Source organism: Rathayibacter sp. VKM Ac-2928, assembly GCF_022815545.1.
Taxonomy (GTDB): Bacteria; Actinomycetota; Actinomycetes; order Actinomycetales; family Microbacteriaceae; genus Rathayibacter; species Rathayibacter festucae.
On the sequence record NZ_JALGRU010000003.1, the window covers coordinates 584,458 to 641,882 of the forward strand.

The following is a 57,425-nucleotide window of genomic DNA, read 5'->3' on the forward strand; positions in this document are numbered from 1 at the left end:
CCCCCCCCCCCCCCCCCCCCCCCCCCCCCCCCTCTTCTCGGTTCTCAGTAACTCAGTTCGCGACGCGGAGCGTGATCGCCGAGCTGGTCGTCACGTTGCCGGCCTTGTCCTGGGCCTTGGCCGTCACCTGGTAGCTGGCGTTCGGGTAGGACTTCGAGTTGGCGGACAGCGTCCACGTCCCGTTCGACTGCAGGACGCCGTTGCCGAGCTTCGTGCCGCCGGCGTAGAACGCGACGGCCGTCACTCCGACGTTGTCGCTGGCCGAGGCCACCAGGCGGATCGAGCCGACGACCGTGGTGTTGGTCGAGGGCGACGTGATGCTCACCGTCGGCTTCTGCGTGTCGGTCGCCGGCGGGGTGGTCGGCGTCGCGGTCGGCGTCGGGGTGGCGGTCGGCTTCGGAGTCGAGGTCGGGGTCGCCGTGGGCGTGGCCGTCGGAGTCGCGGTGGGCGTCGCCGTCGGAGTCGCGGTCGGCGTGGCCGTCGGCGTCGGGTCCGGCGTCGGAACGGTGCCGACGGGGATCGTGCTCACCGCGTAGCCGAAGTAGCGGCCGGCGACGGGGCGGGTCGGGTCGCCCTGGAAGGTGCGGCCGCGCTCGGTCGCCGCCTTCGCCTGCGCGATGACCTGGGCGCGGACCTGCGCCGGGCTCTTGCCCGCGCAGGATCCACCGGAGCTCATGCAGTCGAGGACGACGCCGCTGGTGCCGGCGGCCGCCATGCTGGTGCCCGACTGGATGTAGGCGTAGGTGCCGCCCTTCTTGGTGGTGTACGGGCACATGCCGGGGGCGGCGATGGTGTGCTTCTGGTCGGCAGCCGAGACGGCGAAGTTGCTGTTGGTCGAGACCGCGTCGTCCTTGGTCTGGACGCCGCAGGGCGCCGAGCCGAGTCCGCCGGGCTTGCCGTCGTAGTTGGCCATGTTGGTCACGGCGAGCACCTCGTCGTAGGCGGCGGGGATCCAGCCCGCGAGGTCCTCGGAGGTGTTGCCCGCGGAGCCGACGGAGACGATGCCCTTGGCCTCGAGGTCGCAGATCGCCTGGTGGATCACGTCGCCGTTCGAGCGGCCGCAGTTGCCGTCGTCGGTGCCGTAGGTGGCGAGCGACATGTTGACGACCTTGATGTTGTACTTCGCCGCGTTCGCGGAGACCCAGTCGAGGGCGCACATCAGGGTGCCGGTGTTGCCGCGGTTGTTCGCGTCGAGCGCGCGGACCGAGTAGATCGGAGCGCCGGGGGCGACGCCGACCGAGCCGGTGCCGTTGTCGAGCGCGGCCATGTAGCCGGAGACGCCGGTGCCGTGGCCGTTGGCGTCTGCGGCGGTGCCCGAGCCGAAGCAGTTGATCTGCTCCTTGAGGTTGTAGTCGGGGTGCGAGCTGACGCCGGAGTCGATGACCGCGACGGCCGGACCGTTGTAGTTCGTCACTCCGTCGCCGGCGCGCACCGGGGCCTTGTCGGCCTCCGCGGTGAGCACGTGCGAGGGGACAGTCTGCGCCTGGCCGTCGACGACCTGGTCGGCGGGGGTGATGCCGAGGACCCGCGAGTCGGCCTCGAGGACCGCCTTCTGGCGCTCGGTGAGCGGGGCGGTGAAGCCCGCGACGCCGCCCTCGAACTGCACGTCGTCGGCGACGCCGAGCGCGGCGACGACCTGCTCCGAGATGGAGCTCGAGTCGACCGACACGAGGTACTGGCCGGTCGTGGCGGCCTGGGCGGGGGCGGAGCCGGCGAGGGCGATGCCGGCGGTCACGGCGAGCGTGGTGGCCAGGCCGGCTGCGCGCCAGAGGCGCGAGCGGGCCGGCGGCGCGGCGGTGCGGGAAGTGGACACGGGTTCCGTCGATTCTGTCGGCGTCTCGGCCGACCTGTCGTGGTGCGGGCGGGTCGACGCAGGCACTCCGAGCGAGCGCCCGCGCCGCTGCAGCGGGGCTCGGGTCAGAGGCCGGGAGGCGGCGGAACGGTGCAGGCCCCTCCGAGCGTCGACGGGCGGAACCCGTCGGCTCCCCCCATCGGAGTGACCTGTCTTCGACTTCAACAGACTTCGGGCGATTTCACAGCGTCGAGGGTGGCCCCAGTTCGAGGGTGATTTGACCCCCTGTCCCACAGATGGGGACCTCATTGGAACCGCTTGCCCGACAGCTGCGGAAATGCCCGGTCACAGCGCGGGTTCAGCGCTCGTCCGGCTGGAACGCGGGCGGCTTGACTGCCCCCGGCCACGGAGTAGTGTCGTCGCTCGTGACACACGAGGGCCCCCCTTCGGGCGCGAAGGCGTCCCCCACCGGTGCGGACGACGCCGACGCGAACGAGCTCCGCACCGCGAAGCACTTCTTCATCGGCGAACCGCTCTCCAGCGACAAGCTCGAGGGCCAGCTCCTGCAGAAGCGGCTCGCCCTCCCGATCTTCGCGAGCGACCCGCTCTCCTCCGTGGCCTACGCGCCGCAGGAGCTGCTGATGATCCTGCTGCTCGGCGGCCTCTCCTTCCTCACCTTCGCGCCCTGGGTCGCCGGCTGCGTCGTCGTCCTGCTGGTCGTCGTCGTCCTCAGCTACCGGCAGCTGATCAAGGCCTACCCCTCGGGCGGCGGCGACTACGAGGTCGCCCGCACCAACCTCGGCGAGACGGCCGGGTTGACGGTCGCCGCGGCCCTCCTGGTCGACTACGTGCTCACCGTCGCGGTCTCGGTCGCCTCCGGCGTCGACAACATCATCTCCGCGATCCCCGCGCTGGCCCCGCTCCGGGTCGAGCTCGCGATCCTCTTCGTGATCCTCCTGGCCGCCGTGAACCTCCGCGGCGTCTCGGAGTCGAGCAAGGCCTTCGCGGTCCCGACCTACCTCTTCGTCGCGAGCGTCTTCGTGATGGTCGTCGTCGGCCTCGGCCGCGCGGCCTTCGGCGACGCCCCGATCGCGGAGTCGGCCGGCTACACGGTGCAGGGCGAGCAGCTCACCCAGGCCGCGATCGTCCTGCTGCTGCTGCGCTCCTTCGCCAGCGGCTGCGCGGCGCTCACCGGTGTCGAGGCGATCTCGAACGGCGTGCCCGCCTTCCGCGTCCCCAAGGTCAAGAACGCGCAGCGCACCCTCGTCGCGATGGGCACGATCGCGATCGTCCTCTTCGTCGGGCTGACCGCTCTCGCCCTCCTCTCGAACGTGCACTACGCCGAGAACGCCTGCCACCTCGTCGGCTTCACCGACTGCGCGACGACGCCGCAGCGCTCCGTGATCGCGCAGGTCGCGGCCGCCACCTTCGGCAACAACACGATCCTCTTCTTCGTGATCCAGGCCGCCACCGCCGCCGTCCTGCTGCTCGCGGCCAACACGGCGTTCAACGGCTTCCCGCTGCTCGGCTCGGTCCTCGCCCGCGACGGCTACGCGCCCAAGTCGCTGAACACCCGCGGCGACCGCCTCATCTACTCCAACGGCGTCATCATCCTGGCGCTCGTCGCGGCGATCATCCTGCTCGTCTACCAGGCCTCGCTGACGAGCCTCGTGCAGCTCTACATCATCGGCGTCTTCGTCTCCTTCACCCTCGGGCAGTCCGGCATGGTGAAGCACTGGATCCGGATGATCAAGAACGGCGAGGGCTCGCGCACCGTCAAGACGAGCCTCGCGATCAACCTCTTCGGCGCCACGCTCACCTTCGCCGTCCTCGTGGTCGTCACGATCACGAAGTTCACCCACGGCGCCTGGCTGGTCTACCTGGTGATGCCGATCCTCGGCGTGCTGATGGCCGGCGTCTACCGCTACTACCGCGATGTGGAGAAGGAGATCGAGGTCGACCCGACCACGACCTTCGGCGCGAACGGCGATCACGCCGTCGTCCTCGTCGGCCGGATGAACAAGCCGACCCTGAAGGCCCTCGACTACGCCATCGCCGCGCGGCACGAGTCGCTGGAGGCGGTGCACTCGTCGATCGACGACGCGCAGACCGCCCAGCTCAAGGCCGACTGGGCGCGGATGGACATCGAGGTCCCGCTGCGCTGCATCGCCTCGCCGTACCGCGACATCTCGTACCCGCTGATCAAGTACATCAAGGCGCACCGCCTCGAGCACGGCTCCGAGATCATCACCGTCTACATGCCGCAGTACATCGTCGGGCACTGGTGGGAGGGCTTCCTCCACAACCACAAGTCGCGCCGCATCCGCCAGAAGCTGCTGCTCGTGCACGGCGTCACCGTCGCGCTCGTGCCGTGGCTGCTCGACTCCTCCGAGCTGATCTACGGCCGCCGCTCGCGCCCGATCCCCGGCCAGTCCCGCCGCGGCGAGCCCGTGCGCCCCGTCACCCGCCGGCCCATCCCGCCCGCCTCCGTCCTGCCCAAGGGCGCCGCCGGCGAGGGCGCCCCGCGCAGCGGCTCGCGCACCGCCGCGGCCACCCGCCCTAAGAAGCCCGCCGGCAAGGGCGGCGGCAAGCGCCGCTAGCCCGGCGCCCTCCGGCGACGCCGAGGTGGACGCGAGCCGCGGATCGCGGCCGGTCCGTCGACCGCTGCTCCTGCCTCATGCTGATCGAGCAGCCCGCGCAGCGGGCGTATCGAGATCCACCAGTACCAGAACCTGAGTCTGCAGAACCACCCGGCTGACGACGGCGGGTCTCGATACGCCCCTGGCGGGGCTACTCGACCAGCATGGATGCGCGAGGCGGCGAGTGGACGCGGAACGGGGTTCAGCAGGGCCGCAGAGCCCCACGCGCGTCCGTTCGCGCGACTCAGCGCTCTCGAATGGACCCGATTCGGGCCCCGCTCGCGTCCGGGGGCCCGATTCGAGTCCGTTCGCCGACTCCGGCAGACCGTGCAGCTGCGGAGCGCCCCCGCAGCCATGCTGGTCGAGTAGCCCCGCAGGGGCGTATCGAGACCCGCCCCCGCCAGCACGCCGAGCCCGCAGACAAGCGTCCGGACGACGTCGGCTGCTCGATCAGCGAGGACGCGAAGCGGTGTCCCTCTCGCCGGAGACAGGTAGAGGGCCCGCGGCGACTCGCCGCGGGCCCTCGATTTCCCCTTGTGCCTTCCCCCGAAGGCGGCCCGCCCCAACGGGCCGTCATCGACGCTATCGGCGGGCTATGCACCCGCGCATCCTCCTCACGACGGATCCGCGTCAGCCCCCTGGCGTGGTGCGACGCCGAGCGCGAGGTGCCAGAGGACGGCCACCGCGAGCAGGGCGGCGGTCGTCCAGACGACCACGAGGACGGCCGCGTCGACGACGTAGGAGCGGTACGCCTCCTCGAACGGATCCAGCCCCGAGCCCGAGAGCACCACGCCGGCCGGGACGACCGCGGCGGCGAGGACGGCCGTCCACGCCGCGACCCGCGCGGGGCCTCGGTGGTCGACGGCGACGTGATGCGGCCGGCGGGCGACGTACCAGACGAGGGCGCCGATCCCGAGGCCCACGAGGCCGAGCACCCCGCTGGCGTACTGCGCCCACTTGTAGCCCGCGAACGGGCCGAGCTCCTCGCGGAGGAACGGCAGGGCCGCGACGAACGGACCGCCGTCGTGGGTGAAGGCGTCCCAGAGCACGTGCGACGCCGCGCCGATCACGATCCCGACGATCGCCAGGACGATCGCCGCCGTCCTCGCCCGCGCGGTGCTCGGCGGTGCCGGCGGCGGTCGCAGGCGCACCCGGACGATCCACGGCGCGAGGTCGCGCCAGGCGGGCCGGAGCAGCACCAGCCAGAGCACGAGGCCGACGGCGCCGACCGCGAGGTCGACCGTCACGACCCCGAGCATCGAGTGCGTCGCGTCCCGTGCCCAGCGCAGCGGCAGGTAGAGACCGATGTCCGGGGCCATCGCGCCGATCGCGACCGCCGCGGCGGGAATGCGGCTGTTCGTGAACGCCAGAGCGACGACGGCGTGGCTCGGCGTGAACGGCATAGTGCACGGTATCCCGTGCGCACCTCGCTCCGGCGGTCCCGGACGCCCCCCGCACGGCCCCCGCCCGGGGAGCTCGGAGCGCCGCGACCGTAGAATCGTCCGGACGTCCGGCCCTCCGGGCTGGTCGAGGCGACGGATCGGAGCGGGTGTGCGGAAGGCGTTCGCGATCCTCCGTCTCGCGCTCGCGGGGCTGGGGGCCGTCGGGCTCGTCGGCGACTTCCTCTACACCCTCGGCTTCCGGCTGTTCCAGATCGACAACTTCTTCGCGTACTTCACCACGCAGTCGAACATGGCCGGCGTCGTCGTCCTCGGACTCTCCGGCATCGTCGCCCTCGCCCGCGAGCGCGAGCCGCGCTGGCTCAGCACCCTGCGTGCGCTGGTCCTGACCTACATGGTCGTCTCCGGCATCGTCTTCGGGCTGATCGCGGTGGAGGCGAACAACCGCGGCGTCCGCGTCGACGTCCCGTGGTCGAGCGCGCTGCTGCACTTCGTCATCCCGACGCTCGCGCTGCTCGACTGGCTCCTCGCCCCCGGCCGCCGCCCCGTCGCCTGGCGCGGCACCCTCACCGTGCTCGGCTTCCCGATCGTCTGGGGCGTGATCACGCTGGTGCGCGGCGCGCTGATCGGCTGGTACCCCTACTTCTTCCTCGACCCCGCCCAGGTCGACGGCCCGGTGATGTTCGTGGTCTACGACGTGATCGTGCTCGGCCTGATCTCCGGCATCGCCGCCTTCATGCTGGCGCTCAGCCGGGTCCGGCCGCTCGGTGCGGCGCGCGCGACGGAGTGGCGGGGCCCGCTCGCCCGGCTGCGGGAGCGGCTCAGCCGGCAGCGACGGCGAACGGCGTGAGCGCCGACTGCGCGACCACGAGCAGCTCGTCGTCGCTGAGCGACTGCAGCGACAGGGCCTGATCGGCGCCGACGAGCCCGACGAGCACCGCCTCACCGGTGGACGGCTCGAGGTTCAGCCACTCCGTGATCCCGGCCGCCGAGCCCACCAGCGACCAGCGCGCGGGCAGGGCCGGATCGGTGTCCCAGAACGGCTCGTCGAAGCGGAGCCAGAGCGTCTCGACGACCCCGGAGCCGATCGCCGCGATCGCGGTGCGGTGCGCGAACGGCAGCGGCGGATCGAACGCGATCGCGTCGCTCTGCAGCACCCCGATCGGCACCGTGACGAGGACGCGGTCGGCGGTGAACGACTCCCCCGTCGCGAGCCGGATGCTCGCGCCGGTGTCGCTGTAGCCGATGCCGCTGACGGCCGCGCGCAGCGAGATCTCGACGTCGGTGAGCAGCGTCTCGACGAGGGGCGCCAGGCCGTCGGTGAGGACCGCGGCGGCCTCGTCGGAGGAGTCGGCGACGTCCTCCGCGGTGCTGGCGGCCGAGGCGTCGCCCAGCCCGTACCAGGCGGAGAGCTCGGCGGGAGCGGCGCCCGTGCGCAGCACCGGGCCGCCCGCGAGGAACGCGGCGACGCGGGCGGCGTCGCCGTCCCCGCTGCCGGGCTCGACGGCCGCCGGGTCGGGAGCGCCGGAGCCGGCGAAGGCATCGGCGAGCGGCAGGTCGGTGGGCTGCTCCGCCGCCCACTCGAGCGCGCGGGTGAGCGCCTTCGCGGCGGTGTCGCCGACGTCGGGGCGGTCGCCGTCCTCGGTGCTGGAGAGGACGGTCGCGAGGTCGACGGCGGAGGTGGTGATCCCGGCGTCGAGGACGCTCTCTCGGAGCGCGGGGCCGGCGCCGGCGAGCGCCCAGGCGCCGCTGTCGACGGCGATCGGCCAGCCGTCGGGGGTGCTGGTGGCGATGCGGCCGCCGACGCGGTCGCGCGCCTCGACGAGCGCGACGTCGTAGCCGGCGTCGAGCAGGCGGCGGGCGGCGACGGCGCCCGCGAGCCCGGCGCCGATGATCGCGATCCGCTCGCCCTCCTCGGCGATCGCGGCGATCTCGCCGGCCGCGCGGACCCCGGAGTTCCAGGCGCCCTGCAGGGTGCCCGGCTCCTGGGAGTCGGTGGCCTCGCCGGCGAAGAACAGGCGGTCGAGCACGTTCCCGGCCAGGTCGTCGCGGTGCTCGGGGGTGGCTCCGACCGCGAGGTAGGAGACGGCGCCGAGTGCGTACGGGTCCTCGGCCCAGCCGGAGCGGACGAACGCGGCCGGCGTCGGCACGGCGGTGGTGCTGGGCGTGGGCACCGGGGCCTCGGTGACGGAGCGCGTGGGGGTCGGCCGCGGCGGAGTGCAGCCCGCGAGGACCAGGAGACCGGCGCCCGAGGCGGCTCCCGACAGGAAGAGGCGGCGTCCGATCGTCATCCCCGTCATCCTACGTTCTCGCCGCCCGGCGGGAGCCGCGGACACGGGCCGCCCGGCGGACGCTCGATCCCGAGTGGTAGACCTGTCCCATGAGCAACGACATCCGCGAACTCTCCGAGGGCGAGAGCTACCTCGCCTTCTTCCAGGGCGGGCCGTTCGACGGCCAGACCGAGACCCGTGTCAGCACCGAGGGCGGCTACGAGAAGTCGGTCGACGTCTACGCCGCCGTCGACGGCCAGGAGACGCACCTCGTCTACACGTCCGTCTCGGCCAAGGAGGTCGGCGAGTCGGTCCACGTGACCTACGCGCTCGACGCCCCCGACTCCGACCCCGTCGAGGACCCGGAGGACCGCGGCGGCGGATTCCAGTAGTCCGCAGCAGCGCCTCCCCGCTCCCGCGCGGGAGCACGGACGCCGTCCCGGTCGCGATCTCGCGATCCGGGGCGGCGTCTTCGTCTGCGCCGAGAGGCTCTTCATGACGAACCGTGACGTCGCCCAGGTCCGCTCCGAGTCCGCTTCCCTACGATCGCGCCGGAGCGTCCGATCCACGGCCGCCCGGACGGAGACGACGATGCCCACCGAGCAGACCACCGCGACGATCGGCGCGCAGACCGCCGACTTCACCACCGGCTTCAACGAGACGATCGGCGACGAGCTCGCCACGGTCTTCGCGAGCGAGCAGGCCGACCTCGTCGAGAACGGCGTCCCCGCCGGAGCCGTCGCGGCCGGGGAGCGGCTGCCGAGCGCGACCGTGGTCACCGGGGGCGGCGAGAGCGTCGCGCTCTCCTCCCTCCTCGGCGACGGCCCGGCCGTGCTCGTCTTCTACCGCGGCGCCTGGTGCCCGTACTGCAACATCACGCTGCGCCACTACGACGCGACCCTCGCCCCCGAGCTGGCGAGCCGCGGCATCGCCTTCGTCGCGGTCAGCCCGGAGACGCCCGACGCCTCCGCCACGCTGGGCGGCGAGCTCGGCTTCACCGTCGTCACCGATCCGGGCAACGCGCTCGCCACCGAGCTCGGCATCGTCACCGCCCCCAGCGACGCGGCGATCGAGGCGCACACGGCGCTCGGCTTCGCGGTGAAGGACTCGAACGCCGACGACACCCCGGCGATCCCGTTCCCGACCGTCCTGGTGCTCGACGCCGAGGGCGTGGTCCGCTTCGCCGACGTGCACGTCGACTACACGACGCGCACCGAGACCGAGGCGATCCTCGCCGCCGTCGACGCGCTCTCGTAGCCAGTACGGGGAGGGGCTGTCAAGGGCCCCTCCCCTCACGGCTCGCTCCCCATCCGCGGCGCCACACTCCTTCGAACAGACAGTTGACGCCGATCCACGGCGCCGGAAGGAGCACGACTCATGGCAGAGATCACCGCCCACCACGGCCTCTTCAAGGACACGGACCTCCACGTCGACGACACCGGCGGCTCGGGTCGCCCCGTCGTCCTGATCCACGGCTGGCCCCTGTCGGGCGAGTCCTGGAGCGAGCAGGTCCCCGCGTTCGCGGCGGCCGGCTTCCGCGTCATCACCTACGACCGCCGCGGCTTCGGCCGCAGCGACAAGCCGCTCACCGGCTACACCTACGACACCCTCACCGAGGACCTGCACACGCTTCTCACCGAGCTCGACCTGCAGGACGTCACCCTCGTCGGCTTCTCGATGGGCGGCGGCGAGGTAGCCCGCTACTTCTCGAAGTACGGCACCGAGCGCCTGCACAGCGTCGTCTTCGCGTCGGCCGTGCCGCCGTACCTGATGAAGACCGACGACAACCCGGACGGACCGCTGGAGAAGTCGGCCGCCGCGGAGATGACCGCCGGCCTGACCAAGGACGAGGACTCGTTCTACGAGCAGTTCACCACCGAGTTCTTCTCGGTGAACGGCGAGCTCAAGGTCACCGAGGCGCAGCGCCAGGACGCGCTCGCGCTCGCGAAGCAGTCGTCCAAGCACGCCGCGCTGGCCTGCATGGCCGCGTTCGCCGGCACCGACTTCCGCGAGGACCTGCCGAAGGTCACCGTCCCGACGCTCGTCATCCACGGCGACGGCGACGGCACCGTCCCCTTCGAGGGCTCCGGTGCGCGCACGCACGCCGCGATCCCCGGCTCCGAGCTCCACGTCGTCGCCGGCGCCCCGCACGGCGTCAACGTCAGCCACGCCGAGGAGTGGAACCGCGTCGTCCTCGAGTTCCTGAAGAAGTAGCACGGGCGAAGGGGCGCTCCGCTGCGGCGGGGCGCCCCTTCCGTGTTCCCGGATCTCGATACGCGCGCTGCGCGCGCTACTCGATCAGCATGGAGGGCGCGCTGCTCGCTCTCTCAGATCAGCATGAAGTGCATGCTGATCGAGGAGCCGCGGCACGCGGCGTATCGAGACCCGGAAGCACAGCGCGCCGTGCGCGCCCTCGGCGTCAGCCCTTCTCCGCGCCCTCCGTGGTGTTCATGATCCGCCGCTGGAAGACGAAGAAGAGCACCGCGACCGGGATCGACATCAGCACCGCCGCCGCGAGCTGCAGCGGGTACTGGTTGCCCGTGCCCAGCTGCCCCGAGACCAGCGAGGCGACGCCCGTGGTCAGCGTGTTCAGCTCCGGCGACTGCCGCGAGACGACGAAGTGCGAGAACTCGTTCCACGAGCCCTGGAACGACAGGATGAACAGCGTCACGATCGCCGGCCGCGCCATCGGCACCACGATCGAGCGGAACGTCCGGAACACGCCGGCCCCGTCGATCCGGGCGGCCTCCTCGATCGACAGGGGGATCGAGTCGAAGAACTGCTTCATGATGAAGATGCCCGCCGCGTCGACGATCAGCGGCACGATCATCCCCGCGTAGCTGTCGTAGAGCCCGAGCTGCTTGAGGATGAGGAACCGCGGGATCAGCAGCACCACCGCCGGCACGCTCATCACGCCGATGAACAGCGCGAAGAGCAGCCCGCGACCGCGGAAGCGCAGCCGCGAGAGCGCGTAGCCCGCGAGCGAGTCGAAGAACACCCGCCCGACCGTGACGAAGACGGTGACGATCACCGAGTTCAGCGTCCAGAGCGGCAGCGGCACGTCGGTGAACAGCCGCTCGTAGGAGGCGAACGACCAGGTCGCCGGCAGCAGCGACAGCGGGTTCGAGGTCGCGTCGGCGTCGGTCTTGAACGACGACGCCACCGAGATCAGGAACGGGTAGATGTAGACCAGGGCGAGGCCGATCAGCAGCAGGTAGCCGCCGATCAGCGAGGCGCGCCCGCGGGCACCGAGCTGCACGCGGCGGTGCGGCAGCGGTGCCTGGGGCGGCGGCTCCGCCTCGGTGCGCGGCTCGGAGTCGACCAGGGTGCTCATCGCACTCCTCCCGTCGTGAGGGTCGTCGCGGCGTCCGCGCGGGCGGCCCGGCGGGTCCGGCGGGCACTCGGCTCGCCCTTCTCGCGGAGGATCGCGCGCTGCAGCAGCGTCAGGACGACGATGATGAAGAACAGGATGAAGGCGATCGCCGCGCCCTGACCCCAGCGGAGATCCGTGAACGACGACTCGTAGGCGAGGTACGCCGGGGTGAGCAGCGTCTTGCCGGGCGCGCCGCCCCCGGTCAGGTAGATCTGGTCGAACACCTGCCAGGTGCCGATCAGCCCCAGGGTGAGCACGGTGAACAGCGTCGGCTTCAGCATCGGCAGCGTCACCGAGAAGAACTTCCGCAGCGGCCCCGCGCCGTCCATCAGCGCCGCCTCGTCGATCTCGGCGCCGATGTTCTGCAGCGCCGCGAGGAACAGCAGCATGAAGGTGCCCGAGGTGGTGAAGATCGCCATGGTGATCAGCACGCACATCGCCACCGACGGCCCGGACAGCCAGTCCCACCAGGTCAGCCCCAGCGGAGCGCCGCCCGCGAACCACGCGCCGTCGACGCCGACGAGCCCGAGCAGCGAGTGCAGCACCCCGGTCGGATCCGCCATCCAGGTCGGGCCGTCGGCGCCGAACCAGCCGAGCACCGCGTTCACGACGCCGGAGGCGCTGAAGAGGAACAGGAAGATCACCGTGATCGCGATCGACGAGGTCACGGACGGGAAGTAGAACGCGGTGCGGAAGAAGCCGCGCCCGCGCAGCACCCGGCGGTTGACCTGCACCGCCAGGAACAGCGCGAGCGCGGTCTGCAGCGGCACGACCAGCAGCACGTAGTAGACGTTGTTGCGGATCGCCGTGCCGAAGTCCTTCTGCGCCAGCCCGGAGTCCAGGAGCACCGCCCGGTAGTTGTCGGCGCCGACGAACTGCGCGGTCGGGCCCAGCGGCGAGCCGAGGCCGTTCCAGTTGCTGACGCTCACCCAGAGCGCGAGGGCGATCGGGACGACCAGGAAGACGCCGACGACGAGGATCGCGGGGAGGGTGAACAGCCAGCCGTAGCGGGCCTCGTTCCCGCGGATGCCGGAGCGGCGGCTCCGGGCGGCGGTGGCGGTGCTCATCGGCGTCGTCCCGCGCTACTTCGCGTTCGCGGTGTCGAGCGCGTCCTGCAGGTTGGTCTGCAGGTCCGCGAGGATCGCCTCCGGGTCGCCCGACGCCAGGCCCTCGAGGGCCGAGTTGAAGTCGGTGATCACGGTGGCGGCGCCGGCGAAGGCGACCGGGCTGACGGCGTAGTCGTTGCCGGTCACGAAGGCGGCGTTCTCGGGGTACTTGCTCGCGTACTCCGCGGCGCCCGACTCGGTCGAGGGGATCACGCCGAACGCGTCCGAGAAGGCGAGCTGCTGCTCGTCCGAGGTGAGCGACGCGACGAGCGACTCCGCCTGGTCGGCGGTGGTGCTGCCGGCCGGGATGCCCCAGCAGTTGCTGAAGGTGAAGGTCGACGTGCCGCCGGGGCCCGCGGGCAGCTCGGCGATCGTGTAGTTCACGTCCGGGTAGTCGGCCTCGAGCGCGCCGTTGATCCACGGGCCCTCGATCACCATCGCGGCCGCGCCCTTGCCGAACGCCTCGCCGGACCAGCCGGAGTCGAGGTCGGCCGGGAACTTCAGCACGCCGTCGCTCAGCAGGGTCTTCACCTCGGTGAGGCCCGCGACGTTCTCGGGGGTGTCCGCGGTGACGGTGGTGCCGTCCTCGGAGAGCAGCGAGCCGCCGGCCTGGTTCATGAAGGTGCCGATGCGGGCGTACTCGGGGCCGAAGGAGAGCCCGGTCACGCCGTTCGCGGTGAGCTTCTGCGCGGCGGACTGGAGCGACGCCCAGTCGGTCGGGATGTCGGCGTCGGTGAGGCCCGCGGCCGCCCAGAGGTCGGTGTTGATCACGAGGCCGAGCGTCGAGAAGTCCTTGGGCTCGCAGTAGAACTGGTCGTCGTAGGTGAAGGCGTCGCGCAGCGCCGGGTAGAAGGCGTCGGCGTCGTCCGCGTCCTGCGCGTAGGGCTCGAGGTAGCGGTTGCTCGCGTAGGTCTGGAACTGGTCCCAGCTCATGTAGAAGAGGTCGGGCGGGTTGCCGCCCGAGAAGCCCTGGCCGAGCTGCTGGGTGAGGTCGCTGGCCGCGACGACGTCGACGGCGGTGTCGTTCGCCTCGCCCCAGGAGTTCACGGCGTCGGTGACGGCGGTGGTCTCGGCGTCGCCGGACGAGCCGATCATCACGGTGAGCCCGGCGGAGTCGTCCGATCCGCCGCCGCCGCCGCCGCTCGAGCAGGCGCCGAGGGAGAGGGCGAGGCCGCCGGCGAGGACCGCGGCACCCCAGCGTGCCGTTCTGGTGCTGTGCGTCATGTTCTGACCTTTCATGGGTTTCGGGAGGGAGTCATGGGGAGTCGTGGGGGAAGCCGGCGCCCGGTGTGCGGCGTCAGCTCTCGGAGTGGTGGAGCGGGGTGCGCACGACGAGGTGCGGCGTGATGAGGCGGTGCGCCTCCCCGGGGGCGAGGGGGCGGTGGACGACGTCGTCGCCCTGCTCGCCGAGGAGGAGCTCGAGGGCGCCGGCCGCGACGGCGCCGAGGTCCTGCTCGACGCTGGAGAGGCCGACGGCTCCGGCGACCGGGGTGTTGTCGAAGCCGACGATCGCAAGGCTCGGCCGGCCGACCGCGACGGCCGCCATCGAGGCGCCGAGGGCGAGGGAGTCGGAGACGCAGACGAGCCCGTCGACGCCGGGGTGCGCCTCGAGGAAGGCGATCGCGGCGGAGCGCGCGCGCTGCACGTCGTCCTCGGCCTCCGCGACGAGCAGCGGCACGCCGGCGAAGCGCTCCGCCATCACCCGCTCCCAGCCGCTGCGGCGGTCGTCGCCGGTCGCCGAGCCGTCCGGCCAGCCGAAGAACGCGATCCGCGAGCAGCCCTCGTCGGCGAGATGCGCGGTGGCCTGCGCGACGCCCGCGGCGCCGTCGACGTCGACCCAGAGGTGCTGGGGGTCGCCCTGGTCGTCGAGCCCCCATGGGCGCCCGAAGGTGACGAACGGGACGCCCTGCTCGATCAGCCAGGCTGTGCGCCGGTCGCCGTAGAAGGTCGAGGTGAGCACGAAGGCGTCGACGTCGGCTCCGTCGCGGAGCTTGCCGATCCGCTCGATCTCCTCCTCGGGGCTCGCCGCCGTGTAGAGCAGGATCCGCATGCCGCGGGCGTCGGCCTGCTCGGTGACGGCGTGCAGGAAGCGGTCGAGCAGGCTGCCGGAGACGCCGTCGAGCACCCGGTCCATCCGGACGCCGATCGTCCCGGACTTGCGGGTGCGGAGGCGCCGGGCGGAGGCGTGCGGCCGGTAGTTGAGGTCGCCGATCGCCTTCTCCACCCGCTCCCGGGTGCTCTCGCGCACGATCTGCGGGCTGTTCAGCACGTTCGAGACGGTCTGGCGCGAGACACCGGCTGCGCGGGCGACGTCCTCGACGGTCGGCAGTGCCATGCGTCCTCCTCGACGGGTGTGCGGTGGTGCGATGCTCGGGCTTGATCGTTCAAATCCCCGCGGACCGAGTTATTTGATCGATCAAATTCCTGGGTAATGTTACCTGCGGCGACGGCGCTGTCAACCGGCCGTACGCTCCAGTACCGACGATCCAGTGAGGAGTCGAGCGTGACGACCGACCACGACGACCACCCCCGCCCGCCCCGGCAGCCCCTGCTGAACGACGCAGTCGTCCTGCTCCGGGCGCCCACCCAGCTCTGGAGCGACGACGCCGGCGAGCTCGGCGCGCTGCCCGCGCACGGGCTCTACCACGGCGACGTCCGCGTCCTGGCGGGCCTGCGCCTGCTCGTCGGCGGCGGGCCGCTCGAGTCGATCGCGGTCGGCCGCGACGGCGCCTCCTCCGCCCGCTTCACCGCCCTCGCGCGCCACCTCGACGACGACGCCGCCGACCCGCGCCTTCGCGTCGTGCGCCTCCGCACGGTCACCCCCGGCCGGCTCGAGGAGCGGATCCGGCTCGAGTCGGCGCTGCCCGACTCCGTCGCCACCACCGTCGAGCTCGCGCTCGACCCCGACTTCTCGCTCGTGCACGTGGTGAAGGCCGGACTGCGCGACGAGACCGCGGTGGCGACCGCCGTCGACGGCTCCTCCCTGGTCTGGACCCACGCAGGCGCCCGCGCCGAGGTCCGCGCCGAGGGCGCCGCGGTCTCCCCCGGCGGGACGCTCTCCTGGGACGTCGTCGTCCCGGCCCGCGGCGCGGTCGAGGTCGTCTGGAGCATCGCGATGACCGACTCCGCGGCCGTCGTCGGCGCCGCCCCCGGCCCCGCGGAGTGGGCCGGCGCCGTCGTCGAGGCCGGCGACTCGCGACTCGCCTCCTGGTGCCGCGCCGCCCTCGACGACCTGGACGCGCTGCGGATGGTGACCCTCGAGCGGCCGGACGAGCCGTTCCTCGCGGCCGGCGCGCCCTGGTTCTTCACGCTCTTCGGCCGCGACTCGATCTGGGCGGCGCGGATGCTCCTCCCGCTCGGCACCGAGCTGGCCGCCTCGACCCTCCGGGTCCTCGCGGGGCTGCAGGGCACCGAGCACGTCGCCGAGACGGCCGAGCAGCCGGGCAAGATCATGCACGAGCTGCGCTCGACGACCCTCGAGATCCCGGGCGAGGGCGTCTCGCTGCCGCCGCTCTACTTCGGCACCGTCGACGCGACCGCGCTCTGGGTCTGCCTGCTGCACGACGCCTGGCGCTGGGGTCTCGCGGACGAGGAGGTCGAGGCGCTGCTGCCGGCGCTGGAGGCCGCGCTGCGCTGGCTCCGCGACGAGGGCGACTCCGACGGCGACGGATTCCTCGAGTACGTCGACACCACCGGCCACGGCCTCGCGAACCAGGGCTGGAAGGACTCGGGCGACTCGATCCAGTGGCGCGACGGCAGCCTCGCCGAGGGGCCGATCGCACTCTGCGAGGTGCAGGCCTACGCCCACGAGGCGGCGGTCGGCGGTGCGGCGCTGCTCGAGCACTTCGGCCGCGACGGAGCGGAGTGGCGCGCCTACGCCGCCGCGCTCAAGGACCGCTTCACCGGCGCCTTCTGGATCGACGACGCCGACGGCGGGCACCCCGCGATCGCGCTGGACGCGTTCAAGCGGCCGGTCGACACCGTCACCAGCAACATCGGGCACCTGCTCGGCACCGGGATCCTGCAGCCGGAGCAGGCGGCCCGCGTGGCGGAGCTGCTCGGCTCCCCCGAGCTCGACTCGGGCTACGGGCTGCGCACCCTGTCGACCGACTCCGGCGGCTACTGGCCGCTCTCGTACCACGGCGGCTCGGTCTGGGCGCACGACACCGCGATCGCCGTGGCCGGGCTCGCCCGCGAGGGCTTCGGCGCGGAGGCGACCGCCCTCTCCCGCGGACTGCTCGCCGCCGCCGAGGGCTTCGGCTACCGGATGCCCGAGCTGCACTCCGGCGACGCCGCCGCCGAGGTGGCGGCCCCCGTGCCGTACCCCGCCGCCTGCCGCCCGCAGGCGTGGTCGGCCGCCGCCTCGATCGCGGTGCTCTCGGCCGCCCTCGGCCTCGCGCCCGGCGGCTCGACGCTCGTCGTCGCCCCGATCACGCCCGCCCTCGCCGGCTCGATCCGCGTCGACGGGATCCGCTACCGCGGCTCCGTCGTCCCCATCGACCGGCGCGACGCCCACTGAGCGGCGGAGGCCCGCGCCTTCTCTGCCGACCGAGCGGCCCGCGCCGCCCTCGCCGAATGAGCGGCCCGCGCCGCGGCCCGCGCCGTTTTCTGCTGATCGAGTAGGCCGCGCAGCGGGCGTATCGAGATCCACCATCGCCAGGACACAGACCCTGCGGACCACCGTCCTGACGACGACGGGTCCCGATACGCCCCTCCGGGGCTACTCGACCAGCAGGGAAGGGCGCCGCCTCACCGGGCCGCGCCGCCGTCAGGACAGCCGCGCCACGACCGCGCGGGCGATCCGCCGGCCGGAGCGGTTCGCGCCGATCGTCGACGCCGTCGGCCCGTAGCCCGCGAAGAAGACCCGGGGGTCCGTGAGCGACGCGCCGTCCTCGACCGCGACCCCGCCCTCGCGCTCGCGCAGGCCGAGCGGCGCGAGGTGCCGCAGCTCCGGGCGGAAGCCGGTGGCCCAGATGATCGCGTCGGCGCGGGTGTAGGAGCCGTCCGGCCAGCGCACCCCGTGCGGCTCGATCGAGGAGAACATGCCGCGCTCGTGCAGCACGCCGCGCTCGATGCCCGCCACGACCCGGCGCGTGCGCTGCACCCCGGTGCCGCCGACGATGCTCGGCAGCGCGCGGCCCGCCCGCGCCGCGCGGTCCTGCTCGGCCACCGCCTCCACCGCCGACTCCAGCGCGAGCTGCTCGCCGTCCCGGTAGACCACCGGTCGCCGCGTCGCCCAGGTCAGCGAGCGCGCGACCCGCTCCAGCTCGAGGAGGAAGCCGATCGCGGAGGTCCCGCCGCCGACCACGATCACCTGCTGCCCGGCGAAGTCGGCGGCGCGCAGGTACTCGGTCGTGTCGATCTGGACGCCCTCGAAGTCGTCCCGGCCCGGGTAGTACGGCAGGAACGGCGAGCCCCAGGTCCCGGTGGCGTTGACGAGGATCCGCGTGCGCTCGCTGCCGGCGTCGGTCTCCACGACGAGCGGTGCCGTCCTGTCGCCGATCGTCGCACTGCTGACGCCGCGCACCGCTACCGGCCGCCGGACGGCGAGCTCGTAGGCGCTCTCGTAGGCCTCGTAGTACTCCGTGACGACGTCGCGCGCGGGCCGGCGGCGGTCCGCGGTCGCGAAGGACAGGCCGAGCCGGTCCATCCCGGGCAGGTCGTGCACGCGGTGCGCGGAGCCGAGCCGGAGCGCCTCCCAGCGGAACTGCCAGGCACCGCCGGCGCGCGGCCCGCGGTCCAGGACGGCGAAGTCCACGCCCGGGCGCAGGCCCAGACGGCGGAGGTAGTAGGCGACCGAGAGCCCCGCCTGACCGGCGCCGACCACGACGACGGGCCGCGGATCGAGCGCACTGTCCACGGTGCTCCCCACGCGGTCGGGAGGCGCCGCTCACTCCGCTGCTCGCGCACAGGGGGGCCGGTGCCTCGTCTGCTAAACTACCGGCTAGATTTCATACTTCCTGTCTGCTTCTTTTTCTCCAGCCGGCTCACCGCCCGTCTGGCCTGTCATCGTGAGGGGGTCACCCATGGGGCGCGGCCGTCAGAAGGCAAAGAACACCAAGATCGCTCGGGAGCTGAAGTCGTTCAGCCCAACGGTCGATTACAGTGCGCTCGAGCGCGAGCTCAGCCACCCGGACGAGCCGGACTACTCGAAGTGGATCGACGACGAGGACGAGGGCGACGACACCGACCTCGTCGAGGAGCAGCACCAGAAGCGTGCCTGATCCCTCCTCCGCCGCGGGGCCGCTCCAGTCGAGCGACCCCGCGGCTTCTGCGTTCCCGGAGCAGTCCGGGCAGCACGGCCGCATTGAGCAGCTCTCCACCCGTGTCGCCTACGAGACCCCGTGGATCCGCGTCCGCGAGGACGAGGTGCGCTGGCCCGGCGGCGTCGAGGGCGTCTACTCCGTCGTCGAGCGCGCCGACTACGCGCTGATCGTCCCGCGCGAGCGCGACGGCTTCTGGCTGGTCGAGCAGTACCGCTACCCGATCGGCCGCCGCACCTGGGAGTTCCCGTCCGGCGGCTGGCCACACGACTCGCCCGGCGGCGACGCCGAGGCGCTCGCGCGTGCCGAGCTGCGCGAGGAGACCGGCCTGCGCGCCGGACGACTCCGACCGCTCGGCCGGCTCAGCGAGGCCGACGGGTTCGTCGCGCAGTCGTTCGACGTCTTCCTCGCCGAGGACCTCGAGCACGGCGAGCCCGAGCGCGAGGAGACCGAGCAGGACATGCGGCAGCAGTGGTTCCCGGACGCCGAGGTGGCGGCGATGGTCCACTCCGGTGCGATCGTCGGCACCTCCGACGTCGCCGCGCTCGGGCTGTTCTGGCTGGACCGGGGGCTCGGCTCGTGAGCGCGCCGACCGCCCGGGCGCGCTCGATGTCGGTCGTCGCTGCCAGGATGTCGAGATGAAGCCCGCGTCCGCGCCGTCGCCCGTGTGGCACTCGGAGACGCGCGGCCGCGACCTCGACGAGGCGCGCGCGTTCTACTCCCGCGGCTACAACGGGTCGGGCTTCCGCGCCGAGCACACCCGCGTCCCGTTCGCCTACCGCTACGCGTCGACCGGCCCTGGCCCCGTGAGCCTGCACGCGGCCTCCTTCCTCGGCTCGGTGCGCGGCACGGTCGAGCCCACCGGCGTCTACATCGTGCTCTGGCTCAACGACGGGCGCGCGAGCCTCGACCTCGGCCGCGACGAGAACCGGCTGGTCGCCGGCCGTCCGGCGATGTTCCCCTCCGGCCGCCCGTTCGGCTTCGAGACGAGCGAGTACCGCGACGCGCTGGTCCACTTCGACTCCGCCTACCTGGAGCGCGCCGCCGCCGAGCTGCACGGCACCGCGCCCGGCCCGATCCGCTTCGCCCCGCTCGCGCACTCGCCCGCCCCCTGGTGGGCGGCGGTGCGGGTGCTCCGCGACACGCTCACCGGAGTGAAGGCCCCCTCGTCGCTGCAGCGCGAGTCCGCGTCGCAGGTCGCCGCCGCGGCCGTGCTGCAGGCCTTCGCGCACCGGGTCGTCCCGCTGCCCTTCGCACCTCACTCGGTCAGCGCCCGGCGGCTGCGACGGGCGGTCGAGTTCGTGCACGCGAACGCCGACCTGCCGCTCGGCGTCGCCGACATCGCCGACGCCGCCGGACTGACCGTGCGCGGCGTCCAGCTCGCCTTCCAGCGCGCCTACTCGATGACGCCGCGGCAGTACCTGCGCGGCGTGCGCCTCGACCTCGCCCACGACGAGCTCGTCGCCGGCGGCCCGCAGACCCTCGTCGTCGGCGACGTGGCCGCGCACTGGGGATTCATCAGCGGCGGCCGGTTCGCCCAGCACTACACCCAGCGCTTCGGCGAGCTGCCGAGCGAGACCCTGCGGCGCTGAGTCGGCCTCGCTGAGCCTGCGGCGCTGAGTCCGCTGGCCTGTGTCCGGGCTGCCGTGTCCGCGTCATCGAACCGGCCTCACCGACTCCGCGACGCCGCAGGACGCAGCATCGGCCGCCGCTCCCGAGCGTCGGCCCGGCGGACCTGGCCGCACCGCGAGGACTCCGCCGCGCCGACCCCGCCAGGGCTCTCGGAGGCGTAGTGTCCGAAGTCCACCCGCGGAACGACCCGCGGGTCCGCGTCGATGGAGCCGCGATGTTCGAACCCGAAGGATCCGCGCGCCCGGTCGCCCGGATCATGTCCGTGACCGCCGCACTGCTGATCGGCGCCGTCCTCGTCGGCGGCGCGGTCGGAGCCGCGGTCGCCCTGGCCCTCTACCTCCCGAGCGCGCTCGCCGCCGGAGCGCTCGACCCCTCCGCGCTGGTCGGCTTCGGGATGCTGATGGGCGTCGCCTCCGGCGCCGGCCTCGGCGCGGTGGGAGGCCTCGGCGCGATCGCCGGCATGGTCACCGTCCGCGCGATGAGCCGCCGGAGCGGCGCCTTCATCGCCGGGACGAGCGTCGGCGCCGCGTTCGGCGTGCTGATCCTCGCCGCGAACCTCCTCGTCAGCCGCGACGCCGCCACCTGGATCACCGCACTGCTCGCCACGGCGGCCGCCTTCCTGCTCTGCGCGTGGGGCTCCTGGCTGCTGACCCGCCGCGAGCACTCCTGGGAGCGGGCGCACGCCCCCGAGCGCCGGCGCCCTCCCGCGCAGCCCGCCGCCCCGGGTGCTCCGTCGCCGGCGACCCGCCACCGCCCGGCCTGACGCGCCCCGCCCCTCCGGCACGGACCTCCGGCACGCGGTACCACCTCCGGCACGCCCGATCAGCCGATTCCGACGAGCCGAAGGTCGATTCACGAGCCGAAGGTCGAACCGGACGGCTCCGCGGTCAGCCCGCGTACGAGCCGACCAGGCGCACCGCGCCGCCGTCGACGCCCTTGGCGCCCTGCTCGAAGCCGTCGAGCGAGCGCTCGCTTAGAGACACCCGGCCCGCGACCCAGGACGGCACGCCCGACGCCTCGAGCGCCGCGATCACCGCGGGCGCCGCGTCGGCGTCGACGACGGCGAACATCCCGATGCCGAGGTTCCAGGTGCCCTCGGTGCTCTCCAGCGTCGCCCCCGACATCGCGGCGAGCGCGCGGAACACGTCGGCCGGGCTCCAGCTCGAGCGCTCGACCTCGACCCAGGAGCCGCGCGGCAGCACCCGCGCCAGGTTCGCCGCGATCCCACCGCCGGTCACGTGGCTGATCGAGTGCACGCCCGCGCCGAGCGCGTCGTCCTCGAGCACGCGGAGCAGCGGCGCCGTGTAGAGGCGGGTCGGCTCGAGCAGCACCTCGCCCACGATTCCCCCGAGTTCGGCGGAGGGGTCGGTGAAGCGGATCCCCTTCTCGGCGAGGATGTGGCGCACGAGCGAGTAGCCGTTGGAGTGCAGCCCGGAGGAGGCCATCGCGATCACCAGGTCGCCGTCGCGCACCCGGTCGGCGCCGCGCACCGCGTCCGCCTCGACCGCGCCGACGGCCGCACCGGCCACGTCGTAGTCGTCCGGGCCGAGGAGCCCCGGGTGCTCGGCGGTCTCGCCGCCGACGAGCGCGGTCCCGGTGGCCGAGCAGGCGCGGGCGATCCCCGCGACGATGTCCGCGATCCGCGCGGGGACGACCTTGCCGCAGGCGATGTAGTCGGTCATGAAGAGCGGGCGGGCGCCGACCACGACGATGTCGTCGACGACCATGCCGACGAGGTCCTGCCCGATGGTGTCGTGCTTGTCGATCGCCTGCGCGATGGCGACCTTCGTGCCGACGCCGTCGGTCGAGGTCGCGAGCAGCGGCGCCCGGAAGTCCTTGAGGAACGAGACGTCGTAGAGCCCGGCGAACCCGCCCACTCCCCCGAGCACGTTGCGGTCGTGGGTCGCGGACACCGCCGCCTTCATCAGCTCGACGGCGAGGTCCCCGGCCGCCGTGTCGACTCCCGCGCGGGCGTAGCTGCTCGTCTCGTTGCTCACGCGACGACCCTACCGAAGGGCCGCGCCGTGCAGACGCTGCGATCCGCCGGGGACGACCCGCGATCCCCGTCTGCGCCAGGATCGTCTCCGTGCTGCTCGCTCCCGCCCTGCCCGAGGACCTTGCTGCACTCCGCGCCTTCCTCTCGGAAGCGGATCTCACCCTCGCAGGCCTGGAGGACCACTCGGTCCGTCTCTGGATCGACCGCCGCGAGGACGGGACGATCTGCGGCAGCACCGGTTTCGAGCTCAGCGGAGACGGTGCTCACGCGCTGATCCGCAGCGTCGCGGTCTCGGCCGATCGCCGGAGGACGGGAGCCGGGACATCCCTCGCGCGCTATGCGCTGAGAGCGGCCGCGGAGAGCGGGGCGACCGACGCCTGGCTGTTCTCCCGCCGCTCGGGCACCTTCTGGCAGACGCTCGGCTTCACGCCCGCTGATCGGGCCGCGCTGACGGAGGCCCTCCCCGGCGCGCACCAGGTCGCCCTCTTCGCGCGGACGGGACAGCTCGAGAACGAGGTCGCCTGGCGGCGGTCACTGCGCGATCCTCTCGTCGTCGAGCCGGAGTCGCCCCCACCCGCCGAGGACGGCTGCAGCTGAGACGCACTCCCGAGGAGCAGCCGCAGCGCACCCCCTTCAGGGGTTGATCTCAGAATCGCGACTGACACAGCAATGGTTGCGTTGCCATGATCGGCGCAGTCCCCTCCTTCATCCGGGACGGCGCCGCGCTGCACGCCGTCCTCCGCACCCCGAGGAATCCTGATGGCCGACTCCGCCTTCCCGTCCGGCTCGCCGCTCCGCCGCCGCTCGATCGTGGCGGCCGCCGCCTGGTCGGTCCCCACGGTGGCCGCCGTCGTCTCCGCCCCGACTGCTGCCGCCTCGACACCACCCGAGCCCGTCGGGCCGCCGGGCCTGCGCGACGTGTCCGGGTTCGAGGCCGTCCGCTGCGAGGTCGTCCCGGCCGGCACGGTCGTGTTCCAGGCCCTCGACGGAACGTCCCCCGCGGCGAGAGGCGGCTCGGTGACCGTCTCGCTCCCGCCCGGCCTGAGCTTCTCCGCCGGCGACAGCACCGGCGGCGGCGCCTCCGCCGTCGTGCCCGTCGGCGCGGAGGGCGTCGTCTCCGTGCCGGCGTTCACGGCCTCGGGCTCCGCGGGCGCGTACACGGTCACGGCCGCGTACGGAACGGCGATCGCCTTCGCGGAGGGGACCGTGACGGCGAGCCCGGGGCAGGTGCTGGAGCTCACGCGCTCTCCCGGCGGAGCGAACCAGCGGCCGACCTTCTCCACCGCCATCGTGCCGGGCGTCGCCGACGGGGTCCACGGAGCGATCTCCGGCGACGAGGTCGCGGCGAGCGCCGGCCGGAACGCCGCCGTGCTGACCGCTGATGGACGGGTGCGCTACTGGGGCGCGAACTTCGGCGCTCCGGTGACGACCCCGGGCACGCTCACTCTCGGCCAGAGCCCGGTGACGGGGATGGTCTACGTGGACACCTGGACCTGCGCGCAGGCCGGCAACACCTCCGCCGGTGGGATCGCCGCCGGCGTCCGAGCGGACTCCGTCCACCAGTGGGCGCGCGCCGGCACCGGCACGGGCCCGCTCACGGTGGCCGCCGTGACCGGCGTCAGCGGCACCGTGCTCGCCGCGGAGTCCAACGACGGCTACAGCTACGCCCTCACGAGCAGCGGACTGCACTGGTGGGCGAACGCGACCTCGGGCGACCGGGTCGCCGCGACGCTGATCGCGGGCACGGCCGGCTCGACGGCGATCAGCACCTGGAGCTACCGCCGCGTCAACGGCGTCCTCGTCTTCGGCGGCGCGATCCTCCTCGCTGACGGCAGCGTGAGCCTCTGGAGCGGAAGCCACGCCCTCGCCCCCTCGATCGGCGCACCCGCCGACATCGTGGAATTCCAGGCCGGCCAGTCCTCCACCTATGCCCGTACAGGCTCCGGCGAGCTGTGGACGCAGGGGGTCGCCTTCACCCCCTCGCCCGGCGGAGCGGCGTGGACCCGACGCGCGGAGAACGTCGCGACCAGCAACGCCTGGTCCTTCGAGGAGTACACCGGCGGCGTCTACGTCACCACGGCGGGCGCGGTCGTCCAGTTCATGGCCGCGCAGCCCGTCGGCGGCATCGTCTTCAGCACCGAGGCGCGGACGATCCCCGCGGGCGTCACCCTGACGAAGGTGTTCAGCACGGACGGCACCTACCTGGCACTCGCCTCGAACGCGACCGTCTACGCCTGGGGCGGCAACCTCGACAACTCCGGCCGCTCGCAGCCCGCCCTCGTCGCCGGAGTCGCGAACGCCACCGACCTCAACGCCTGGGGCTTCCACGGACCGTCCTACGTCGGCGGCGGGTACGTCATCTCCTCGATCGGCTGCTGACGCCGTGCGATCCGCCCGCCTCGCGACCCGCGAGCGCGCCCGCCCGGGCGGATCCGCCGGGAGCGAACCGTTAGGGGATGCGTCGTCCGCGTGCCAGGATGGACCGTCAATCCCCCCTGCTATCCCCTTGGGAGCCCCTCCGGCATGTGCGGAATCGTTGGGATCGTGTCCTCCGGACCGGTCAACCAGTCCATCTACGACAGCCTCTCCCTCCTGCAGCACCGCGGCCAGGACTCGACCGGCATCGCGACCGCCGACGGCAGCACGCTGCACATCAAGAAGGCGGCGGGGCAGGTCCGCGAGGCGTTCCGCACCCGCGACATGCGCTCGCTGCTCGGCACGATGGGCCTCGGGCACGTCCGCTACGCCACCAAGGGCAACGCGGAGCGCGAGGAGGAGGCGCAGCCGTTCTACGTGAACGCGCCGTACGGCATCATCCTCATCCACAACGGCAACCTGACGAACACGCGCGAGCTCACCGAGGAGCTCTTCACCGTCGATCGCCGCCACCTCAACACCACCTCCGACACCGAGCTGCTGGTCAACGTGCTCGCGAACGAGCTGCAGGCCTCGATCTCGGGCCGCGACCTCGACGCGGACGAGGTGTTCGACGCGGTCGCCCGCGTGCACGAGCGGGTCGAGGGCTCCTACGCCACGATCGCGCTGATCGCCGGCCACGGACTGCTCGCGTTCCGCGACCCGTTCGGCATCCGGCCGCTGATCGTCGGCCGCCGGTTCAATGTGAACGGGCCGGACGACTGGGTGGTCGCCTCCGAGTCGCTCGTCCTCGAGGCGCAGGGCTTCGAGATCGTCCGCGACGTCGCTCCGGGCGAGGCGATCTTCATCACCCCCGACGGCCGGATGACCAGCCGCCAGTGCGCGAAGAACCCGCGGCTCATCCCGTGCTCGTTCGAGTACGTGTACCTCGCGCGGCCCGACTCGATCCTCTCGGGGATCTCGGTCTACGAGGCCCGGCTGCGCCTCGGCGACCGCCTCGCCGACACCATCGCCGAGTACACGCCGGGCGGCGCGATCGACGTGGTCATGCCGATCCCGGACTCCTCGCGCCCCGCCGCGATGCAGGTCGCGCAGAAGCTGGGCATCCCGTACCGCGAGGGCTTCTACAAGAACCGCTACGTCGGCCGGACGTTCATCATGCCCGGGCAGGCGGTGCGCAAGAAGTCGGTGCGGCAGAAGCTCAACGCGATGTCGAGCGAGTTCAAGGGCAAGAACGTGCTGATCGTCGACGACTCGATCGTGCGCGGCACGACCTCGAAGGAGATCGTCGACATGGCCCGCACGGCCGGCGCGAACAGCGTCACCTTCGCCTCCGCGGCGCCGCCGGTGCGCTACCCGCACGTCTACGGCATCAACATGCCGTCGCGGCAGGAGCTCGTCGCACACAACCGCCGGATTCCCGAGATCTCGGAGGCGATCGGCGCCGACTACCTGATCTACCAGGAGGTCGCCGACATGAAGGCGGCGATCCTGGAGGGGTCGGACGTCACCGACCTCGAGACCAGCTGCTTCACCGGCGAGTACGTCACCGGCACCGTCACGCCCGAGTACCTCGACTGGGTGGAGCGCACGCAGCTGAGCTGACGCTGGGAGGGCGCGCATCGGGCAGGCACAGCGCCCGGATGCGCGCAACGGGGTGCCCTGCGGCGGCGCATCGTCCATGATCGTGGGGCGCCGCTCCGTGCGCCCGAGACGAGGAGTCCCCGTGATCTACCGCCTGCTGCCCCTGCTCCTGACGTTCATCGCGGGTCGCCTGAAGAAGTCGCAGAAGGCCAAGCGCGCCACGCAGAACGCCGCGCGCTCGACGAGCCGCAGCAGCCGCAAGCGCCGCTGACCACTGCGCGTGGAGAGCGTCGTCTCTAGCGCGTCGAGGCGTCCGGCTCCGTGCCGGGCGCCTCGTTCTCGTCCGGGGCGACGTCCGAGTCGTCGAGCTCGTCCGTCGGCTCATCGTCGATGTCCGCCTCGCGGGCGACCGTGCGCTCGGCGGTGGTGCGGACGACGCGGCGGCCGACGACCCGGTCCAGGATCACGACGACGAGCGCGGCGAGACCGCCGAAGATCGTCACGAACAGCAGCAGACTGAAGCCGAAGACCTGCGCCTGGCTGAAGCCCTCCGTCTCGGGCAGCGCGAAGGTGAGCACGAAGGCGACGATCGCGCCGAGGCCCGCGCCGAGTGCGAGGATGCGCCAGACCCTCGGCGAGCGGCGGACGTCGACCTCCTCGCGGGTGATCTCGACGTCGTCGGGGCGCGGCGAGGAGTCGAGCGGATCGGTCATGCCTCCATTGTCCCCTGTGCCCGGCCGGGTGCGGGCCGAGTGGCGAGGCGGCGGCGGATCGGGTAGCGCGCGGTGCGGGGCGGGACCGCAACATGGCGATCGAGTAGCCGGCGGAGCCGGCGCATCGAGATCCACCGTCGTTCGGTGGGCGGGTCTCGATACGCCGCTGCGCGGCTACTCGACCAGCATGAAGAGGGCGCTGCGCGGCTGTTCGACCAGCACGGAGGCGCAGCCGCATGCTGATCGAGTAGCCGGCGGAGCCGGCGTATCGAGATCCACCGTGATCGAGACGCTGGTCGGCAACATGCTGATCGAGTAGCCGGCGGAGCCGGCGTATCGAGATCCACCGTGATCGAGACGCTGGTCTGCATCATGTTGATCGAGTAGCCGACGAAGTCGGCGTATCGAGATCCACCATCGTCGGAACGGTGGTCTGCAGGCCCCCGCGCTGGAGGACGGTGGGTCTCGATACGCCGCTGCGCGGCTACTCGACCAACATGAAGCGGCGCCGCATTGCGGCTCGGCGGTCAGTCATGAAGGGGCGCCGCATCGCGGCTCCGAGGGCGCGGCTCCGCAGCCGCGGTCACATGGAGTGGAGGAGGCGGCCCGCCTGGGCGCGGAGCTCGCGGACGACGGTCCGCACGGAGAGCCGCTCCGCGCGGTCGGGGCGCATCAGCGCGACGATGTGGCGCACGGAGTTCACGCCGCGCAGGGGCTTCACGACGATGCCGGCCGTGCCCGCGGTGTAGCGCGGGACCACGGCGATGCCGAGGCCGGCCGCGACGAACGCCTCCGTCACGCGCGTCGAGGCGAAGCGCTGCTCCACCCGCACCGGCTCACCGGAAGTCGTCTCGATCTCCTGCATGATCCGCTCGAAGGGGAAGCCGTCGGGCACCCCGATCCAGGTCTCGCCGACGAGATCGCCCGCCGTGACGGTCGCGCGGTCGGCGAGCCGGTGGCCGAGCGGCAGGGCGATGTCGAGCGGCTCGACCATCAGCTCGGCCATCGCGAGCCCGTGCCCGGCCCAGGCGCTGCGGCCGGTGGGCGAGTGCGCGAGGACGATGTCGAAGTCGGCGGTGAGATCGAGGAACTCGTCGGTCCCGGGATCCGCGTCCTCGCAGTGCACGACGAGCCCCTCGACGCTGCGCAGAGCGACCAGCGCGTCCGGCAGCAGCATCTGCCCGGCCGTCGGGAAGGTGGCGATCGTCACCTCGCCGATCGGATTGTTCTTGAAGGTCTGCCACACCGCGTCGGCGCGTTCGAGAGCGGTCGCGATCTCCGTGGCGCTGCGGGCCAGCTCGCGGCCGGCCGCGGTGAGGACGACGCCGCGTCCCGAGCGCTCGATCAGCGGCACTCCCGCCTCGCGCTCGAGCACCTTGAGCTGCTGCGAGACCGCCGAGGGAGTGCGGTGCGTCGCCGCCGCCACCGCGGTGATCGAGCGCCGCATCGAGAGCTCTCGGAGTAGTTCCAGCCGTCGCACGTCCATGTAGGAACGCTACACGTCAGGCCAAGAACAGTGCGATTGTCCTAAGGAACAGAAAGTCCGAGAGTGGACGTTGTACAGAGCATCCCGGCGGATGGATCGCCAAACCTGGCAGACACGTCGGAGCAACGAAAGGCAGAACACTCATGAGCATCGCAATCCTCGTCGTCCTCGGTGCCGTCGCCGCATGGGGCACGGTGTCGACGGTGCTCGTCGCCAGCCGCGACGGATACCGTCAGGTCCCCGTCCGCCACTGAGCCCCGCGCTCCGCGACAGCACCTCATCGCGTTCCGATGCCGTCTCCCCACCCGGGGAGGCGGCGTTCTCGCGTTCCAGGGGGCGCCCGCACGTCACGCTCCCCCGGAGACGCAGAAGAGGCCCCGCGGCGCGAACCGCGGGGCCTCTCCTGTGCGAGCGCTACTTCGCGGCGGTGCGGCGGCGCAGACGCGCCACGGTCATGCCGAGTCCGAGCAGCAACGCCGCGATCCCGGCCGCGAAGGCCGGCGTCGCGTCGACGCCGGTCGCGGCGAGGTGACCGGTCGAGCCGCCCGAGGCGCCGGGAACGGCGGGAGCCGTCGTGGCCGGGGTCGTCGGGATGACGGTCTCGGTGGGCTCCGGGGTCGGGGTGGGCGTCGTGGCGACGGCCGCGACGGCGAAGTCGAGGCTGATCGTCGTGCCGGTCGCGTCGCCCAGGGCGAAGCTCGCGGTGTGGGTGCCGCCGGCGAGGCTCTCGCCGATCGGCACGGCGACGGAGGCGCGACCCGTCGAGTCGTCGGTCACGGCCCGCGTCGGGTCGATCTCGGCGGTGGTGACGACCGCGTCGTCGACCGAGACGGTCACGACCGTGTCGGTGGGCGCTCCGGTGCTGAACAGCAGCGAGGAGAGGTCGACGGTCATCGTGTCGCCGACCGCGTACTCACCGGACTCGGGCAGGTTGGCGGTGAGGCCGATCGAGCGCTGGACCGGGTCGGGGCTGACCGTGCCGAGGTCCTGGATGTAGGACACGAACGCGTCGAGGTCGATGCGGCCGGAGTCGGCCGTGCCGGTGCCCTCGGTGAAAGTGCTGAAGCCGTCGCCACCGGTGGAGAGGAAGCTGTTCGTCACGATCGTGAAGGTCGCGGCCGGGTCGATCGGAGCGTTCTCGAAGAAGACCTCCGAGATGCGCGAGCCCTCCGGGGCGGCCGGGTCGAAGACGTAGGTCAGCGCCGCCGAGGTCGCGAGCTTGAGCTGCGGGTGGCTCGAGCTGCCGACCCACTGCTCCTCGAGCAGGTCCTCGATCTGCGCTCCGGTGAGCTGGAGCGTCACGAGGGTGTTCGCGAACGGCTGGGCGTCCGACGCCTCCGCGTAGGTGACGACGCCGTCGGCGTCGCCCGGGGTCTCGGCGCTGGCGGCGAAGTCGAGGTCGTCGCGCAGGCCGCCGGCGTTGGTGAAGGCGATCTGGGTGCCGAGCTCACGGGTGGCCCAGAGCTGCGCGTCGGCGACGAGGTTGCCCAGCGTCGACTCCGAGCCGCGGTTCGTGGTGATGCCGTCCTCGCGGTAGGCGCGCGAGATGTCGTCGGTGATGGTGCCGACCTGGACGCTGCCCTCCTCGACGGCGACCGCGGCGGCCGCCTCGACGATGGCGGCGACCTCGGGGTCGGCCGGGTAGGCGCCGACGTCGATGGTGTCGGCCGGGTCGTCGGACTCGGGGTCGTCGGCGACGACCGTCAGCGGCAGGACCTCGCTGGTGAGCGAGGTGAGCTGCTTGGTCGCCGGGTCGACGGTGAGGGCCATGTGGCCCAGGTTCTCGGCGTAGCTGCCGGTCTGCGAGACGACGGTCGGGAAGGTGCGGCCGGCGTCGATCGTCGCGTTGTACTCCTGGTGGCTGTGACCGGAGACGATGGCGTCGACGTTCGGGGCGACGGCGTTCACGATCGCGCCGAACTTGGGGTCGTCCGCGGGGGCGTTCGCCTCGGCGGCGTCGGCGTCGGCGCCCTCGTGCAGCAGGAGGACGATGACGTCCGCCTCGCCGTTCGCGGCGTCGCCGTCCTGGAGCTCGGTCGCGACCTCGTTGACGTTCTCGACGATCGGCTCGATCGAGAGGGTGGAGATGCCGCCGGGGCTGACCAGCGTGCCCAGGTCCTCGGTGATCGCGCCGATGAAGGCGACCGAGACACCGCCCTGGTCCGCGATGAAGTACGGGTCGTAGGCGCGCTCGCCGGTCGTCGTGTCGAAGAGGTTCGCGTTGACGTACGGGAAGTCGGACTCGTCGGTCACGCGGCCGTCGACGTCGGAGCGGCCCTTGTCGAACTCGTGGTTGCCGAGGGTGCTGACGTCCAGGCCCATCTCGTTGAGCACGTCGAGGGTCGGCTGGTCGTCCTGCACCTTCGAGGTGAAGGTGGAGGCGCCGATGTTGTCGCCGGCCGAGACGAACAGCGTGTTCGGGTTGGCGGCGCGGTAGGAGTCGACCGCGCCGGCGAGGACAGCGGCGCCGGCGGTCGTGCCGTCGGCCTCGATCCGGCCGTGGAAGTCGTTGATCGAGAGGATGTCGATCGCGACATCGCCCTCGGCGGCACTCGCGGGGGCCGCTCCGAGGAGGGCCGCTCCGGCGACCGCGCTGACGGCGGTGACGGAGAGGAGTCTGGTCAGGCCGCGACGGCCGGAGGTAGTGCTTCGCATCTGTAGGAGGTCTCCAAGCATCGAGCGGCGATTCGGAGAGAACTCCTGCCGCAGTGGGGGAACTTTCCCAGACAACCCGACGCGGGCCTGTCCGTCAAACGTCGATCGGGGCGGCGGCGGTGCGTTTACGAGATGTTAATTCGCCGACGGCCGGTGGACGTGGAGCAGCGGGAGGAACGGCGAGAGGTCGGCGCGCACGCCCGAGGCGTGGATCCGGCCGCTCGCGAGGCCCTCGCTCCAGGGGAGGGAGCCGGTGGCGAGCGGCAGCCAGGTGGCGGCGTCCATCTCGATCACGTTCGGCGGCGTGCCGCGGGTGTGGCCCGGGCCCTCGACGCACTGGGCGGCGCCGAACGGCGGCACGCGGACCTCGACGCTGCGGCCCGGGACGTTCGTCTCGATGATCTGCAGGAGGAAGCGCACGGCGGTCGCGGTCGTGTTGCGGTCGGCCCCGCCGGCGAGCGCCGCCCGCACGGCGTCCTGCCCGGTCACCTCGTCGATCTTCCCCTTGGCCATGCGTCCAGTCTGCCGTGCCGCCCGGTGCCCCCCGGTGCCCGGCGGCTCCGCGAGATGCCACTTGTGCACGCGACACGCCGCAGAAGGCGTGCACAACTGGCATCTCGCGGAGGAGGGAGGGGGCGCGCGGCGACGGGGCGCGCACCCGGGCGGGGGCGCTCCGGGGCGGGCCTATCCTGTCAGGGTGAAGATCCTCGTCCTCGGCTCGGGTGCCCGTGAGCACGCCATCATCACCGCCCTGCTCGCGGAGGAGGAGGCGCACGAGATCATCGCCGCCCCCGGCAACGCGGGGATCGCGCGCGACGTGGAGGTCATCCACTTCGACACCAACAGCCCGCGCCTGGTCAGCGACTTCGCGGTCGAGCAGGGCATCGAGCTCGTCGTCATCGGCCCGGAGGCGCCCCTCGTCGCGGGGGTCGCCGACGCCCTGCGCCGCCGCCGCATCCCCACCTTCGGTCCCGACCGCGCGGCCGCCGCCCTCGAGGGCTCGAAGACCTTCGCCAAGCGCGTGATGGACATGGCGCGCGTCCCCACCGGCCGGGCGACCCGCGTCTCGACGCTCGTCGACGCGACGCGCGTCATCGACGAGTTCGGCGCCCCCTACGTCGTGAAGGCCGACGGCCTCGCCGCCGGCAAGGGCGTGCTCGTGACCGAGTCGCGCACCGCCGCCGTCGCGCACGCCGAGTTCTGGCTGCAGTCCGGCGACGTGCTGATCGAGGAGTTCCTGGCCGGCCAGGAGGTCTCGCTCTTCCTCCTCTCCGACGGCCACGACGTCGTCCCGCTCTCGCCCGCCCAGGACTACAAGCGCCTCGCCGACGGCGACGAGGGACCGAACACCGGCGGCATGGGCGCCTACTCCCCGCTCCCCTGGCTCGCGGACCGCTGGGAGAGCGAGCGCGCCTTCGTCGACGAGGTCATCGACACCGTCGCCATCCCGACCATCCGCCAGCTCGAGCGCGAGCGGACCCCGTTCGTCGGACTCCTCTACTGCGGCCTCATCGTCACCGACGTCGGCATCCGCGTGATCGAGTTCAACGCGCGCTTCGGCGACCCCGAGACGCAGGTCGTGCTGCCGCGCCTGGTCTCCCCGCTCTCGGCGCTGCTGTTCGCCGCGGCGACCGGCGCGCTCGCCTCCGTCCCGTGGCCGGCCTTCTCGGAGGACGTCGCCGTGACGGTCGTGCTCGCCAGCGAGGGCTACCCCGAGAACGCGGCCACCGGTCGCCCGCTCGGCGGCCTGGAGGCGGCGGCCGAGGTCCCCGGCGTGACGATCGCGCACGCCGCGACCCAGCTGGTCGACGGCCGCTTCGTCGCCACCGGCGGCCGGGTGCTGAACGTCGTCGCCCGCGGCGCCGACTTCGCCGAGGCGCGCGAGCGGGCGTACCGCGCGCTCGACCTGATCACCCTCGACGGCGGCCAGTACCGCCGCGACATCGCGCTGCGCGTCGCCGGGCGCTAGCACGGAGGCTCCCGCCGGCGCCTCGACCCGGTCGCCGGAGTGGGACGACGTGTCTCGCCGCGCCGCGCCCGTCGGCGGTCGTCGCTAGCGTGTGGCGCACCCGGCAGCCCGTCGCCCCGACCGAGCCGCCTCCGTCGCTCCGGAAGGCCGCCGTTGTCCCCTGCATCCCGCTCCCGGTCCCGCGTCCGCCTCCTCGCCACCGTGGGGGCGGTCCTGTCGCTGCTCGCGGGAGCCGTCGCGGCGGGGTCACCGGCGCAGGCCTCGGCGGCCGGGAGCATCGTCGTGTCCGGCATCGTCCGGGCCGCCCGCATCGACTCCGTTCCCGCTCCCACCGGCGAGGCGTACCGGGTGCAGGCGGTGGATGCGTCCTCGACCGTCGTCGAGGAGGTCGTCACCGAGGAGGCCTACTCGCTGACCCTCCCCGCGGGCGGGAGTTACGCGGTGCGCGCGGAGGTGATCGACGACGACGCCTGGTATCCGACGTGGAACGCCGGCAACCCTCTCGGCGGCCTCTACGGCAGTCCACTCGCGAGCGAGGCGGAGCACTTCACCGAATCGAACGAGGGTGTCGACATCCTGGTGGCGTCCGCCGGCACTGTGACCGGAGGGATCCTCCCGGCCGGTGCGCCGGGCGTCACGAGGGCGGACTTCGTCGTCCAGGCCTGGATCATGGACGGGAGCGGGAATCTGGTCGAGTTCTCCTCGCTGCCGGTCAGCGGCGGCCCCGAGGCGGAGAGCCGCTACTCGTTCAGCGGCGCGGACCGCCTGCCCACGGGCGTCTACGTCTTCCGGCTCACCGAGGCGGGCGTCCCCGCGTACGACGACGAGTACTTCGAGGAGGCGGCTCGACTCGGCCAGTACGCCTACCAGTCGCTCGCGCCCGACGGCCTCACCGGCATCGACTTCACTCCCACCCCGTACGACTCGGACGTCGCGCGCGTGGCGGGGGTCGACCGCTACGAGACGGCGGCCCTGGTCTCCGTCGAGGGGTACGTCCCCCGCGACTCGCCGCTCTACGTCGCGAGCGGAGCGAACTGGCCGGACGCCCTGTCCGCCGGTCCCGCCGCGTCCGCCCAGCGTGGCAGCCTCCTCCTGACCGACCCGCTGGTGCTCCCCGAGACCGTCGCCCGCCAGGTCGAGGACCTGCGGCCGAGCCGGATCGTGGTGGTCGGGAGCGCCCTCTCGGTCAGCGACGCCGTGCTGCGGAGCCTGGACGACCTGACCGACGCTCCGGTCGTGCGGATCGCCGGCCGGGACCGCTACGAGACGTCGCGGCGGATCGTCGCCGACGCGTTCCGCGGCACCGACTACTCGACGGTCTTCCTCGCCACCGGCACGGACTTCCCCGACGCCCTCTCGGCCGCGCCGATCGCCGGGCGTCGGCTCGAGCCCGTCCTCCTCGTCGACGGCGCCCGGAGCGATCTGGACAACGCGACGCGGAACGCGATCCGCCGGCTCTCGGCGGAGTCGGGCCAGCTGCTCGGCGGAACCCCGTCGATCAGCTCCGGCATCGAGTCGGCCCTGCGCGCGTCGACCCTCGTCGAGTCCGTCCACCGGGTGGCGGGGACGGACCGGCATGACACCAGTCGCCTGCTCAACGCCCTCTATCCGCCGTCGGAGCTGGTCGACGAGGCCTTCGTCGCCTCGGCGACGAGCTTCGCCGACGCTCTGGCCGCCGGGCCTGCGGCGGCGGAGCGGGGGGCACCGCTGTACCTCAGCGAGCCGACCTGCCTCCCGGGCGCGACGAAGACGGCGATCGCGAGACAGGACCTCGACTACGTGACGATCCTCGGCGGCACTCCGACGCTCTCGGCCGCGGTCGGCCGGCTCCGGGCCTGCTGAGCGGGCGACTCCTCGAGAGTCGTCGTAGCGGGAGCTCGAGGACGACGATCTCTGGAGGGCGGATTCGGCGGACGGGGGTCAGGCGGTGCGCAGGGGCGTGCGGCGGGTCGCGGACCACCAGAGCGCCGCGCAGCCGAGGACGGCGGCGCTGCACAGGGCCATGACGGTGCGCGGCTCGAGGAGCAGGATCCCGAGCGAGACCAGGGCCTGGCTGAGAGCGATCGCGAGCATGGCGATCATGGTGTCGACCGCGAAGACGCGGCCGCGCAGGTCGTTCGCGGTGATCGACTGCAGGCCGTAGCCGCTGAGACTCGCGTTCATGCTGCCGCCGATGTGGGCGATCAGGACGAGGGCGATCGCGAGGACGACCGAGGTACTGATCGACACCAGGGCGTAGCCGAGGCCGAAGAGGAGCACGGCGGCGACGATCCCGCCGCGCAGGTCGGGCGAGCGCTCCGCCGCGGACCGCGCGACGCGGGGCCCGATCACGGCGCCGACGCCACGCGCGGCGAAGAGGAGACTCGCGGCGACGGCGGGGTCCGCCGCCATCGTCAGAGCGAGCGCCGGGAAGAGGGCGATGGCGCCGTTGCCGAGGTGGCTGCCGGGCTTCGCCAGCAGGAGGGCCGGGATCCGCCGGTCGGAGCGGCAGAAGGCGGCTACCTCGCGGACGTCGCGGGCGAACCGGGCGAGGCCTCCGCGGCGGCCGGCCTCGCGCCCCGCCCCCTGCCCCGCCCCGTGATCGGCGCCGCGCGCCGCGGGCAGGCCGAGCAGCAGCAGCGCGGAGAACCCGTAGGCGCCGGCGGTGATCGCGAAGCAGAAGTACGGCGAGACGAGCGCGGAGGCGATGCCGCCGAGGGAGGCGCCGAGCGCGAGCATCACTCCCCAGACCGAGTTCAGCCCGGTGCTCGCGACGAGCAGGCTCTCCCGCGGCACGATCTGCGGGACGATCGCATTCACGGCGGGGGTGAAGAACGCCTTGCCCGCCGCGAGCAGTCCGAAGGTGAGCACCGCGAGCCACGCGGTCCCCGCCGACTGCAGCAGGAACAGGGGCAGCACGGCGAGCGCCGACCCCGCCTGCGCGACGACCAGCACCGTGCGGCGCGACGTGCGGTCGACGAGCCCGCCGGCCCAGAGCGAGAGCACGGCGATGACCGCGGTCTCGGCCGCGAGCAGCAGCGCGCCGAGGGCGCCGTCGCCGGTGAGGCGCTGGAGCAGGACGATCAGCGGGATCATCGTGAACCAGTCGCCGCCCTGGCTGACGATCTGGGCGAGGAAGACGCGGCGGTAGTCCGGGTTCGCGCGCAGGATCCGCCGGACGCTCTCGCGCGCGGTCGTCATCGCGGCGGGGTCCGTCCGGTCGGTCATCGGGCGTCTCCGTCGGCGTCGCTGGGGTGCGGCCCGAGCTCGACGGCGAGAGTGAGCACGGTCCCGGTGCCGAGGTCCAGGCGGTGGACGCCGCTCGGGAGGGAGCGCAGCCTGGGGACGCAGACCTCGGCGAGGATCGAGCGCGTGCCGAGGACGGTCCGCTTCTGCTCCGATCGCAGGACCAGCTCGGTCGAGAGGGTCGCGTTCACGATCTGGCAGCAGTCGGCCGGCACGGTGACGACGCGGCCCGGCTCGGTGCAGATCAGGACGACGCCGACGTCCGTGCGGAGCAGGAGCACGCCGTCCCGGTCGCTCTCGCGGTGGGCGCCGGCGCCGTGGTGCAGGAGCGCGCGGTACCAGCGGTGCACGCGGAGGAGGCAGACGCGCTGGCCCGGATCGAGCGCGGTGAGGTCGCGTCCCCAGGCGGGGACTCCCCCGGCGACCATCCGCAGGGCGATGACGCACACCTCGGCGGGCGACGCCGAGCGGGGGAAGGTCTGGTAGTCGTTCAGCCCCGGCATCCCCCGGGCCTGGAGGTGGTCCATCCGCACGAGGTTGGTCCGCGACGCGTACGGGGAGTCGCCGCCGCGCACGACCGAGCCGAGCCCGGCGATGGCGGCGGTGGCGTGGTCCTGCTTCATCTCGACGACGACCGGCCGCGGCTGCGCCTCGGTGATCGCCGCGCACTCGGCGAGGACGCGGTGCAGTCCGACGATCGTCGAGCCGAGGTCGTGCGCGTGCTCGGGGGACTCGCACTCCTCGGACGGCAGCCCGTCGAAGAGGTCGTACGTGACGCCGTCGAAGGGGTGGCGCCGGAAGAGGTCCCGCACGACGTCGACCATGACCCGCCGGGCGCGCTCGCTGCGGAAGCACAGCGAGGAGAACATCGCCGGGTTCAGGATCGGGGCGCCGTGCGCGTCCTGGACGAGGAGGTCGCCGACCCGCCCGAAGGCCGCGGAGGCGGGACCGACGGCGTGCGGGGCGCACCAGATGATCACCCGGCTGCCGAGCGCGTGGATCGACTCGATCAGCCACGGCAGGTCCGGGTACTTGACCGGATCGGGGGTCCAGTCGCCGATGTCCATCGGCACGTCGTCGCTCGAGTCCCGTCCGCGGCCGAACCAGCCGTCGTCGATGACGATGTTCGGGATCCCCAGCTCCGCGGCGAGGCGGGCGTTCCGCAGGACGAGCTCCTGCGTGACGTGCTCGGAGCTCCAGTCGACCCCGGTGCACCAGTAGGGCTCGAGCGCCTCGGGGCGGGTGGAGTAGCGCACGTCCAGGGCCAGCCGCTCGCAGGCGGAGAACCGCCGCAGCACCGAGCGCCAGTCGGCGTGCTGCGACGCGGGGAGGACGGCGATCCAGAACCGGTGCACGGCCTCGCCGTCGGCACCGGCCTCCGCGGTGTCGGCGAGGTGGAGCAGCGTGAACTCCACCCGGAGCCGGCGGAAGTGCACGTTCAGCGCCCGGTTCGAGGCGGGCTCGTGCAGGGTGATGTCCATCTCCGCGGGCGCGGCGATCACGCCCACGCCGTGGACGCCGCCGCCGAGCCGCTCGAAGACGTAGACCGGCGTCTTCAGCGAGTTCGCGCGGACCTGCAGGTCGCCGCTGAAGCGCCACGCGGAGACGGGGTGGCTGCTGTTCATGTGCCAGCGGCCCGTGTCCGGGACGACGACGTGGTCGAGGGAGTCGAGGGTCGTCGTGTAGACGACGCTCACGTCGCGCAGCTCGGGGCGGGCGGGCAGGCGGACCTCGAGCAGCTCGTCCGCGGCGCCGGTGAACCGCCAGCCCGTCGGGACGGGAGTGCCGTCCGCGACGACGAGGCGGCCGTCGCCGGTCGCGACCAGCACGGCGCGGAATCCGACGGACGTCCCGTCGAGGCGCCGGGCACGGACCTCGACGCTGCCGGCCGCGGTATGCCGGGCCGTGCTGTCGCTGGATCCCACGGTGTGCTGCTTCCTTCGTCGGCGGTACCCGGCGGAGTCCGCGGCGCCGCGACGATCCGTGACCGTTCACGGAGCGCAGGGCCGCCTCGTACCGCGACACGGTGATCCGCGCCGTTCAGGGCATGGTGACGTTAGCATTCGAGCGCGTGCGATGAGTACCCGCGGGATCGGGGAGGGGCGCGGCGGGGGCGGGGCGCCGGTGTCGGGAGGGCGGTGTCGGGAGGGCGGGCGATCCCGGCCCGGGGTCAGCGCGCGGTCGCGACGATGTCGCGGAGGGCCTCGCCGAGGTCGGGGTGGGCGAAGGTGAAGCCGGCCTCCTCGAGGCGGCCGGGGACGACCCAGCGGCTCTTGAGCAGCAGCTCGGACTCGGTGCGCAGGGCGAAGGTCGCCGGCTCGAGGACGAAGCGCGGGGCGGGCAGGCCGATCCGCCGGCCGACCGCGGCGCGCAGGAGGCGGGAGAGCTCGGTGTTGTCGCTCGGGTTGGGCGCGGCGAGGTTCACGGGGCCGTCGAGGGGCTGCTCCTCCGGGCCCTGCTCCTCCAAGAACCGGATCGAGCGGTAGACGTCCTCGACGTGGATCCAGCTGAAGTGCTGGCGTCCGTGGGTGGGGCGGTACTCGTGGTGCACGCCGGCCGCGCGCCGGGCGCGGATGGCCGGCCAGCGGCCGTCGAACTGCGGGCCGCCGAGGCCGAGCCGGGCGAGCTTCAGCAGGATGCCGGTGGCCGGGCCGTCGCCGAGCACGATCGTCATCCGCAGGGCGAGGCGGCGGACGCCGGGGGTCTCGCCGGCGAAGAACGCCTTCTCCCAGGCGCGTGCGACGTCGACGGAGAAGCCCTCGCCGAGCACGCCGTTCCGCTCGGTGTTGGCGCGCTCCTCCTCGTGGCGGTAGAGGGTGGCCGTGCTCGCGTTCATCCAGACCGGCGGCGGGGTCGCGGCGGCCGCGACGGCGCGGTGCAGCTCCTGCGTGGTGTCGATCCGGGAGCGCAGGATCTCGGCGCGGTTGGCCGGGGTGTAGCGGCAGTCGACGCTCTTGCCGGCCAGGTTGACGAGGAGGCGGGCGCCGTCGAGGGCCCGCGTGATCGCGGCGGCGTCGCCCCAGCGGGCGTCGGGGCCGGAGCGGCCGATCCGGCGGACGGTCCAGCCGTCGGCCTCGAAGCGGCGGGCGAGGTCGGTGCCGAGGAAGCCGCTCGCACCGGCGAGGACGACGACGGGGCGAGCGGGGTCGGGCATGTGTTCATCGTGCCGCATGGCGGGCGTTCGTCGCGGCTCCGGATCCTCAGAGCTTGCGGGCCGCCGCCAGCGCGCCGGCGAGGCGCTCCGGGAAGCCGGGCGGGACGTCCTCGGGCAGGGCGTCGACCGGCCACCAGGCCAGGGCGTCGCTCTCGTCGCTGACGGCGAAGGGCTGCGCGGGGTCGGCGATCGCGCCGTAGCCGATGTCCCAGTGAGTGCTGCAGCGGCCGAAGCCGCCGCCGAGACCGTGCCGGTCGAGGTCGAGCGGGACGTCGCCGAGCAGGGTGAGGGCTGGCAGGCCGCTCTCCTCGCGGGCCTCGCGCTCCGCGGCGGCGGGGACGGAGGCGTCGGCCGGCTCGACGTGCCCGCCGAGCTGCACCCAGAAGCGGCCCTTGCGGTGGTAGCAGAGCAGGACCCGGTCGAGTGCGGGCGAGAGCACGAAGCAGCTCGCGGTGACGTGCTCGGGGCCGCCGTCCCGCTCGAGCGCCGCGTCGCCGTGCTCCGCGAGGAAGGCGAGGTACTCGTCCCGGAGCCCGGCGAGCGCCGCGGGCGCCGCCCACTCCGCCAGCTCGATGCTCAGCCTGCCTCCACGCGCGTTCTCCACCCGCACGAGCGTAGGCGTACGCCCCCTCCCGCGGTGCGCGTGCAGCCCGCAGTTCGCGAGATGCCACCTATGAGGGCGACACGCCGAGACGGGGGCTCATAAGTGGCATCTCGCGGGGCGAGCCGGGGGTGCGAGCCCCGGCGGCAGTCCGCGAGATGCCACTTCGGTACGCGACACGCCGAGTGAGCCGTACCCAAGTGGCATCTCGCGGGGAGGGCCCGGGGTGCCCGTGCGGCCGCAGCCCGCGAGATGCCACTTACGAGGGCGACACGCCGAGGCGGAGGCTCATAAGTGGCATCTCGCGGGAGGGAGGTGGTCAGACGGCCAGGCCCGAGAGGCCCTCGCGGTCGACGCGGCGGTGGAAGCGCATGCCGGCGAGGCCGCCGAGGACGGCGCCGACGAGGGAGACGACCAGGGCGGCGAGGACGGTCACGATCGCGGTGACGGTGGCGTCGCCCGCGTCGAGCGGGATCTGCGGGAAGCCGCTGACGGCGGAGAGGATCTGGCTGCCTCCGGTGAGCGCGGAGACGATGCCGACGACGATCGCGACGACGACGGCCCAGGCCCAGACCGCGACGCCCTGCTTGGCGCCGCTGAAGCGGGCCATCCGGCCGGCGACGTAACCGCCGGAGTAGTAGGCCACGAGGAGGATCACGAGCAGTGCGATCGCGCCGACCCAGCCGAAGGCGGCGGGGTCCGCGGCCAGGTCGGCCGTGACGTCCTGCGTGCCGACGACGGCCGCGCCGATCGCGGTGACCAGGGCGGTGAGGATGACCGCGAGGCCGGTCGCGGCGAGCCAGCCGAAGAAGGCGCAGCCGATCTTGAGGCCGCCGAAGCGGTCCTTCTCGCGCTGGTGGATGTCCTTGCGCGCGGCGGTGCGGGCCTTCGCGGCCTCCGCGGAGTCGGGGTCGACGGGGGCGCGGTGCGCGGCGGGCTGGTCGTCGGGGGCGGTGGTCGCGGTGGCGCCTGTGGAGGTCGAGGCGGTGCTCGTCGTGTCGAAGCGGGTGGTCGCGTCGTGGTCGGCGCCGCTCGGCTCGCTGCGGAAGCGGTCGCTGCGGTCGGGACCGGTGCTGTCGGAGCCGGGGCCCCGATCGGTGGGCGTGCTCATGTCGGCCTCCTCGTGCGCCCCGGTGCGGAGCGTCGGCTCAGTCAACTCCCCGGCGGCTCCCGGTGTCTCGGGCTTGACGGCGCGGATCGACGGGCGGCTCGGGTGCCGGCGGGGTCGTCGCCTCCTGCTGATCGAGTAGCCCGCGAAGCGGGCGTATCGAGATCCACCGTGGTCGGCAGGTGGGGTCTGCAGAGCCCGACTGCTGGTGACGGTGGGTCTCGATACGCCCCTTCGGGGCTACTCGACCAGCATGCAGGGGGGCTGCTCATCAGAGCGGAAGAAGGCGTCAACCCCGTGGCGCGGCGGCGCGCGAGCGGCTTGCATGGGAGGACCGACCCACGACGAGAGGGAGCACCATGACTCCGGAATCCCCCGAGCAGACCCCGCCCGGCACCGAGGCCGAGCTGACGCCGAAGGCCGACCACGGCGAGACCAGCTACCGCGGCTCCGACCGTCTGCGCGGCAAGGTCGCCCTGGTCACCGGCGCCGACAGCGGCATCGGCAAGGCCGTCGCGATCGCGTTCGCCCGCGAGGGCGCCGACGTCGCGATCTCGTACCTGAACGAGCACGAGGACGCCGAGGACACCGCGAAGTGGGTGCGCGAGGCCGGCCGCGAGGCGCTGCTCTTCCCCGGCGACCTGCAGGACCCGGCGCACTGCCGCTCCGTCGTCGCCGAGACCGTCGAGAAGCTCGGCCACCTCGAGGTGCTCGTCAGCAACGCGGCGTTCCAGATGAGCCGCGAGGAGGTCACCGACATCCCCGACGAGGAGTGGGACCGCACCATCGCGACCAACATCAGCGCCTACTTCCACCTCGTGAAGTCCGCGCTGCCGCACCTGAAGAGCGGCGCCTCGATCATCGCGACGAGCTCGGTGCAGTCCGACCAGCCGTCGTACCAGCTGCTGCCCTACGCGGCGACGAAGGCCGCGATGCTCAGCATGACCGCCTCGCTCGCGCAGGCCCTCGGCGAGAAGGGGATCCGCGCGAACGCGGTCGCCCCCGGCCCGATCTGGACCCCGCTGATCCCGGCGACGATGCCGCCGGAGGCCGTCGCCTCGTTCGGCGAGCAGGTCCCGCTCGGCCGTCCCGGCCAGCCCGCCGAGGTCGCGCACGCCTACGTGCTGCTCGCCTCGGACGACGCCAGCTACATGAGCGGTTCGACCATCGCCGTCACCGGCGGGAAGCCGATCCTCTGAGCACCGCCACGCGGAGCCTCCGGAGCGCCGCTCACCCGCAGGAACGTGCGGTAGGTTCCCGCGGGTGAGCGTCCACATCCGCAGCATCGAGACGGCCGTCCCGCCCACGGTCCTGCACCAGCCGGAGCTCCGCGACCTCTTCGCCGCGCAGCCCGCCGTCACCCGCCTCGGCTCGCGGCTGATCGGCGCGGCCTTCAACGCCTCGGGGATCGACACCCGGCACACGGTCGTCGACGAGCTGGACGGCGAGGAGCGCGACGGCGAGAGCACCTTCTACGACGCCCGCTCCGGCCTCCTGCTCGACCCGGGCACGGCCGCGCGCAACGCCGTCTACACGGCCCGCGCTCCGGAGCTGTTCGCGCAGGCGGCCCGGCGCGCGCTCGAGGCGGCCGGCTTCGCGCCGGACGAGGTCACGCACGTGGTCACCGTCTCCTGCACCGGCTTCTACGCGCCCGGTCCCGACTACCAGCTGGTCCGCGCGCTCGGGTTGCGGGTCTCGACGCAGCGCTTCCACCTCGGCTTCATGGGCTGCTACGGCGCCTTCCCCGGGCTCCGCGCCGCCCGCGCGTTCTGCGAGGCCGACCCGTCGGCCGTCGTGCTGGTCGTCGCGGCGGAGCTCTGCAGCATCCACCTGACCAGCTCGAGCGACGCGGAGCAGATCGTCGCCACCTCCGTCTTCGCCGACGGGGCCGCCGCGGCGGTCGTCACGGCCCGCGCACCCGAGCCGGGCACCGCGGTGCTCGACATCGACGAGCTCGACACGACCCTCACCCCCGAGGGCGAGGACGAGATGGCCTGGACGATCGGCGACCACGGCTTCACCATGCGGCTGAGCACCTACGTGCCGTCCATCATCGGCACGAACATCACCGCCGCGCTCGAGCCGATGCTCGGCCTCGGCGGGGTCGGCGCCGCGGACGTGCAGCGCTGGGCCGTGCACCCGGGCGGCCGGAGCATCCTCGACCGCGTGCAGTCGGCGATCGGCCTCTCGGACGAGCAGATGCGGCCGTCGCGCGAGGTGCTGCGGACGGTCGGGAACATGTCGAGCGCGACCGTGCTGTTCATCCTGCGGCGCCTGCTGCACGGCGAGGCGGCCGACGGCGAGCGGATCGGCGCGATGGCGTTCGGACCCGGGCTGACCGTCGAGATGGCGCTGCTGACCAAGCGCGGCGGGGCGTGAGCGCCCACGCGCCGCTCGTCCCCGACCTCCGGCACAGGGAGACGAACGCGCAGGAGCTGATGGACGATCCGTCCTGCGACCGCGCCCTGCTCGATGCGACCTATGCGCGGTTCGGCACGGTGAACCGGCTCGTCTCCGGCTGGCGGCGGCTCTACCGGACCCGGCTGCGCCCGCTGTTCCGGAGCGAGGAGCCCCTGCGGCTGCTCGACATCGGCTCGGGCGGCGGCGACATCGCGCGCTCGCTCGCCGACTGGGCGCACGCGGACGGGCTGCGGCTCGCGATCACCGCGATCGATCCGGACGAGCGGGCGTTCGCCTTCGCGACGTCGACGCCGGCGCCGGCCGGGCTCGAGTTCCGGCGGGCGAGCAGCGCCGACCTGGTCGCCGAGGGTGCTCAGTACGACATCGTGACGTCGAACCACCTGCTGCACCACCTGCCGGCGGAGGCTCTGAGCGCGCTGCTCGAGGACAGCGAGCGGCTCGCTCCGCGCGCCCTGCACAACGACATCGAGCGCTCGCGGCTGGCGTACACCGCGTACGCGGCGGCGACGCGGCCGATCGCCGCGGGGTCGTTCCTGCACTACGACGGGTCGCTGTCGGTGCGGCGGAGCTACACGGCGCCGGAGCTGCGCGTGCTGGCGCCCGAGGGCTGGCGCGTGGAGCGGGCGGCGCCGTACCGGCTGCTGCTGGCGCGCGGGTAGGGCGCGCTCGGGGCCGCGCGGCCGGGGTCAGGGCGCGCTGCGAGCTGCGCGCGGCCGGGGTCAGGGCACGCTACGAGCTGAGCGCGGCCGGGCTCACGCGCGGGCGGATTGCTGACCCGGGGGCGGCGGTGGAGCGGGAGCGAGTCGTGCCCGCAGGCCGGCTGAGCGCGGGCTAGCGGTGGGGGCGCTCGACGTCGTCGCCGGGCGTGCGCTCGTCGGGGCCGTGCGAGCGGCGGTACTGCCAGCCGGCGAGGGCGAGGATCAGCACGCCGCAGAGGACGGTGATGATGTCCGGCACGGAGACCCCGTCGCCGAGCGAGCTGATGCCGGCGCCGAGGAGCAGGACGCCGCCGATGAGGTAGAAGATGACTCGCGTTTTCATGGCCTCGTCGCTTTCGTCCGCCGGAACAGGCCCTGCGATGCTACCCGGTCGCGCCGGACGGAGGCCGGGCGCGGTCCTCGCTGCGGGGGACGTCCTCCGGCACGCGGGGTCGCCTCCGGCACGTCGGAATGCGCCGATTCCGCGAGCCCGGGGTGGAATCGCGAGCCGAACGTCCCCGTGCGCGCGAGCTCCGGCACGCCGGACCGCCTCGGGCACGCTGGAATGCGCCGAGATCGCGAGCCCAGGGCGGAATTGCGAGCCGAACGTCCGAGCGGAGTGCGTCCGGGACGCGAGAAGGTCACCTCGTCAGGGTGGACGCTTCATGCTGATCGAGTAGCCCTCGCAGAGGGCGTATCGAGATCCACCCGCGTCGAGAGGACGAGTCTGCAGACCACCCTGCTGGGGACGGTGGGTCTCGATACGCCCCTGCGGGGCTACTCGACCAGCATGGGGTTCGCAGAGGCCCTCGGCGAGAGGGCGGCACCCCCTGCGGGGCTACTCGACCAGCATGCGGGTGAAGCGGCCCTCGACTAGGGGGCGCGGCCCGGGCTGTCAATGGGGCATCGGCGTGTCTGTCCGTCGATTCCGCGTCGAGGGGCTCCACCGGTTACCGTCCCCGAGGAGCTGTCCGCCGTGGGCGGCTCGCACTGACGAAGGGCGCCCGTGGCCACGCTGACCTATGGACCGCAGAATCTCGAGATCGAGTTCGAGGAGCGGGTGCTCGCCCACCTCAAGGTCGCCGTGCTGTCGAAGCTGCGGCGCAACGAGGCCTTCTCGCTCTCCTGGACCGAGGACGCCTCCACCGGCCACGGCCGCAGCTCGGTCTGGCTGCACCCGTCGGTGCCGCTGCACTTCCGCTTCGCCGAGACGCACCAGCCCAAGCTCAACCGCGCGTGGATCGAGCAGATGCTGAGCGTCGCGAGCATGCACGGCGAGCTGTCCGTCCTCCCGGAGCCCGAGGAGTCGCGGCAGGGCTGAGCCCCCGGCCGCCCTGCCCTTCCGCGGTGCATCCGTCAACCCCACCCCCCGTCCCAGGGTCGCGTCGTAGCGTCTGAGGACAGTGACCGGGCGGTTCTCCGTCGGTCGCGACCACGGACGGAGACGACGATGACCGATACCGCGCGAGCAGTCGCAGCACCCACCCTGACCGGGACGGGAGGCTCCCTGCGCAAGGACGAGCCGATCGCCGTCCGCCACGCGCCCGATTCCGCCTCCACCGCCTCCCAGCCCGTGCTCGGCTGCCGGATCGACGTGAGCGGCCGGATCTTCACGGTCGAGCTCGAGATGGCCGGCATCTTCCAGCGGCAGGTGCGCCGCACGCTCCGTGACGGCGACAGTGCGCTCGTCCTTCTGCGTCACGTCGACGGGATCGAGATGATCCCCTTCACCCGTGCGACGCCGTTCGAGGTGTCCGACATCGTCTGCCCCGAGGGCGTCGAGCCCGTGCAGGCGCGGATCGACGAGGGACTGCGCGCCCGCTAGGACTGCCGCGGCGCGGGGTCGATCCCGCGCCGCCGTTCGATCGGATCCGCGCAGCCGCCGCGATCAGGCGGAGAGCGACGCCTCGATCAGCTGGACGATCCGCGGATCGTCGGGCTCGACCGTCGGGCGGAAGCGGTGCACGGTGCCGTCCGCGGTGATCAGGAACTTCTCGAAGTTCCACTTCACCTTGCCGGCCTTGCCCGCCTCGTCCTCGGTCTTGGTCAGCTCCGCGTAGAGCGGGTGCGCCGAGCGTCCGTTGACCTTGACCTTCTCGAACATCGGGAACGTGACGCCCCAGGTGGTCGAGCAGTACTCCTTGATCTTGTCGGAGTCGCTGAGCTCCTGCAGGAACTGGTTGCTCGGGAAGCCGAGCACCGTGAAGCCGCGGTCGCCGTACTGCTTCTGCAGCGCCTCGAGCTTCTCGTACTGCGGGGCGAGGCCGCAGCGGGAGGCGACGTTGACGATGAGCTTCACCGGCGCGTAGTCGGCGAGCGTCGACGCGGATCCGTCGATCGTGGTGAGCGGGATGTCGGTGATCGTCTCGGGCACGGGGGCTCCTTGTCGAGGAAGTGGGGTGATCGTCAGGCTATCCAGTGCAGCCGTGCGCGGGCCGCGAGACACTCCTCCACACCCGCAACTTCACCTCGACAATCCCCCGTCGGCGCAACTCCCTCCCCGGCGGCGGACGGGCGACGCCACCATGGAGTCATGACCCCCTCCTCGCAGCAGCTCGTGTCGGTGGGTGGGCGGCGCCTGCGGCTGACCAACCTCGACAAGGTGGTCTATCCGGAGGCGGGGTTCACCAAGGCCGACGTCCTCTCCTACTACGCGTCCGTCGCCTCCGCGATGCTGCCGCACCTCGCCCGGCGGCCGGTGACGCGCAAGCGCTGGGTCGACGGGGTCGGCACCGCGGAGGAGCCCGGCGAGGTCTTCTTCGAGAAGAACCTGCCCTCCTCGGCGCCCTACTGGCTGAGCCGGACGAAGCTGGCGCACTCCTCGCGGGACGTCGAGTACCCGCTCGTCGACGATGTCGCCGGGCTGACCTGGCTGGCCCAGCAGGCCGCGCTCGAGCTGCACGTGCCGCAGTGGCGGGTCGGCTCCGACGGCGAGCGGCGGCCGCCGGACCGGCTCGTGCTCGACCTCGACCCCGGCGAGGGGGCGGGGCTGGCGGAGTGCGCCGAGGTGGCGTTCCTCGCGCGCGACCTGCTGGAGGGGATGGGGCTCGAGCCGTTCCCGGTGACCAGCGGCAGCAAGGGCATCCACCTGTACTGCCCGCTGGACGCCTCCGCCTCGAGCGATCAGATCTCCTCGGTCGCGCACGAGCTGGCGAAGGTGCTCGAGGCCGACCACCGCGACCTGGTCGTCTCCGACATGAAGAAGACCCTGCGCGAGGGCAAGGTGCTCGTCGACTGGAGTCAGAACAGCGCCGCGAAGACGACCATCGCGCCGTACTCGCTGCGGGGCCGGCTCCTGCCGCGGGTCGCGGCGCCGCGCTCGTGGGAGGAGATCGGGGCGGCGGATCTGCGGCACCTGGCTCCTGACGAGGTGGTCGAGCGGCTGCGGAGCGACGGCGACCTGCTGCGCCCGGTGCTGGCCGCGCGCGGTGCGGGGCTCGAGCCGTCGCCGGAGCGGATGGCGGGCTTCGCGGCGACCGACGCCTCCGCCGACCGGCTGGCCGCCTACCGCAGCATGCGCGACGCCTCGAAGACGCCGGAGCCGGTGCCGTCGCCGGGGGCGGGGATCGCGACGTCGGGCGACACCTTCGTCGTGCAGGAGCACCATGCGCGACGGCTGCACTACGACTTCCGGCTGGAGCACGACGGCGTCCTGGTCAGCTGGGCCGTGCCGAAGGGGCCGCCGCTGGACGGCGATCCGAACCGGCTGGCGGTGCAGACGGAGGACCACCCGCTCGAGTACGCGACCTTCGAGGGCACGATCCCCGCGGGCGAGTACGGCGGCGGCGAGGTGCGGATCTGGGACGAGGGCACCTACGCGCTGGAGAAGTGGCGCGAGGGCGAGGAGGTGATCGCGGTGCTGACCGGCCGGCCGGACGGCGGGCTCGGCGGCGAGCCGCGCCGGTACGCGCTGCTGCACACCGGGGCGAAGGGCGGGAAGGGGGACGAGAAGAACTGGCTGCTGCACCTGATGGCGCCGGGGGCCGCGACGCACGGGGGACAGTCACACGGGGGGAAGGCGCACGGGCGCGGGGTCGGGGTGCGGAAGGGCGGGGGGTCCTCCGGGGCGTCGGGGTCCGGAGCGCCGGCACCGTCCGCTGCCGCACCGACCGATCCCGGAGCGCCGCGGTCCTCCGCTGCCGCGCCGACCGCGGAGGCCGCCGCCTTCCGGCCGATGCTCGCGACCGCCGGCCGCGCGGCGGAGATCCCCGCGGACTCCGCGATCGAGATGAAGTGGGACGGCTACCGCGCCCTGGTACGGGTGGCGGGCGGAGCCGTGACCCTGACCAGCCGGAACGGCAACGACCTGACGGCCGCGTTCCCCGACCTCCTCGCCCCGATCGCCGAGGCGGCGGCGGTCGACTGCGTGCTCGACGGCGAGATCGTCGCGCTCGACGAGCGCGGCCGGCCCGACTTCGGCCGGCTGCAGACCCGCGGCGGCCTGACCAAGCCGCGCGAGATCGAGGCGGCGGCCCGCGCGACTCCGGTGCACCTGATGCTCTTCGACCTGCTCGCGATCGACGGCACGGACGCGGTGGGCCGCCCCTACGACGAGCGCCGCGCCGCCCTGGAGCATCTGGCGACCGAGAACGAGCGCGTGCACGTGCCGTCGGTGTTCGACGGCGACCTGGAGGAGGCGATGTCGACGAGCCTCGCGCTCGGCCTGGAGGGCGTGGTCGCCAAGCGCCGGGACGCGGCCTACCGGCCGGGCGTCCGCTCCGGCGACTGGGTGAAGCTCACCCATCACCGCGTGCAGGAGGTGGTGATCGTCGGCTGGCGCGAGGGCGAGGGCGGACTCGTCGGCTCGGTCGGCTCGCTGCTGACGGCACTCCCCGGCGACGACGGCCTGGTCTACTCCGGCCGGGTGGGCAGCGGCTTCAGCGACCGCGAGCGTCGCGGCCTCGTCGACCGCCTCGCCGAGCACGCCACCGACGAGCCCGCAGTGTCCGTCCCGCCCGCCGAGTCCCGCGGCGTGCACTGGGTCGAGCCGGTCCTGGTCGGCGAGGTCCGCTACCGCGAGCGCACCGCCGGCGGCACCCTCCGCCAGCCCGTCTGGCGCGGCTGGCGCGCCGACAAGTCCGCATGCGATGTCCGACTCGAGTGACGCGCCGAGCAGGCAGCAAGCTCCCAACGGCCCGAGGAGCGACGAACCACCATCTCGCGGCACTTTTCGCACGGAACATGCGAAATCTCGGTCCAGGTGGCATCGAAGGCTAGTATGAAGTTGTGTCTGAAGAAATGAGCGCTACGTGCTAATATCCCTCGCCGTCACCAACTTCAGGTCGATACGTGACCGCCAAGTCTTTTCTATGCTTCGGTCCAAGAGGTCACGGCCGAGGACGGAGCTGGAGCACGCTAGCTGGAAACGGCCCGACATATCAGCGGTCGCCGCCATCTACGGTTCCAATGCTTCCGGCAAAACGACATTACTAGACGCATTCGCCTTCATAGCATACGCAGTCACCGAGAGCTACAAAAGCTGGGACCCAAAAGGTGGTGTGCCTCGAACGCCCTTTGCTTTGGAGCGAATGAGAACTCAGGAGCCGACGACTTTCGAGATTGAATTCATCGCATCAGATGGGCTCGAATATCAATACGGCGCCTCATTCGGGGACGAGCGGATTGAGCGCGAGTATCTTTACTCCTACAAAACCCATCGTCGGACCGTAATCTTTCATCGAGAGAATGACGACCAAAGCGATGACGAGTGGTACTTTGGCCCAAGTTTTCGAGGTCCAGCAGCGCATATTCGAGCTACCACAAGACCGAACGCACTTTTCCTTTCTGCGGCAGCAGCGGCGGGGAATGAGGCCACCAAGTCGGCCTACTCGTGGCTTGTCAATGGATTCTCACTGTATGACGCCAAGAGTTACGATAGTGAGCACCAGCACGTCATACAAAAGCTGAGCGCAGGTGATATGAAATATCGCGATGGGCTTATGCGATTCTTGAAACACGCTGATTTGGGAATCGTTTCAGTTGACGTCGTTAGAGAAGAAATGAGCAGTGACCGTCGACGAGAACTCGAACAGATACTGCGCGCCCTTCCAGGAGATCCGGACCGCATCGACGAATTTCTGGAAAACCGCGAATTAGAACTAAGCTTCACGCATCAAGGACGTGATCGGGACGTTCCGATTCCATTTGCCTGGGAGTCGGACGGCACCCAAGCACTTATATCCTTTGCATCGATCGCCGTGAAAGCATTAGAAGATGGATCAGCCTGCCTTGTTGACGAGATAGATAGCAGCCTTCACCCACTGCTCGTTGCCGAACTGGTCAGCGTGTTTTCAGACCCGCGCGCCAATCCGAGACAGGCACAGCTCATATTCACCACCCATGACGTCTCATTGATTGGGCGCGCCGGTGGTTCTGAAAAGCTACTCGATCGTGATCAGTTGTGGGTCGTGGAAAAGAATGAGGAGGGCGCCTCCGCCATCATTGGCATTTCTGAGTACCGATCGCCTCGGCTCGAGGAGAATCTCGAGCGAGGATATCTAACAGGTAGATACGGGGGGCTACCGAAACTGTCAATTGCGAATGAACTACGTGCCGCCCAACGAAGTTTGGATGCTTAGATGGCGAGAAGTCCGAAACCCTCGGGAAGAATCGATAACCGCAAAAGGGTCACCGGAACGAGAAACAGGCATCGGCGGGTTTTAGTTGTCACGGGAGGGGTGAAGACCGAGCCGGATTACCTGAACTACCTTCGCTCGAAGCTCGGGACGACTGGAGTCACTATCGAAATCGCGCGATCCGGACGCGACCCGTTGAACTTGGTCCGCCGCGCGGCGTCACTCAAGTCCGAAGACGTGATCGAAGCGCGTCGCAGCCGAGATATTGGGAACACCTTCGATTCCGTATGGGTCATGACTGACGTAGACGACTTCGGAGAATCCGTCCCTTCGGCCATCAAAGAAGGAGCGGATGCTGACATCCGAGTAGCGGTCTCGAATCCATGCTTCGAGATATGGCTAGTATGGCACATCAAAGATCAGGGTTACTGCTCGACCAAAGCAATCCAATCAACCGCCGTCGAAATTGGCGTGATGTCAGATGCAAATTCGAAAGAAGTTGTTCTGACCGCTCTCGAGGGTAACTATGAAATAGCTCGTAGTCGTGCTCGCGATCGGAGGTCCGCGCACGATCGTGCCGAAACCGTCTCGCCGGACGACAATCCTTCAAGTAGCGTCGATCTGCTCGTCGAGGCGTTCCTCGAAGCGGCTCGCTCTGCTCGACCAGGTAGTTCTCCAGTTCTGACATAGCGAAGGCTGGTTAAGCGCTAGCTGCGGCGGCTCAAACTGGTAAGCGGTCTTTACCCTGACCTTCTATGTAGTGCCGCATCGGAGCAACTTATCGAATGTTACGCGCGCTGGAAGTACACGGAGGACCACCAATCATTGGGCGCGGCTCAGTCGAGGCGGACGCCGCGGAGGAGCACGAGGGTGGAGCCGACGGCGACGCCGGTGCCGATGAGGACGCCGCCCGCGCCGGCCGCGGCGGCGATGGTGCCGAGGAGGGTCGGGAGGGCGATCAGGCCCATGCGGTTGCCTGCCAGGCGGAGGGAGAGGGCGCGGCCGTGGCGGTCGGCGGGGGTGCGCTCGATCAGCCAGGACATGGTGATCGGCTGGCCGATGCCGAGGCCGAGGCCCAGCAGAGCGACGGCGACGAAGAGCAGTGCGGTCGGAGCGGGCAGGGCGACGAGGACCAGGCAGACGGCGGAGACGACGATGCCGGCGACCATCACGCGGGTGCGGCCGAAGCGGGAGGTGGTCGCGCCGAGCAGGAGGCGGGACGCCATCGAGGCGAGAGCGCGGACGGTCAGCAGGGCACCGACCACGCCTGCGGGCAGGCCGCGCTCGGCGCCGAGGGCGGGGAGGTAGACGACGGTCAGGTCGACGGCGGCGACGACGGTCGCGCTGGTGAGCAGGGCGCGGGCGAGGCCGGGGATCCGCAGCAGGCCGAGCGTCGAGCCCTCGGACGGGGTCTCGGCGGTGGCACGGGGTGCGGGGCGGGCTATCGCGGTGGTGACGGCGAGGAGGAGGACGGCGAGCGCGCCTCCGACCAGGAACAGCGGCGCGGGGTCGGGGCGGACGGCGCTGCCGGCGAAGACGGGGATGAAGGCCGGGCCGATCGCCTGGCCGAGCGAGGCGGCGAAGGTGTAGTAGCCGAAGCGGCTGTCGAGGCGGGTGCCGGCCGCTCCCCCGGCGACCACGGCCTGCTGGCCGACGACGCAGCCGAGGTGGCCGGCTCCGAGCAGGGCGGTGCCGCAGAGCAGGCCGACGAGGCCGCCGCCCGCGAGCAGCAGCAGGCCGGCGGCGGCGATCGTCAGCAGTGAGCCGCAGGCCATCACGAAGCGCGCGCCGACCCGGTCGACGAGGCCGCCGACGGGCAGCGCGATCAGCAGCGGCACCACCGCGAACGAGGCGCCGAGCGCCCCGAGCGCCCAGGCCGGCACGTCGAGCTGGATCGCCTGGTAGACAGCGGCCGGCCGCAGCAGGAAGGCGACGGCCTGGATGAGCACCGCATGCGTCAGCAGCGCGGCGGTCGAGAGAGCCTGGCGGTCCGGCACGGCGCTCCCTCCCCTCGACGGGCGGTCGCCCGCCGTCCATCCTGGCGCACCGTCGAACAGGAGCCCGCGCGCACGATCGCCGCCGCCGAGGCGGTCGGCCAGGAGCCCTCGGCGGTGAGTCGCCCGAGAAGGCTCGTTCCCGGGCCGGAGAACGGACCTTCTCGGGCGACTCAGCGGGTACGGGGCTCCCGCGGGCAGAGGGGGCGGCGATACGGCGCTAACGGCTCCTTCGGCGGCGGAGAGGGAGCCGTTCGTGACGGATCGGGCGACCCGGAGTGACGGGTGGAGCGAGAGCGCGGATGCGGGCGGTCAGCGGTCGAGCGGCTCCGGGAGCGGCAGCGCGTGCTCCGGCAAGACGCCCAGGTGGTGGCGGCCGCGGAGGCGGAACCAGGCGAGGCCGACGGTGACGACGAGTCCGACGACGATCAGGGCGATCCAGCGGAGGGGGCCGTCGCCGTAGACCTCGGTGCGGGGCCAGGCGAGGTTGACCGCCATCGCGGTACCCCAGAGCACAGCGACGATGTTGACCGGCAGGCCGAGGCGGCCGAGCGAGAAGCAGCCGGCGTGCGCGTCGGCGGTGGGCCAGCGGCCGCGGAGGCGGCGCAGCAGCAGGGGCACGGTGACCAGGAGGTAGGCGAGGTAGATCAGGATGACGGCGACGCTCGTCACGGCGGTGAAGATCTCGGGGGTGCCGATGTTGACGACGAGGATCAGCACGGCGAGGACGCCGATCAGGACGGCCGGGGCGACCGGCGTGCGGCGGCGCGGGTCGACGCGGGCGAGCAGGGCGCTGCCGGGCAGGGCATTGTCGCGGGCCATCGCGAAGACCAGGCGGATGCCGGCGGTGTGCACGGCGAGGGCGCAGACGGTGATCGCGACCACGATGCAGCCGAGGAACACCGAGCCGAGCGGGCCGCCGAGCACCTGCAGGACCACGAGCTGGAGTCCGCCGGACGGGGAGCCGAGTGCGGGGTCGGCGAGGTCGGGGGCGGCGAGGAGGCCGAAGAGGATGATCAGGCCGCCGAGAACGAACGAGGCGGTGATCGCGCGGAGGATCGCGGTCGGGGCGGTGCGCCGGGGGTCGACGGTCTCCTCGCCGAGCGAGCCGGCGGTGTCGAAGCCGTACATCACGTAGGCGGAGGCGATCGCGGCGATGAGGAACGCGCCGAGGTAGCCGCCGGGGACGCCCTCGCCGCGGCCGGCCGTCTCGAGGACGACGCTCGGCGGGTTGACCGCATTGGCGGCGAGGACGACGACGAGGAGGACCGCGGCGACCAGCTCGATCAGCAGGCCGACGCTGTTGATGCGGGCCATCAGCCGCACGCCGAGGGCGTTGACGCCGGTCGTGAACGCCACCAGGATCGCGCCCCAGAGCACCGCGCTGACCCCGGCGCTCGTGCCGGTGCCGTCGCCGACCAGCTGGAAGCCGCGCCAGATCTGCGGGAGCGTGCTCTGGTAGGCGAGCACCACGGCGGCGAGCGAGACGACGGAGGCGAGCGCCATGATCCAGCCGGCGAGCCAGCTCACCGTCGGGCCGGCCAGGCGCTTGCTCCAGTTGTAGACGGAGCCGGCGACCGGGTAGCGCGCGGCGAGTTCGGCGAAGCAGAGCGCCACGGCGAGCTGGCCGGCGAAGACCATCGGCCAGGACCACCAGTAGGCCGGGCCGCCGTTCGCGTAGCCGAAGGAGAAGAGCTGGAAGGTGCCGGTCAGGATCGAGATGTAGCTGACTCCCGCGGCGAAGCTGCCGAAGCGGCCGATGCCGCGGGTGAGGGTCTGCCGGTAGCCGGACTCGGCCATCCCGTCGTCGGACATCGGCGCCTCCATGCACGGGGTCGGGCGCGTGCCCGGCCAGGATGGCAGGCGCCGGCGGGAGGCGGGGTGCGGAAGCACGGAAGGGGGGTGGGGGCGGGTGGTGATGGGGCTGGGAGGAGAGGTCGGGCGCCTCTGCGCCTGGGCGGCGGGGTCTCGATACGCCGCTGGCGCGGCTGCTCGACCAGCAGGGAGGGGACGACTCCAGCGCGTCTGCTCCTCGCGTGGGTCAGCGCGGGGTCGGTGGGCCGAAGACGAGGATCAGCTCGGCGGGGGCGTCCGACTCGTTGGCGACTCCGTGGTGGCTGCCGGCCGGGGCATAGAGGGCGTCGCCCGCGCGCAGCACGGCGCTCTCGCCGTCGACGGTCATCACGACCTCGCCGAGCACGACTACGTAGAGCTCGTCGGAGCTCTCGGGCGAGCAGCTGCCGGCGTCGCCCGCGAGGTGCACGTGCTCGCCCTCGGAGGTGCCCGGCTCGAGGTGGAAGCGCATCACCGAGCTCGGCAGTGCGGTCGTGGCGCGGAAGTAGTACTCCAGATCGAGCACGCCCGAGCCGCCGTAGAGCGGGCGGCGGCGCGCATCCTCGCCGGATCTCTGGATCTGCACGGGTCCCCCTCCTCGGTCGCGGCGGCGGACCGCGCACGTGCTTCCAGGATGGCGGGCGCGGGCGCCGCAGCGCGACCTCTCACTCCCCCTGCCGCCCCGTGAGCAGAACGTTACGGACCGGCAACGGCCGCGAAATCGGCCGGAGTCTGCGCCGGTGATGCACTGAGGCCACTCGCTCCACTTCACCCCCTCCCCCCGGAATGGATCACGATGCCCGACCTCTTCTCCCCGTACACGCTCAAGGGCGTGACCCTCCGCAACCGCATCGCGATGTCGCCGATGACGATGTACCGCTCGACCGACGGCAAGCTGGACGACTTCCACCTGATGTATCTCGGTGCCCGTGCGGCCGGCGGGTTCGGCCTCGTCTTCCCCGAGCAGATCGCGATCACGCCCGACGGACGCACCACAGTGCACTGCGCCGGCCTCTACGACGACGACCAGATCGAGGGCCACAAGCGCGTGGTCGACATGATCACGTCGATGGGCGGCGTCGCCGCGATCCAGCTCGGCCACACCGGCCGCAAGGGCAGCCTCGTCACCCCGTGGGAGGGCGGCTCCATGCTCCCGCCCGAGCACGAGGCCGGCTGGCAGACCCGCGCGCCCTCCGCGATCGCCTACGGCGGCGACATGCCCTACGTGCCGCGCGCGCTGACCGTCGACGAGATCGCGCAGCTGATGCAGGACTACGCCGACACCGCCGCGCGCGCCGTCGAGGCCGGCTACGAGTGGGTCGAGATGCACTTCGCGCACGGCTACCTCGGCAGCGAGTTCTTCTCGCCGCTCGCCAACCAGCGCACGGACGCCTACGGCGGCAGCCTCGAGAACCGCACCCGGTTCCACCTCGAGGCCCTCGACGCGGTGCGCGCGGTGCTCCCCGAGCGCATCCCCCTGACGATGCGGCTCGGCGTCGACGACCTGCACCCGGGCGGCGCGACCGTCGACGAGTCGATCACGGCGATCGGCTGGATGAAGGAGCACGGACTCGACCTCGCCGACGTGAGCATCGGCTTCAACACCGACGCCATGCAGGGCGACATCCCGATCGGCAAGCTGGGCGGCATGGTCGGCACGGCCACCCGGATCCGCGAGGAGGTGGGCATCCCGGTCGCCGCCAGCTGGAACCTCGGGCAGCCCGAGATCGCCAACCGGGTGATCGAGGAGGACCTGCTCGATCTGGTCTACCTCGGCCGCCCCGCGCTGGCCAACGCGCACTGGCCGGTCTACGCGGCCCGCGCCCTCGGCTACGAGGACCCGTTCAGCCTCGTCCCCGAGGACTGGGCGTGGTGGCTCCGCAACCTGCGGGGCGCCTCCGAGGCGATCGGCTGGCCGGCCGCCGCCCCCACGCGGCTCGGCGCACCCGCCGTGACAGCGGCGGCGCCCGTCGTGCGGCAGCCGCACGAGGTCGTCGAGCTCGAGCCGGCGGTGGAGGAGGAGCGCGAGGTCGCGTGACGGCGCGCGGGAGGGGGACGCTCCTCCTCCCGCGCCCTCAGCCCAGAAGGGGCGCCGCGACCGGCGGTGTCACTCCGAAGGCCGACACGTCCTCGCTGGTCGCGCCGTCGAGGGCGAGCTCGGCGAGCACGCGGCCGATGGTCGGCGTGAACTTGAAGGCGTGCCCGGCGCCGAGCCCGACCAGGATGTCGGGGTGCTCGTCGAGCGGGCCGAGGACGAAGCGGCGGTCCGGCGTCAGCGCGTACTGGCAGGTGACGGTGCGCAGCACCTCGCCTGCGGTGGGCACCACGGCGCCGACGAAGCCGGTCAGCTCCTCCAGCAGCTCGGCCGAGGGGACGAAGGTGCGCTCGCGCGGCGACATCAGGTTGTCGGAGACGTCGCGCGCGGCCTTGATCGTCGGCTCGCCGTAGGTCGGGAAGCCGTAGAAGCAGTGCTCGTCCTCCCAGATCCAGACCGGGAAGCGCTCGCGGTCGAAGGCGCTCGGCTCGGGCGGCGCGAAGTAGCTGACCTGCTCCTGCATCGTG

The 57,425-nt window shown here is 72.3% G+C and carries 49 protein-coding genes (1 of these 49 running past the window's edge); 25 read left to right on the forward strand and 24 right to left on the reverse strand.

Annotated features, from left to right (window positions below):
• Positions 1-52: 52 nt before the first annotated feature.
• Positions 53-1,813 carry an Ig-like domain-containing protein gene (locus MT350_RS20505; protein ID WP_243616169.1) on the reverse strand — a complete coding sequence of 587 codons (1,761 nt, stop codon included), beginning with the start codon at positions 1,811-1,813 and terminating at the stop codon, positions 53-55.
• A gap of 500 nt (positions 1,814-2,313) precedes the next feature.
• On the opposite strand from MT350_RS20505, the gene MT350_RS14130 reads away from it, so the two are divergent.
• Complete coding sequence (locus tag MT350_RS14130; protein WP_243582199.1) at positions 2,314-4,392, forward strand: APC family permease; 2,079 nt, start codon at positions 2,314-2,316, stop codon at positions 4,390-4,392.
• A gap of 653 nt (positions 4,393-5,045) precedes the next feature.
• Here MT350_RS14130 and MT350_RS14135 read toward each other — a convergent pair.
• A complete protein-coding gene (locus MT350_RS14135; protein ID WP_243600695.1) occupies positions 5,046-5,834 on the reverse strand; it encodes a DUF4184 family protein in 789 nt (262 codons plus the stop codon).
• Between the two features lie 148 nt (positions 5,835-5,982).
• Here MT350_RS14135 and MT350_RS14140 point away from each other — a divergent pair, with 148 nt between their 5' ends.
• Positions 5,983-6,681 (forward strand): Pr6Pr family membrane protein, encoded by a 699-nt coding sequence (locus tag MT350_RS14140; RefSeq protein WP_123706324.1) that lies wholly within the window; start codon positions 5,983-5,985, stop codon positions 6,679-6,681.
• On the opposite strand, the gene MT350_RS14145 is transcribed toward MT350_RS14140, so the two are convergent.
• Complete coding sequence (locus MT350_RS14145; protein WP_243600696.1) at positions 6,653-8,122, reverse strand: NAD(P)/FAD-dependent oxidoreductase; 1,470 nt, start codon at positions 8,120-8,122, stop codon at positions 6,653-6,655. The two genes, MT350_RS14140 and MT350_RS14145, sit on opposite strands and share 29 nt — an antisense overlap.
• A gap of 89 nt (positions 8,123-8,211) precedes the next feature.
• Between MT350_RS14145 and MT350_RS14150 the strand changes: the two genes are divergently transcribed.
• The 3 genes from MT350_RS14150 (at position 8,212) to MT350_RS14160 (ending at position 10,315) form a co-directional block, all read left to right on the forward strand.
• Positions 8,212-8,493 (forward strand): oligoribonuclease, encoded by a 282-nt coding sequence (locus tag MT350_RS14150; RefSeq protein WP_123448078.1) that lies wholly within the window; start codon positions 8,212-8,214, stop codon positions 8,491-8,493.
• A gap of 199 nt (positions 8,494-8,692) precedes the next feature.
• Positions 8,693-9,358 carry a peroxiredoxin-like family protein gene (locus MT350_RS14155; RefSeq protein ID WP_243600697.1) on the forward strand — a complete coding sequence of 222 codons (666 nt, stop codon included), beginning with the start codon at positions 8,693-8,695 and terminating at the stop codon, positions 9,356-9,358.
• Positions 9,359-9,478: 120 nt separating this feature from the next.
• Positions 9,479-10,315: an alpha/beta fold hydrolase gene (locus MT350_RS14160; protein ID WP_123448076.1), complete on the forward strand. Its 837-nt coding sequence runs from the start codon at positions 9,479-9,481 to the stop codon at positions 10,313-10,315.
• Positions 10,316-10,520: 205 nt separating this feature from the next.
• Here the strand turns inward: MT350_RS14160 and MT350_RS14165 are convergent, their stop codons facing one another.
• The 4 genes from MT350_RS14165 to MT350_RS14180 form a co-directional block, all read right to left on the reverse strand.
• On the reverse strand, positions 10,521-11,435 hold the full coding sequence (locus tag MT350_RS14165; RefSeq protein ID WP_123706320.1) for a carbohydrate ABC transporter permease: 915 nt from the start codon (positions 11,433-11,435) through the stop codon (positions 10,521-10,523).
• Complete coding sequence (locus MT350_RS14170; RefSeq protein WP_123732499.1) at positions 11,432-12,541, reverse strand: carbohydrate ABC transporter permease; 1,110 nt, start codon at positions 12,539-12,541, stop codon at positions 11,432-11,434. Before MT350_RS14170 ends, MT350_RS14165 begins: the two co-directional genes overlap by 4 nt.
• Positions 12,542-12,556: 15 nt before the next feature.
• Positions 12,557-13,804, reverse strand: a complete 1,248-nt coding sequence (locus MT350_RS14175) for an extracellular solute-binding protein (protein WP_243600698.1) — start codon at positions 13,802-13,804, stop codon at positions 12,557-12,559.
• A 73-nt stretch (positions 13,805-13,877) separates the two neighbouring features.
• The gene (locus MT350_RS14180; protein ID WP_243600699.1) at positions 13,878-14,915 is read right to left on the reverse strand and encodes a LacI family DNA-binding transcriptional regulator; all 1,038 of its coding nucleotides are present in this window, start codon (positions 14,913-14,915) and stop codon (positions 13,878-13,880) included.
• A gap of 168 nt (positions 14,916-15,083) precedes the next feature.
• On the opposite strand from MT350_RS14180, the gene MT350_RS14185 reads away from it, so the two are divergent.
• Positions 15,084-17,099 (forward strand): glycogen debranching N-terminal domain-containing protein, encoded by a 2,016-nt coding sequence (locus MT350_RS14185; protein WP_243600700.1) that lies wholly within the window; start codon positions 15,084-15,086, stop codon positions 17,097-17,099.
• A gap of 249 nt (positions 17,100-17,348) precedes the next feature.
• Here the strand turns inward: MT350_RS14185 and MT350_RS14190 are convergent, their stop codons facing one another.
• A complete protein-coding gene (locus MT350_RS14190) occupies positions 17,349-18,440 on the reverse strand; it encodes an NAD(P)-binding domain-containing protein (RefSeq protein WP_243600701.1) in 1,092 nt (363 codons plus the stop codon).
• A 166-nt stretch (positions 18,441-18,606) separates the two neighbouring features.
• On the opposite strand from MT350_RS14190, the gene MT350_RS14195 reads away from it, so the two are divergent.
• From MT350_RS14195 to MT350_RS14210, 4 genes are all read left to right on the forward strand, one after another.
• Positions 18,607-18,804, forward strand: coding sequence for a DUF3073 domain-containing protein (locus tag MT350_RS14195; protein ID WP_123448069.1), 198 nt, complete (start codon positions 18,607-18,609; stop codon positions 18,802-18,804).
• Positions 18,797-19,426 (forward strand): NUDIX hydrolase, encoded by a 630-nt coding sequence (locus MT350_RS14200; protein WP_243600702.1) that lies wholly within the window; start codon positions 18,797-18,799, stop codon positions 19,424-19,426. Before MT350_RS14195 ends, MT350_RS14200 begins: the two co-directional genes overlap by 8 nt.
• A 55-nt stretch (positions 19,427-19,481) precedes the next feature.
• Positions 19,482-20,435, forward strand: coding sequence for a helix-turn-helix transcriptional regulator (locus MT350_RS14205; RefSeq protein ID WP_243600703.1), 954 nt, complete (start codon positions 19,482-19,484; stop codon positions 20,433-20,435).
• 254 nt (positions 20,436-20,689) lie between these two features.
• The gene (locus MT350_RS14210; RefSeq protein ID WP_243600704.1) at positions 20,690-21,238 is read left to right on the forward strand and encodes a hypothetical protein; all 549 of its coding nucleotides are present in this window, start codon (positions 20,690-20,692) and stop codon (positions 21,236-21,238) included.
• Positions 21,239-21,362: 124 nt separating this feature from the next.
• On the opposite strand, the gene purM is transcribed toward MT350_RS14210, so the two are convergent.
• Positions 21,363-22,472, reverse strand: coding sequence for a phosphoribosylformylglycinamidine cyclo-ligase (gene purM / locus MT350_RS14215; protein WP_243600705.1), 1,110 nt, complete (start codon positions 22,470-22,472; stop codon positions 21,363-21,365).
• 89 nt (positions 22,473-22,561) lie between these two features.
• On the opposite strand from purM, the gene MT350_RS14220 reads away from it, so the two are divergent.
• The 4 genes from MT350_RS14220 (at position 22,562) to MT350_RS20180 (ending at position 26,702) form a co-directional block, all read left to right on the forward strand.
• Entirely contained in the window at positions 22,562-23,068 is a 507-nt protein-coding gene (locus MT350_RS14220; protein ID WP_243600706.1) for a GNAT family N-acetyltransferase, read from the forward strand.
• 162 nt (positions 23,069-23,230) lie between these two features.
• Entirely contained in the window at positions 23,231-24,850 is a 1,620-nt protein-coding gene (locus MT350_RS14225; protein WP_243616170.1) for a hypothetical protein, read from the forward strand.
• 144 nt (positions 24,851-24,994) lie between these two features.
• Entirely contained in the window at positions 24,995-26,452 is a 1,458-nt protein-coding gene (gene purF, locus MT350_RS14230) for an amidophosphoribosyltransferase (RefSeq protein ID WP_123448060.1), read from the forward strand.
• A 121-nt stretch (positions 26,453-26,573) separates the two neighbouring features.
• Positions 26,574-26,702, forward strand: coding sequence for a hypothetical protein (locus MT350_RS20180; RefSeq protein ID WP_260303555.1), 129 nt, complete (start codon positions 26,574-26,576; stop codon positions 26,700-26,702).
• 25 nt (positions 26,703-26,727) lie between these two features.
• Here the strand turns inward: MT350_RS20180 and MT350_RS14235 are convergent, their stop codons facing one another.
• From MT350_RS14235 to MT350_RS14250, 4 genes are all read right to left on the reverse strand, one after another.
• Positions 26,728-27,144 (reverse strand): hypothetical protein, encoded by a 417-nt coding sequence (locus MT350_RS14235; RefSeq protein WP_243616171.1) that lies wholly within the window; start codon positions 27,142-27,144, stop codon positions 26,728-26,730.
• A 583-nt stretch (positions 27,145-27,727) separates the two neighbouring features.
• Positions 27,728-28,630 carry a LysR family transcriptional regulator gene (locus tag MT350_RS14240; protein ID WP_123448058.1) on the reverse strand — a complete coding sequence of 301 codons (903 nt, stop codon included), beginning with the start codon at positions 28,628-28,630 and terminating at the stop codon, positions 27,728-27,730.
• Between the two features lie 414 nt (positions 28,631-29,044).
• Entirely contained in the window at positions 29,045-31,285 is a 2,241-nt protein-coding gene (locus MT350_RS14245; RefSeq protein ID WP_243616172.1) for a bifunctional UDP-sugar hydrolase/5'-nucleotidase, read from the reverse strand.
• Positions 31,286-31,420: 135 nt separating this feature from the next.
• Complete coding sequence (locus MT350_RS14250) at positions 31,421-31,798, reverse strand: sterol carrier family protein (RefSeq protein ID WP_243600710.1); 378 nt, start codon at positions 31,796-31,798, stop codon at positions 31,421-31,423.
• 184 nt (positions 31,799-31,982) lie between these two features.
• Here MT350_RS14250 and purD point away from each other — a divergent pair, with 184 nt between their 5' ends.
• Together purD and MT350_RS14260 are read left to right on the forward strand one after the other, a co-directional pair.
• Positions 31,983-33,254 carry a phosphoribosylamine--glycine ligase gene (gene purD, locus MT350_RS14255; RefSeq protein WP_243600711.1) on the forward strand — a complete coding sequence of 424 codons (1,272 nt, stop codon included), beginning with the start codon at positions 31,983-31,985 and terminating at the stop codon, positions 33,252-33,254.
• Positions 33,255-33,536: 282 nt separating this feature from the next.
• Positions 33,537-35,096, forward strand: a complete 1,560-nt coding sequence (locus MT350_RS14260; RefSeq protein WP_243616173.1) for a cell wall-binding repeat-containing protein — start codon at positions 33,537-33,539, stop codon at positions 35,094-35,096.
• Positions 35,097-35,174: 78 nt separating this feature from the next.
• Here MT350_RS14260 and MT350_RS14265 read toward each other — a convergent pair whose 3' ends face one another.
• The 5 genes from MT350_RS14265 to MT350_RS14285 all read right to left on the reverse strand — a co-directional run bounded on the left by MT350_RS14265 (position 35,175) and on the right by MT350_RS14285 (position 41,345).
• On the reverse strand, positions 35,175-36,461 hold the full coding sequence (locus tag MT350_RS14265; protein WP_243616174.1) for an MFS transporter: 1,287 nt from the start codon (positions 36,459-36,461) through the stop codon (positions 35,175-35,177).
• The gene (locus tag MT350_RS14270; RefSeq protein ID WP_243616175.1) at positions 36,458-38,404 is read right to left on the reverse strand and encodes an alpha-galactosidase; all 1,947 of its coding nucleotides are present in this window, start codon (positions 38,402-38,404) and stop codon (positions 36,458-36,460) included. The genes MT350_RS14265 and MT350_RS14270 overlap by 4 nt, the downstream gene beginning before the upstream one ends.
• Positions 38,405-38,649: 245 nt before the next feature.
• Positions 38,650-39,633 carry an epimerase gene (locus MT350_RS14275; RefSeq protein WP_243616176.1) on the reverse strand — a complete coding sequence of 328 codons (984 nt, stop codon included), beginning with the start codon at positions 39,631-39,633 and terminating at the stop codon, positions 38,650-38,652.
• Between the two features lie 46 nt (positions 39,634-39,679).
• Positions 39,680-40,237, reverse strand: a complete 558-nt coding sequence (locus MT350_RS14280) for an NUDIX hydrolase (protein ID WP_243616177.1) — start codon at positions 40,235-40,237, stop codon at positions 39,680-39,682.
• A 316-nt stretch (positions 40,238-40,553) separates the two neighbouring features.
• A complete protein-coding gene (locus MT350_RS14285) occupies positions 40,554-41,345 on the reverse strand; it encodes a hypothetical protein (protein ID WP_243616178.1) in 792 nt (263 codons plus the stop codon).
• 356 nt (positions 41,346-41,701) lie between these two features.
• On the opposite strand from MT350_RS14285, the gene MT350_RS14290 reads away from it, so the two are divergent.
• From MT350_RS14290 to MT350_RS14300, 3 genes are all read left to right on the forward strand, one after another.
• Positions 41,702-42,541 carry an SDR family oxidoreductase gene (locus MT350_RS14290; protein ID WP_243616179.1) on the forward strand — a complete coding sequence of 280 codons (840 nt, stop codon included), beginning with the start codon at positions 41,702-41,704 and terminating at the stop codon, positions 42,539-42,541.
• Positions 42,542-42,605: 64 nt separating this feature from the next.
• Positions 42,606-43,721, forward strand: a complete 1,116-nt coding sequence (locus tag MT350_RS14295) for a 3-oxoacyl-[acyl-carrier-protein] synthase III C-terminal domain-containing protein (RefSeq protein WP_243600720.1) — start codon at positions 42,606-42,608, stop codon at positions 43,719-43,721.
• Positions 43,718-44,422 (forward strand): methyltransferase domain-containing protein, encoded by a 705-nt coding sequence (locus MT350_RS14300; protein ID WP_243616180.1) that lies wholly within the window; start codon positions 43,718-43,720, stop codon positions 44,420-44,422. The genes MT350_RS14295 and MT350_RS14300 overlap by 4 nt, the downstream gene beginning before the upstream one ends.
• A 172-nt stretch (positions 44,423-44,594) precedes the next feature.
• Here MT350_RS14300 and MT350_RS14305 read toward each other — a convergent pair whose 3' ends face one another.
• The gene (locus MT350_RS14305) at positions 44,595-44,804 is read right to left on the reverse strand and encodes a hypothetical protein (RefSeq protein WP_123706287.1); all 210 of its coding nucleotides are present in this window, start codon (positions 44,802-44,804) and stop codon (positions 44,595-44,597) included.
• Between the two features lie 663 nt (positions 44,805-45,467).
• Here MT350_RS14305 and MT350_RS14310 point away from each other — a divergent pair.
• Together MT350_RS14310 and MT350_RS14315 are read left to right on the forward strand one after the other, a co-directional pair.
• A complete protein-coding gene (locus tag MT350_RS14310; protein WP_243616181.1) occupies positions 45,468-45,782 on the forward strand; it encodes a hypothetical protein in 315 nt (104 codons plus the stop codon).
• A gap of 129 nt (positions 45,783-45,911) precedes the next feature.
• Positions 45,912-46,286, forward strand: a complete 375-nt coding sequence (locus MT350_RS14315) for a hypothetical protein (RefSeq protein WP_243616182.1) — start codon at positions 45,912-45,914, stop codon at positions 46,284-46,286.
• A gap of 63 nt (positions 46,287-46,349) precedes the next feature.
• On the opposite strand, the gene MT350_RS14320 is transcribed toward MT350_RS14315, so the two are convergent.
• Positions 46,350-46,835 carry a glutathione peroxidase gene (locus MT350_RS14320; protein ID WP_243600723.1) on the reverse strand — a complete coding sequence of 162 codons (486 nt, stop codon included), beginning with the start codon at positions 46,833-46,835 and terminating at the stop codon, positions 46,350-46,352.
• 159 nt (positions 46,836-46,994) lie between these two features.
• Here MT350_RS14320 and MT350_RS14325 point away from each other — a divergent pair, with 159 nt between their 5' ends.
• The 3 genes from MT350_RS14325 (at position 46,995) to MT350_RS14335 (ending at position 51,726) form a co-directional block, all read left to right on the forward strand.
• A complete protein-coding gene (locus tag MT350_RS14325; protein WP_243616183.1) occupies positions 46,995-49,565 on the forward strand; it encodes an ATP-dependent DNA ligase in 2,571 nt (856 codons plus the stop codon).
• A 205-nt stretch (positions 49,566-49,770) separates the two neighbouring features.
• Complete coding sequence (locus MT350_RS14330) at positions 49,771-51,039, forward strand: ATP/GTP-binding protein (RefSeq protein WP_243616220.1); 1,269 nt, start codon at positions 49,771-49,773, stop codon at positions 51,037-51,039.
• Entirely contained in the window at positions 51,040-51,726 is a 687-nt protein-coding gene (locus MT350_RS14335; RefSeq protein ID WP_279396417.1) for an RloB family protein, read from the forward strand.
• A gap of 146 nt (positions 51,727-51,872) precedes the next feature.
• Here the strand turns inward: MT350_RS14335 and MT350_RS14340 are convergent, their stop codons facing one another.
• The 3 genes from MT350_RS14340 to MT350_RS14350 all read right to left on the reverse strand — a co-directional run bounded on the left by MT350_RS14340 (position 51,873) and on the right by MT350_RS14350 (position 55,449).
• On the reverse strand, positions 51,873-53,033 hold the full coding sequence (locus tag MT350_RS14340) for an MFS transporter (protein ID WP_243616185.1): 1,161 nt from the start codon (positions 53,031-53,033) through the stop codon (positions 51,873-51,875).
• Between the two features lie 309 nt (positions 53,034-53,342).
• Positions 53,343-54,845 carry an APC family permease gene (locus MT350_RS14345; protein ID WP_243616186.1) on the reverse strand — a complete coding sequence of 501 codons (1,503 nt, stop codon included), beginning with the start codon at positions 54,843-54,845 and terminating at the stop codon, positions 53,343-53,345.
• Between the two features lie 226 nt (positions 54,846-55,071).
• Positions 55,072-55,449 (reverse strand): cupin domain-containing protein, encoded by a 378-nt coding sequence (locus MT350_RS14350; RefSeq protein WP_127887753.1) that lies wholly within the window; start codon positions 55,447-55,449, stop codon positions 55,072-55,074.
• Positions 55,450-55,659: 210 nt separating this feature from the next.
• On the opposite strand from MT350_RS14350, the gene MT350_RS14355 reads away from it, so the two are divergent.
• Positions 55,660-56,901 carry an NADH:flavin oxidoreductase/NADH oxidase gene (locus tag MT350_RS14355; RefSeq protein WP_173251055.1) on the forward strand — a complete coding sequence of 414 codons (1,242 nt, stop codon included), beginning with the start codon at positions 55,660-55,662 and terminating at the stop codon, positions 56,899-56,901.
• Positions 56,902-56,938: 37 nt separating this feature from the next.
• On the opposite strand, the gene solA is transcribed toward MT350_RS14355, so the two are convergent.
• On the reverse strand, positions 56,939-57,425 hold the 3' portion of the coding sequence (gene solA / locus MT350_RS14360) for an N-methyl-L-tryptophan oxidase (protein WP_243616187.1). 653 nt of this gene lie beyond the right edge of the window; only the last 487 of its 1,140 coding nucleotides appear in the window; its start codon lies beyond the right edge, outside the window; its stop codon occupies positions 56,939-56,941.

Bases quoted from the DNA above. Each gene is read 5' to 3' on its own strand.
- MT350_RS14135 (WP_243600695.1), bottom strand. From the start codon at position 5,834: ATGCCGTTCACGCCGAGCCACGCCGTCGTCGCTCTGGCGTTCACGAAC.
- MT350_RS14145 (WP_243600696.1), bottom strand. From the start codon at position 8,122: ATGACGATCGGACGCCGCCTCTTCCTGTCGGGAGCCGCCTCGGGCGCC.
- MT350_RS14150 (WP_123448078.1), top strand. From the start codon at position 8,212: ATGAGCAACGACATCCGCGAACTCTCCGAGGGCGAGAGCTACCTCGCC.
- MT350_RS14155 (WP_243600697.1), top strand. From the start codon at position 8,693: ATGCCCACCGAGCAGACCACCGCGACGATCGGCGCGCAGACCGCCGAC.
- MT350_RS14160 (WP_123448076.1), top strand. From the start codon at position 9,479: ATGGCAGAGATCACCGCCCACCACGGCCTCTTCAAGGACACGGACCTC.
- MT350_RS14165 (WP_123706320.1), bottom strand. From the start codon at position 11,435: ATGAGCACCCTGGTCGACTCCGAGCCGCGCACCGAGGCGGAGCCGCCG.
- MT350_RS14170 (WP_123732499.1), bottom strand. From the start codon at position 12,541: ATGAGCACCGCCACCGCCGCCCGGAGCCGCCGCTCCGGCATCCGCGGG.
- MT350_RS14175 (WP_243600698.1), bottom strand. From the start codon at position 13,804: ATGACGCACAGCACCAGAACGGCACGCTGGGGTGCCGCGGTCCTCGCC.
- MT350_RS14180 (WP_243600699.1), bottom strand. From the start codon at position 14,915: ATGGCACTGCCGACCGTCGAGGACGTCGCCCGCGCAGCCGGTGTCTCG.
- MT350_RS14195 (WP_123448069.1), top strand. From the start codon at position 18,607: ATGGGGCGCGGCCGTCAGAAGGCAAAGAACACCAAGATCGCTCGGGAG.
- MT350_RS14205 (WP_243600703.1), top strand. From the start codon at position 19,482: ATGAAGCCCGCGTCCGCGCCGTCGCCCGTGTGGCACTCGGAGACGCGC.
- MT350_RS14210 (WP_243600704.1), top strand. From the start codon at position 20,690: ATGTTCGAACCCGAAGGATCCGCGCGCCCGGTCGCCCGGATCATGTCC.
- MT350_RS14225 (WP_243616170.1), top strand. From the start codon at position 23,231: ATGGCCGACTCCGCCTTCCCGTCCGGCTCGCCGCTCCGCCGCCGCTCG.
- purF (WP_123448060.1), top strand. From the start codon at position 24,995: ATGTGCGGAATCGTTGGGATCGTGTCCTCCGGACCGGTCAACCAGTCC.
- MT350_RS14235 (WP_243616171.1), bottom strand. From the start codon at position 27,144: ATGACCGATCCGCTCGACTCCTCGCCGCGCCCCGACGACGTCGAGATC.
- MT350_RS14240 (WP_123448058.1), bottom strand. From the start codon at position 28,630: ATGGACGTGCGACGGCTGGAACTACTCCGAGAGCTCTCGATGCGGCGC.
- MT350_RS14245 (WP_243616172.1), bottom strand. From the start codon at position 31,285: ATGCGAAGCACTACCTCCGGCCGTCGCGGCCTGACCAGACTCCTCTCC.
- MT350_RS14250 (WP_243600710.1), bottom strand. From the start codon at position 31,798: ATGGCCAAGGGGAAGATCGACGAGGTGACCGGGCAGGACGCCGTGCGG.
- MT350_RS14265 (WP_243616174.1), bottom strand. From the start codon at position 36,461: ATGACCGACCGGACGGACCCCGCCGCGATGACGACCGCGCGCGAGAGC.
- MT350_RS14275 (WP_243616176.1), bottom strand. From the start codon at position 39,633: ATGCCCGACCCCGCTCGCCCCGTCGTCGTCCTCGCCGGTGCGAGCGGC.
- MT350_RS14285 (WP_243616178.1), bottom strand. From the start codon at position 41,345: ATGAGCACGCCCACCGATCGGGGCCCCGGCTCCGACAGCACCGGTCCC.
- MT350_RS14290 (WP_243616179.1), top strand. From the start codon at position 41,702: ATGACTCCGGAATCCCCCGAGCAGACCCCGCCCGGCACCGAGGCCGAG.
- MT350_RS14305 (WP_123706287.1), bottom strand. From the start codon at position 44,804: ATGAAAACGCGAGTCATCTTCTACCTCATCGGCGGCGTCCTGCTCCTC.
- MT350_RS14315 (WP_243616182.1), top strand. From the start codon at position 45,912: ATGACCGATACCGCGCGAGCAGTCGCAGCACCCACCCTGACCGGGACG.
- MT350_RS14325 (WP_243616183.1), top strand. From the start codon at position 46,995: ATGACCCCCTCCTCGCAGCAGCTCGTGTCGGTGGGTGGGCGGCGCCTG.
- MT350_RS14330 (WP_243616220.1), top strand. From the start codon at position 49,771: ATGCTTCGGTCCAAGAGGTCACGGCCGAGGACGGAGCTGGAGCACGCT.
- MT350_RS14335 (WP_279396417.1), top strand. From the start codon at position 51,040: ATGGCGAGAAGTCCGAAACCCTCGGGAAGAATCGATAACCGCAAAAGG.
- MT350_RS14345 (WP_243616186.1), bottom strand. From the start codon at position 54,845: ATGTCCGACGACGGGATGGCCGAGTCCGGCTACCGGCAGACCCTCACC.
- MT350_RS14355 (WP_173251055.1), top strand. From the start codon at position 55,660: ATGCCCGACCTCTTCTCCCCGTACACGCTCAAGGGCGTGACCCTCCGC.